Genomic DNA, 53,619 nt, shown 5'->3' on the forward strand with positions numbered 1-53,619 from the left:
TAACTGCATTCCGCAACGCGCCTTGAAGCATTTAACGCCGATTCAAGCTCTCAAGGATTGGCAGCAAAAAAAGCCGGAACTATTTCTAAAACGCGTCTATAACCAAGCGGGTCTTGACATGTACACACCGAAACGGGTGTTGAGGTGCTTGTAAAGAGGATCGATCGGAAATGGAGCCGCGACAGAGATATTTCCCCCGATTATCTTGGTGGCGAGCATTGTGCCGCTGCAGGTAAACGGGGCGATGAACACTGCAGAGACGTTCACGGCGACGTCGCGTGTCCCGAGCGGATCGCCAGCGTCGACGGCAAAGTGAGCAGGTAGTGCTCCGTTCGATCCCAGGTTCATCAGATCGTAAGTGAAGCCTCTCCGGAAGCCGTATTGAACCAGCTCTTGAAGTATCGCTGTTGCCGGCGGAGGCGGGTGAGGTAGTGGCGCTTGAGGAGTGGTAGAGAGGGCGCAGACAGCCAGGGGAGTCACGTTGGTGCTCACGCGGCCTGCTAGCGCGCGTGCGGTGACTTGCCCACCGAGGGGGGCGTCGGGCACGACACGGAGGAGGATTGTGTCCACTCGTCCCACTTCAGCGTCTAATTGCGATGTGTCTACTCTGACAAACATCAGCCCGGCCGGCGATGCTTTTGCTGCAGTCGAGTCGATCCAACCGGCATCCGGCGCCGTTGCCGAGGCGCTGAAGCGCAGCGCGTTTGATGACCAGGGGATCACGGCGGTCGAGTACCGATACATGAGCTGTGACACGACGAGCGCCGCCTTGTTCTCGGCATTGGTTACACCCAGAAGAGAGCCGTTGAGCTCCCGTGCTGCAGCGAGCGCCGCGGCGTCAGCTATTGCCTGCAGCTCAGCCTTTCGGTTGTACACACGGGATATGTCCAACGCAAAACCGCAAAGACCGAGAATGAACATGAGCGACATTCCGAACATGATCAGATACACCCCGCCTTGCTTGCGTAACCGGAAATTCCCGGGCAGGGGCGATGATACCGTGACGGGCCCAACACAAATGGCGGGCTGGCTTTTCGATTCATTCCTAGCAGGGTTTCGGGGCATCACCCATCTCCGTAAGAACTCACGCAGCTTGCTCGGAAGAACGAGAAGCAGCTTAGAGAGGAATTTTATCTGTTGGAAACTTCGCAGGGTTGAGCAAAAGCAAGTCTATCCGACTGCACCTTCCCAGGAATGCTGGCCGCCTAAGTACAGTCGCTACTTTCACTCGCTTAAGGCATACTCGACGGGCGAAAACAGCATCGCAGCGGGCGCGTACGCATCGATCAGCTCGCGCATGTCGCGGGCCTGTTGCGGTGCGAGGGGCGGCGACGTCCGTCATTGCTGATCTGGCTCGGTTGCGCCAGCGGCAGTCGCTGCCGAGCTTGATTGGATTCTTGAGCATTGCAGTTAGCATACTATTGCTCGGTCATGCAGCGGCATCGAGAGAGCCCGACTGTCGACACCCGAAAACGGTCCGGCTCCTGCTCTGCGGTGCTTACATGTGAAAATAGCCAGTTTCGGCGATGGTATAAAATGGCGCGGCCGTTTGAATCGACAGACATTGCACGTATGTTGCAATCCCATTCATTCATTCGATGGGCGTGAGGCGTCCAATCCGTCGTTGCCGCGAAGTCGGAAATCCCTGCCACCTCAGCTGCTATCGTAAGGCTCGCGCCTGCGCTAGAACGGCGATTTTGGCTTGGATTGACGTGCAAAACCTGTTCGTCCAGGACTTTATATCTTGCATTCTCGGACAGTTATCCGATATCGCACCAACCTATTTAGCACCAACCAGAGATTTTATTATGGAAATTAAGGTCAACTTTCTCGACAAGCTGCGTCTTGAAGCCAAGTTCGATGACTTCACGGTGATCGCCGATCAGCCCATCCGGTACAAGGGCGATGGCTCGGCGCCTGGTCCCTTCGATTATTTCCTGGCTTCGTCGGCCTTGTGCGCGGCATACTTCGTGAAGCTGTACTGCGACACCCGCAATATTTCTACCGAAAATATTCGTCTGTCGCAGAACAATATCGTTGACCCGGAAAACCGTTACCAGCAGATTTTCAAGATCCAGGTCGAGCTGCCGTCGGATATCTCGGACAAGGACCGCCAGGGAATCCTGCGCTCAATCGACCGGTGTACCGTTAAAAAAGTCGTGCAAGCCGGTCCGGAGTTTGTGATCGAAGAGGTTGAGAGTCTGGACGCCGACGCGCAGGCGCTTCTGACATTGCGACCCGATGCCGAATCGCGAACTTACATTGCCGGCAAAGATCTGCCGCTGGAACAAACCATCGCCAATATGTCGGGGATGCTGGCGAGCTGGGGTATCAAAATCGAGATCGCTTCGTGGCGCAATATCGTTCCCAACGTCTGGTCGCTGCACATCCGCGATGCGCATTCGCCGATGTGTTTCACCAACGGCAAAGGCGCGACCAAGGAAAGCGCATTGGCGTCTGCCCTTGGCGAATATATCGAGCGGCTCAATTGCAATCACTTCTATGCTGGCGCATTCTGGGGCGAAGATATCGCCAATGCCGCCTTCGTGCATTACCCGAATGAGCTCTGGTTCCAGCCTGGCCCGGATGATGCGCTGCCTGCCGGCATTCTCGACGAGGCCAGCCTGCAGGTGTACGACCCGGATGGCGAACTGCGTGGCTCGCACCTGGTCGACACTAATTCGGGCAATGTGGAGCGCGGCATCGTTGCGCTGCCTTACGTGCGCCATTCTGACGGCGAAGTGGTGTATTTCCCGTCCAACCTGATTGAAAACCTCTACGCCAGCAACGGCATGAGCGCCGGCAATACGCTGGCCGAAGCACAGGTGCAATGCCTGTCCGAAATTTTCGAGCGCGCCGTCAAGCGCGAGATTTTAGAGGGCGAAATGGCGTTGCCCGATGTGCCTCATGAGGTGCTGGCGAAATACCCTGGCATTCTCGCCGGCATTCAGGCACTGGAAGAGCAGGGCTTTCCCGTGCTGGTCAAGGATGCGTCGCTCGGCGGCACGTATCCGGTCATGTGCGTGACCTTGATGAACCCCCGCACGGGCGGAGTTTTCGCCTCTTTTGGCGCGCACCCGCGCTTCGAGGTGGCGCTGGAACGCAGCCTGACGGAATTGCTGCAGGGCCGCAGCTTTGAAGGCCTCAATGACTTGCCGCAACCGACGTTTGCAAGCGAAGCGGTGACTGAACCCTACAACTTCGTCGAGCACTTCATCGATTCCAGCGGAGTGGTGTCGTGGCGCTTTTTCAGCGCCAAAGCCGGTGTCGATTTCGTCGAATGGGACTTTTCCGGTCATGGCGAAAATTCCAATGCCGACGAAGCCGCGACCTTGCTCGGCATTCTCGAGGACATGGGCAAAGAAGTGTATATGGCCGAGTACGACCAGTTGGGCGCCGTCGCTTGCAGGATTCTGGTGCCGGGTTATTCGGAAGTGTATCCGGTCGAAGATCTGGTGTGGGATAACACGAACAAGTCGCTGCTGTTTCGTGCCGATATCTTGAATCTGCATCGACTCGATGATGCCAGCCTGGGCGCGCTGCTCGAGCGGTTGGAGAACAACGAGCTGGACGAGTACTCCGACATCGCCTCACTGATCGGCATCGAGTTTGACGACAATACCGACTGGGGCCAACTCAGCGTGCTCGAGTTGCGACTGCTGATCAACCTCGCGCTGAAGCAGTTTGAAGGGGCGCACGAATTGGTCGGCGCCTTTTTGCAATACAACGACAACACCGTCGAGCGAAAATTGTTTTATCAGGCCTTGAACGTAGTGCTGGAAGTGACGCTCGATGGCGACCTGGAGCTCGACGATTACGTGGGCAACTTCCGCCGCATGTATGGCGACCCGCGGATGGATGCAGCGCTGGGCTCGGTGGACGGCACCGTGCGCTTTTTCGGATTGACGCCGACGAGCATGAAGCTCGAAGGCCTCGACAGGCATCACCGCCTGATCGACAGCTACAAGAAACTGCACAAGGCGCGCTCGCATTCTGCGGCGGTATCGCGATAGCAATCGCTGTCACCCACGCATCGGAAAAGCCGCTGATTTTCAGCGGCTTTTTTACACGCGCATAAAGCGATGTGGTCCTTGCAGTTCAAGTTGGGCGACCGCCGCGCCGGCTCTGATGCAACTCGGCGTGCGGCTTAGTTTGTGGAAGTGACTGCAACGGCCGACACGTTGCCAAACGCGATGGGCTCGAAGGGCATGATTCGCGTTGGCAGCATGCGCAGGTCCGGAAACGGCGCTTCCCCGCCGGAATCGGCCGGGGCCGTTGCTGGCAGAAGGGTATATGCTCCAGTCATGCTGTCGGTGGCATCGGTAGTGACCGGCGGCAGCGACAGGTCCGGTGGCGCGACGACGGCTGGCAGGATTGGCGCCGGCGTGGCGGCGCCGGCCGGCGCTGGCGCAACAGCAGGCGCGACAGCGCAAAAAAATTGTTGGCCGAACCCAACACCAAACACTGACGGGACGCATGGCCACAAACCCTTACCTCAAATTCCTCGTTTTGATCGCTGCAGCCACCCACTTGGCGGCGTTCGCGGCGGCGGCGCCGGCCGACATGGTCTACCGCAACGGCCATGTCTACACCGTCGATAACAGCGACAGCGTGCAGCAGGCGCTGGCGGTGCGCGACGGCCGCATCGCCTACGTCGGCGACAACGCCGGCGCCGCCAAATTCATCGGCAAGGGCACAAAAGCGATCGACTTGCACGGCCGCATGCTGATGCCCGGCCTGGTCGACGGCCACATGCATCCGCAATCGGGCGGCAGCCGCCTGCTCAACTGCAGCCTCGATTACGAGCCGCTCACCGTGTCGCAGTTTCAGGCGCGCATCCAGGCCTGCATCGACAAGGAGAAGCAGAAAGGCGTTCCCGAGGACCGCTGGCTGCTGGTGGTCAACTGGTTCCAGCAGGGCATGCAGCCGGACGGCGCCGGCACAACGTCAGCGACGCTCGATGCGCTCAAGACGGGCCGCCCCGTCATCGTGCGCTCGTCGTTTGGCCATTCCGTGCAGCTCAATTCGCGCGCCATAGCGCTGGCCGGAATCAAGCGCGATACGCCCGATCCGGCGGGCGGCATCATCGTGCGTGACGCCAGCGGCGCTGCCACCGGCCTGCTCGAAGACGCCGCGCAGGACCTGGCAATGAACTTGCTGCCGGCCCTGACCGAGGCGGAAAACCTGGCCGCATCGACCCATGCGCTCGACGCGATGCGCCGGCAAGGCGTCACCAGCTTTCTCGACGCCTACACCGACGCCGAGACGATGACCGCATTCACCGTGCTGCAACGCCAGGGCAAGCTGACGGCGCGGGCGCACTTTGCCGTGCTGATCGATCTGGACCAGGACGGCACGCCCGTCAGCACTGTCGCTGATTTGTTGAGGCAGCAAAAGAAATTCGATCAAGGGCCGACCACGAGGACGCCATCAATGCAGGTGCGCCACGCCAAGCTGTTCATGGATGGCGTGATTTCGGCGCCTGCATTTACCGGCGCCATGCTGGAGCCATACCTGGTTAACAAGGGCACGGCAGCCAGGCCGGACTGGCGGCCCGGGCCAAGCAAGGGCCCGGCCGGCTATTTCTCGATGGACGCGTTAAAAGCAACGCTGGCCGAACTGGGCAAGGCCGGCATCGATCCCCACATCCACGCCGATGGCGACCGCGCGGTACGCGAGACGCTCGACGCCATCGAAGCGTATCGCGCCTCACCGGACGGTGAGCGCATGCGGGCCGTCCTGGCGCATGACGAAATTGTCGCCCCGGCGGACTATTCGCGATTCGCCAAGCTGGACGTGACGCCGGTGCTGTCGTTCCAGTGGGCCAAGCCGGCGGCGGACACCGTCGGCGCGCTGAAGGACTACCTCGGTCCGGCGCGTTACGACACGGTCGAGCCGCAGGCAGTGCTGCTTCTCGCCGGCGCGCGTGTCGCTTACGGTAGCGACTGGCCGGTCGATCCGCTCGACGTGTGGTTCGCGCTGAAGGTCGGCGTGACGCGCACCGCGGCGCCGAACGCCGGCAAGGAGTACGCCGGCCGGCTAACGTCGCAGCCTGGGATGCCGCGGGCCGCGGCGCTACGCGCGATTACGATGAATGCCGCCTACACGCTGCGCCAGGAAACGATGACCGGTTCGCTGGAAGTTGGCAAGCTGGCCGACCTCGTCGTCCTCGACCGCAATTTCTTCACGATCAACGAGGAAGACATCGCAAACATCAAGGTGCTGCAGACGGTCGTTGGCGGCAAGGTGATATATCAGGCGAAAGGCATGCGGCAGGAAACTTGCCGCAAGCATGAAACGCTGCGCCTCGGTTCAGGTGCTGCCGCGTTCGACCAGTTCAAACCCCGTGTTCGTTAACGTCGGCGCGCTTGACGTACCCGGCACACGGAAGCCGGCGTCAAAGGGGGCGACATATATTCCTGGCAGGCGTTCGCGGCGCCGAAAGGATTGCCGAAGGATGTCAAGGCCAAGCTGCACGCCGCCATCGTCGCCGCAATCAACGAGCCAGATATCAAGGCCCATCAGGCCGGAACCGCGGCAGTCCTATGCTTTCCTTCCAGCGCAAGCATCAGCAGTACCAGCGCCACGCCGCACAGGGCCAGGCCGCAGGCGACCCATTGCGGCGCCACATAGGAGTAGCCGAGCGTGAGCGGCACGCCGCCGAGCAGGGCGCCGAGTGCGTTGCCGATGTTGAAGCCCGACTGGCCCAGCGACGAGCCGAGCATCTCCGATCCCTTCGAATGCTCCATCAGCAGCATCTGAATCGGCGGCCCGAGCGCCAGCGCAATGGCGCCCGTGGCGAACGCCAGCACCAGCATGGCCGGCTGCGAGGCGATCATCACGCCGTTGAGCATCAGCACTGCTGCCATCGGACACAGCAGCATCAGCAGGGCCGGCAGTGGCGCGACCCGGTCGGCCAGTTTGCCGCCAAGGAGCACGCCGGTGGTCATGCCGATGCCGACCACCATCATCACCATCGGAATGGCATTGGCGGAAAACTTGGTCACTTCGATCAGCAGCGGCGCGATGTAGCTGATGTAGGCGAAAAATCCGCCGGTGCCGATCGAAGTGATCGCCATCGCCAGCCACAACTGTGGGGTGCGGAAAATCCGCAGGTCCTGGCGAAAGCTGCCGCCTTGCGGCGCATCGAGGCAGGGCACCAGTTTCTTCAGCGTCAGGATGGTCAACAGGCCAATCGCGGCGACGATGATGAAAACGAGGCGCCAGCTGACGTTGTGGCCCAGCCAGGTGCCGAACGGCACGCCAACCACGCTGGCGAAGGCCAGTCCGGCGAACATCGTCGCCACCGCGGCGGCGGTCTTGCCTTCAGTGGCCAGGCGCATCGCCACCACCGCGCCGACGCCGAAGAAGGCGCCGTGCGGCAGGCCGGCCAGGAACCGCGTGAGCATGAGCAGCTGGAAGTTCGGCGCAAACGCCGACATGGTGTTGAACGCGGTGACGAGCAGCATGAACCAGATCAGCACGCCGCGCGGCGCCCGCTTGGCAAGCAGGCCGACCAGCGTCGGCGCGCCGACCACGACGCCCAGCGCGTACGCTGAAATAAGGTAACCGGCTTGGGGAATCGTGATGCGCAGGCTGCCGGCGATGTCGGGCAGGATGCCCATCATGACGAATTCGGCCATGCCAATGCCAAAGCCGCCAAGGGCCAGCGGAAGAAGACTTTTGTTGAACACAGTGATTTTGACGAAGAGGGGGAAGAGCGCGACGTCTCACTATAAATGTTTATCGGCGGTAAGTCAGCATTTCGATGGTGATATCGGATATTCGCAACCTGGATAAGTGGGGGCCGGCATTCGCACTGTGCCGATGTCGTATAAAATCTTTCGGATCAGCTATAAATTTATCAAGAGGATCAATGAACAAGCACGCCGCATTCGTAATCGCGTTATCCATCGCCGGTGCCGCATCGGCCGAGGAAGTCATCAAGATTGCCCACGTCGGCGCTATCACCGGACCGGTCGCGTATTTCGGCAAAGACACCGAAAACGGCGCGCGCCTGGCGATCGAGACGCTCAACGCGCGCACTGTCGTCATCGGCGGCAAGAAGGTGCGCTTCGTACTGGTGCCGGAAGACGACGCCGGCGAGCCGCGCCAGGCCACCACGGTGGCGCAGAAGCTGGTCGACGCCAAGGTCAACGGCGTGGTCGGGCACCAGACCTCCGGCACCACCATCCCGGCGTCGAAGATTTACCACACCGCCGGCATCCCGCAGATTTCGCATTCGAGCACCAGTCCGAAGTACACCCAGCAGGGCTTCAACACGACGTTTCGGGTGGTGGCCAACGACACCCAGCTCGGCAGCGCGCTGGGGCGCTACGCGGTGAAAGGCATGAGCGCGCGCCGCGTCGCCGTCATCGACGACCGCACCGCCTACGGCCAGGGCCTGGCCAGCGAATTTAGCAAGGCGCTGCTGGCGCAGGGCGGCAGCGTCGTCGCGCGCGAATTCACCACCGACAAGTCGACCGACTTCAATGCGATCCTCACCAAGATCAAGGCGGCCAAGCCGGACCTGGTGTTCTTCGGCGGGATGAATGCGGTGGCCGGGCCGATGTTGCGCCAGATGAAGCAGCTGGGCATGGACACGCGGATGATGGGCGGCGACGGCATCTGCTCCGACGAAATCGCCAAGCTGTCGGGCGGCGCGATGGCCGACGACCAGGTCGTGTGCGCGGAAGCGGGCGGGGTCGAGCCGAGCGGCAAGGCGGGCATGGAGGCGTTCCGCGCGGCCTACAAGAGGCGCTTCGGCATCGACGTGCAGATCAATGCGCCGTATGCCTACGACGCCGTGATGGTGCTGGCCGATGCGATGGCGCGGGCCGGTTCGTCGGCGCCGGCGCAATACCTGCCGCAGGTGGCCAAGACGCGCTACAAGGGCGTCACCGGCCCGGTCGCGTTCGACCAGTTCGGCGACATCCGCGACGGCACGCTGACCCTGTACACCTTCAAGGGCGGCCACCGCACCTTGCTGGCGGTGACCAGGTAAGCGCGCAGCCTACTGCCAGTTCATCAGGCAGGGGGGAATGAGCAGCAGCAGCGCCAGCACGAAGTACATCAGCTGCAGCGGCACCATCCACTTGGCCCACGTTAGCCACGGAATGCGCGCCAGGGCCAGCACGCCGACGGTCACGCCCGACGTCGGGATCATCGGCAAGGTAAATTCGCCGAACTGGAACGCCAGGATCGCGGTCTGGCGCGTCACGCCCACCAGGTCGGCCAGCGGCGCCATGATCGGCATCGTCAGCGCGGCCTGGCCGGTGCCGGAGTGGATGAAGAAGTTGATCACCGTCTGAATCAGGAACATCTTCTGCGCCGCGAAGATCGGGCTGGACGACTGCACCAGCGGGGTCAGGGCGTGCAGCATGGTGTCGATGATGTGGGCGTCCTTGGCCAATATCATCGTACCGCGCGCCAGCGCGATGACCAGCGCGGTCGTCACCAGGTCCTTGGCGCCGGTGATGAAGGCGTCGACGAACTGGTCGCTATCGAGCTTGCCGACCACGCCGACGACGATCGCCATCACCAGGAACAGCGCCGAAATTTCGCCCACGCTCCACTCGTAGCGCACCACGCCGAACACCATCGCGCCCATGAAGCCGAGGAACAGCCACAGTACCGCGCCATGGCGGCGCGTCATGCCGGCAAATTCGTCCAGGCTTATCGTCTTGTCCTTGCGCAGTACCGCATCGAGTTCGAAGGTCGGGCTCAATTTCGGGTTGCGCTTGATGCGCGCGGCGTACCACATCAAAAAGGCGATGGTGACGCCGTTGGCGATGAACCAGACGATCATGCGGTAGCCGACGCCGGAAAACAGTTCGACGCCGGCGATGCCTTGCGCCACGCCGACGTTGAAGGGATTCAGAAAGGCGGCGGCAAAGCCGACCTGCGCACTGAGGAAGGGAATGGCCACGCCGACGATCGAGTCGTAGCCGAGCGCGAGCGCCAGCGGCACGAAGATCAGGATGAACGGGATGCACTCCTCGCTCATGCCGAAGGTGGCGCCGCCGAGCGAGAACATGGTGACGAACACCGGGATCATCATCGCGCGCACGAACGGCGACGTGCCGTGCGCCTTGGCCACCGTCTTGATCATCGAATCGATCGCGTTGGTGCGCTGCAGGACGGCGAAGGCGCCGCCGACGATCAGCACGAAGCCGATGATTTCGGCCGCCGCGACGAAGCCCTTGATGGGCGCGAGCATCAGCGCGACGAAGCCTTGCGGATTGCTGGCGATATAGTGGAACGAGTCCGGCAAGATGCGCGGCTTGCCGTCGACCAGCACGGTGTCGTACTGGCCGCCGGGCACGAACCAGGTCGACAGGGCGATCATCGCCAGGATCAAAAACAGCAGGACGAAGGTATTCGGGATGCGCAGTTTCATCATTGGCTCAATAGTTTGCCGGCGCGAAAGGCGACCGGTCCTGCAACTTTACCGACAGCCATGCCGCGCAGCAAGTGGCGATGTGCGGTGCGGGCGAAGAACACGCCGGCGCGGGTGCAGGCCAGCGTCGTGACGGCGCCGCTGACCGGGTCGACCAGGTCGGCCACAAAGTCGCCGGCCTGCAGCGTATCGCCGAGATTCTTGCGAAACACCAGCACGCCGTTGTGCGGGGCGACGATCGGCTCGACGCCTTCAAGCGGCGTGGCCGCGCACAGCGGCGCCGGCATCGGCTCGGGCTCGATGTCAAGCACGCCCGCGTGGGCCAGGAAGTTGAGCAGGGCGCGCGCGTCGCGCTCGGCCAGCTCGTAGTTCACGTCCATTTCGCCGCGCAGTTCGACGGTGGCCGCCAGGCAGGCCGCAGGAATCGGGACGGCCGGGCCGAAGTGCGCCGCCAGCTCCCACCACAGGCGGCTGCAGGCTTCGTCGAACGGCTCCTCGCCTGCCTCGAGCGCGACCAGCAGCGCGTGCGCGCCCAGGTAGGCCGACAGCGGGCCGGCCGCCTCGGCCAGCGGCGTGCCGGTATAGACGTGCATTACCGCCTCGTTATCGCAGTGCAGGTCAAGCACGATGTCGGCGTCGATCGCCAGGCCAAGCAGCACCTTCTTGAGCGCGTCGGCGTCGGTGGCCGGCTGCCACCCGGCCACTGCCTGCGCGGCGTGTGCGCGGATCAGCGCCACGTTGGCGCCGGCGTCGCCGCCCAGTTTTCCGGCCAGCGACCCTTTCAGCGCCTGCGCCACATGCATATGGGCGCGGTTGAAGTTGACGCCGGTGGCCAGGTCGAAGCGGCCGAACGGCGCGCCGTGGATCGCCTGCGCCAGGCCGATCGGATTGGCCGCCGGGACCAGCACGACTTCGCCGCGGATCTTGCCGGCCGCTTCAAGCGCGGCCAGTTCGGTGCGCAGCGTTTGCGCCACCAGCATGCCGGGCACTTCGTCGGCGTGCAGCGCGGCCTGCAAGTAGGCCTTCTTGCCCGAGCCGGGCGTACCGAAGTGGAAACTGGTGAGGTGCTGCCCGCTGCTGCTGGCGGGATAACGGAAGGCGTGCTTTTTTTCTTGCATGGCAGGGGCGGATGGATGGTTGATTGAAGGTGGTCTGGCGCCGCCGAGTATGTATCATTTTTTTCTCAAAGTACATCAATGTAAAAAAATTTACATAAAGTTGTTGAGTTTTGTTTTTGATATGGGTACATTTGGAACATGAAAAATCAGTCCGCCATCGACCAGCAAGCATCACCGGCAGGCGCCGGCTCGCGTTCGCCCGAGGTGGCGTTTGCCGCCTCGGCGCTCGGCGCCACGCTGCGCGCGATGCTGGCCGACGGCTCGGCGTCGCACAAGAGCATCGCCGACTACCTGCTGCGCAACCAGGTCCGCGTGACCGCGCTTGGCATCGAGGAGCTGGCCGACGACTGCAAGGTGTCGACCGCCACCATCAGCCGCTTCGCGCGCGAAATCGGCTTCAAGAATTTCGCCGCCATGCGCAGCGCCGTCGCGCAGACCTTGCAGTCGGTGCTGCAGCCGGTCGAAAAACTACGCAACAGCATCGCCCGGCGCCAGGACGCCAGCACGCCGGCCAGCGACAGCCTGGCCTACGCGGGCGCGAACATCGGCGCCACCGCGATGGCGCTGGCCGCCGCCGATGTCGACGCCGTCGTCAAGAAGCTCACCCGAGCGAAGGTGGTGTATGTGCTCGGCTTCGGCCTGTCGTCGCACCTGGCGGGACTGCTGGCGGCGCACCTGCAGCCGTTTTGCCGGCAGGTGGTCGAAGCGGCTGGCCACGGCGGCACCGAAGTGGCGGCCGGCCACCTGACCAACATCACCGCGCGCGACGTGCTGGTGGTGCTGTCGTTCCCGCGCTATACGCGCGACGTCATCCGCCTGACCAATTTCGCGCGTGACCACGGCGCCTGCATCGTCTCGATCACCGACTCGCCGGCCTCGCCGCTGGCCGAACTGGGCGACCATGTGCTGTACGCCGAGAGCAGCCATCCGATCCTGCCCAGCAGTGCGACCGCGGCGGTGGCGCTGATCGAAGCGCTGGCGGTATCGCTGATGGCGTCGAACAAGGGCAACGTGGCCAAGGCGGCGCGCCTCACCGAAGCCATTTCGGCCTACCTGGTTGGCGCCGAACCTGCCGCCACCGGCACCGACAAGCAGCGCGCCCGGCGCGGCCGCATCACCAACAACAACACGTAGTTCAAACCCAGGGGAGCTGAAACACATGAAACAGCATTACACCGAACTGCCGGCCCGGACCGCACTGGCGATCGCCCTTGCGGGCGCCTTCGCCATCGGCGCGCAGCCTGCGCTGGCGCAAACCGTACAGCCCGACGAGAAGATGCAGCGCGTCGAAATCACCGGTTCCTCGATCAAGCGGCTCGACGCCGAGACGGCGCTGCCGGTGCAGGTGGTGCGCCGTGAAGACATCGACAAGAGCGGCGCCACCACCGCCGCCGAACTGCTCAAGAACATCAGCGCCAACACGGCGCCGCTGTCGGATGCGGTCAGCATCACCGACGGCACCTCCGGCCAGCGCGGCTTCAACGGCGCCAACCTGCGCGGCATCGGCGTCTCGTCCACGCTGGTGCTGCTCAATGGCCGCCGGCTGGCCAACTTCGCGTCCCCGGGCGACAATTCCGGCGTCGACCTGAACAGCATCCCGGCCGGCGCGATTGCGCGCGTCGAGATCCTCAAGGACGGCGCCTCGGCCATCTACGGCACCGACGCCATCGGCGGCGTCATCAACTTCATCACCCGCAAGGACTACACCGGCGTTGAAATGAACGCGTCGCTGGCCGGCACCCAGGACGGCGGCGCCGGCAAGAAGACGGCCAGCATCAGCGCCGGCTACGGCAAGCTCGATACCGACCGCTTCAACCTGTTCGGCGTGCTCGACGTGCAAAAGCTCGGCGCGCTGCGCTCGTCCCAGCGCTCCTTTATCCAGGAGCGCCCGCTGGCGACGACCCTGCCGGCGCAGATGTCGAGCAACACCTATCCGGCCAGTTTCGACGTCTCGGCCGGGCAGCGCAACGCGCTGATTGCCGCCGGCGTGCTGCCGGCCGGTACTACCCGCACGCGCCTCAATCCTAGCGCGCCGGCGTGCAATCCGCCTGCCACCGTGCATGCGCCGCAGGGCCCGGGCGGCCCGCTCGCCTGCAGCTACGATTACATGGAAGACACCGAGCTGTATCCGAAGGCGAGCAAGATCGGCTTCGTCGGCCGCGCTACCTTCCAGGTCAACAATGACAACCAGGTGTTCGCCGAGCTGGTGCAGTCGCAGGCCGAGAGCCGCTATGTGCTCAGCCCAAACCCGGTGCGCATCCGCAACCTGCCGGTGACCCTGCTCGGTCCGAAGTACGCCGCGCTGACCGCGCCTGGACTGCCGACTACCTTCAGCGGCGTCCGCTACCGCATGACGGAGGCGGGCAACCGCACCAATGAAGTGACCAGCGACGCGCAGCGCCTGGTGCTCGGCGCCACCGGCGTCGTCGGTGGCTGGGACTACGACCTGGGCGTGGCGCGCGCGGAAAACCGCGCGGTCGACAAATACGTCGACGGCTACGTGCTGTTCGATAAATTCGACGCCGGCGTGCGTTCGGGCCTGATCAACCCCTTCGGCCCGTCGTCGAAGGCGGGCCTTGACCTGCTTAACAGCATCCGCGTCAACGACGAGGCGCGCTCGGCGAAAGGCGTGTCGACGTCGATCGACGCCAAGCTGTCGAAGGCGCTGATGGCGATGGAAGGCGGCGACCTGGCGGTCGCTGTCGGCGCCGAGGCGCGCAGTGAGAAGACCAGCTTCCGGCCTTCGGCGCTGCTGCTGTCGAACAATCTCGGCGGCGACCGCGATTCGACCCTGGCGCCAGGCGCGCTGGCCGACGTCAAGGCGACCGACGACAGCCGCAAGGTCTACTCGGTGTTTACCGAACTCAATGCCCCGCTGACCAAACAGTTCGAACTGCAGTTGGCGCTGCGCCATGACCGCTACAGCGAAATCGGCTCGACCACCAATCCGAAGATCGGCGCCCGCTGGCAGCCGGCCAAGGCACTGGTGCTGCGCGCGTCGGCCGGCACCGGCTTTCGGGCGCCGTCGCTGTCGGACCTGAATCGTCCGACCATCTTCGGCAGCGCCGCGAGCTTCCTGACCGACCGCCAGTGCGTCAACACGGGCCTCGACACGATCGACGGCTGCACCGACCAGTATCCGGTCGAGCGGCGCGCCAATCCGAACCTCAAGCCCGAAAAATCGCGCCAGTTCTCGCTCGGCGCCGTGTTCGAGGCGACGCCGCAGACCAGGTTCACGGTCGACTACTGGGACATCCGCAAGACCGATGTGATCAGCACGCTGGGCGAGCAGATCATCATCGACAATCCGGCCAAGTACAACGGCACCTACATCGAGCGCGACGAAGACGGCTACATCACCAGCATCCTGCTGGCGAAGGAAAACCAGGGCCGCCTGCACACGTCGGGGTTCGACCTCGGCATCGATTACCGTGGCGGAAAAACCAGCATGGGCCGCTTCGGCGCCAACCTGACCGGCACCCTGGTGCTCAAGTACGATCGCCAGTTCGGTCCGCAGGAACCGGAACGCAGCAACCTGGGCCTGTTCCTCAACGACCAGGTGATCCAGAGGTGGCGCCACCGCATCAGCGTCGACTGGGACATCGGCCCGGTCAGCCTGACCTTGGCAAACCAGTACTCGTCCGGCTACACTGACCACAACACGACGTACGATCCGGCCACCAACAAGCTGCTGCCGGCGCGCGACGTCAGTTCGTATTCGCTGTGGGACGTGACTGGGGTGTGGAAAATCGACAGCCGCATGAAAGTGCGCGTGGGCGTGCTCAATCTGGCCAACACGGCGCCGCCGTTCTCGAACCAGGGCTTCCACTTCCTGGCCGGGTACGACCCGACCTACACCGATCCACGCGGGCGCAGTGCGTTTGTCAACGTGAACTACGCTTTTAAATAAGCTTGACGATCGCACGTCGATCGCTGGGACAGGCGCTGTATCGGCCTGTCCCATTTTTTATGGGCCTCGCATGAACATTTTTTTCCGACTCCCGCGCCGCGCCTTGCCGGTCTTTGCGCTGCTGCTGGCCGCGTGCTTGTCCGCCCAAGCTAGCGCCGACGGGGCGCCGAAAGGCAGCCTAGTCATCATTGGCGGCGCGCTGCGGGCCGATAACGCGCCGGTGTGGCAGCGCATCGTCCGGCTCGCCGGCGGTGCCGGCGCGCGCATCGCCGTCATTCCGGCCGCCGCCGGCAATCCGACCGGGTCGGGAGGGCGTCTGGTGCAGACCCTGACCGGCCATGATGCGGCGGCCTTCCTGGTGCCGGTGGCGCCGCGCCTGCCGGGCGACTTTCACAAGGCGGCCAACGATCCGGCGCTGGCGGCGGCCGTGCGTGCCGCCGGCGGCGCCTATTTCGCCGGCGGCGATCAGGGCCGCATCATGCAGGCGCTGCGCAACCCCGACGGCAGCAACACGCTGCTGCTCGACGCGCTGTGGGACATGTACCGGCGCGGCGGCGTCATCGCCGGCTCCAGCGCCGGCGCCGCCATCATGAGCAGCACCATGTTCTACGAGGCCAAGTCGGTGCTGGCGACGTTGCAGAACGGCGTCGAGGAAGGGCGCGAAATCGCCTCGGGCCTCGGCTTTGCCGGCAACGACGTCTTCATCGACCAGCACCTGCTGGTACGCGGACGCTTTGCGCGCATGCTGCCGGTGATGCTCAAGAAGGGTTACCGGCTTGGCCTCGGCATCGACGAAAACAGCGCGGTGGTGATCGGTCCGCAGCGCGAGGTCGAAGTGATCGGCTACAAGGGCGCACTGCTGCTGGAATTGCCGCGCGCCGTCGTCGACAGCAAGCAGGCCGCCTTCAACGTCAGCAATGTCGCCATCAGTTACCTCGACAGCGGCGACCGCTACAACCTTGGCAGCGGCGTGCTGACGCCGTCGGCCGACAAGATCGGCGGCAGGCTCGATCCAGCCCAGCCGGCAGTTCGCGAAGCGCCGTTTAGCGCCGACATCCTCGGCAACACCGCGGTGGTGGACCTGATGGCCAAGCTGATCGACAGCGACCAGCAATTTGCGATCGGACTGGCCTTCGACGGACCGCAGCAGCGCGTGTCGAGGAATGGCTTCGAATTTCGATTCAGCCGCAGCGCCGACAGCGTGGGCTACGCTTCGGCCACCTCGGAAGCGTATTCGATCTACCGGCTGCGGCTTGACGTGCGTCCCGTTTCACTCGGCTGGCCGGTCTACCAGGACCGCTAGCCCGGCGTAGCTGCCGGAATCGACAGCGAATAAGTGCTGGCAAACAGGGCGCCGGGCGCCAGGCTGACAATGCCAGGCTTGTCGGCCAGTTCGCCGCTGACGGCGTGGTCGTCGTCGAAGCCGTGCCAGGGCTCGATGCAGACGTACGGCGCGGCGCGCCGCGCCCACAGGCCAAGGCTGGGGGCGCCGCCGGTGCCCATGCATAGCCGCTCGCGGCCGTTGCCATCGACCAGACGCACGACGCGCGAGCGCAACTGTTTGAACATCAGGGCGTCGGCGTCGAACAAGGCCGGCGACAGCGCGATGCGGCCAGGACTGGCAAACACCAGCGGCGACGGCGCGGTCGACAGCAGGAGGAACAGCGTGTAGGTACGCCAGCCTTCGATGCGGTGCGGCTGCGGATTGAACAGGGTGAAGCTGGCGAAGTCTGCGAACGGGCCGTCGGCGTGGCCATCGGCATGGGCCAGCGCGATCATGCCGGCATCGGCCCCGGCCCGTTCGACCAGCGCGTCGAAGCGTTGATCGAGCAGGGCGTAGCGGGTGCGCATTTCGTCGTGGACGGCGTCGACGCTGCAGCCGCAGATGGAATCGTGGGCCTGCTGCTGGATCAGGATGCGCCAGCACTGTTCCAGGTAGTCGGCCGGCAGCGGCACATCGAGCTGGGCGAACAAGGGCTCGATGGCGCCGAGCAGGCGGTCCTCGGCCTGCTGGTTCAGGCGCTTCAGGTAGCGCCGCCAGCTCGACAGCTCGACCTGTACCTGCAGCGGCCAGGCGCCAAGGCGCGCGCGCCGGCGCCGCTGCTGGTGTATTTTCATGGCGGCGGCTGGGTCGAAGGGCGCAAGGAGAATGCCGCCTTCATGCTGCTGCCTTACCTGGCGATGGGCTGGTCGGTGGCGAACGTCGACTATCGGCTGGCCAGGGTGGCGCCGGCGCCGGCCGCCGTCGAAGACGTGCGCTGCGCCTTGCGCTGGCTGCGCCGCCATGCCGCCGAGCACGGCGTCGACGCCTCACCATGGCGGGCGACTCGGCGGGCGGTCACCTGGCGTTGATGAGCGCGCTGCTGCCGGCCGGCTCCGCATTTGACCGCGCCTGCCCGGCGCCGGACGCGACCCGCTGGAGCGGCGGCGCCGACGCGCCGCTGAACGTGGCCGCCGTGGTCAACTGGTTCGGCATCGGCGACGTCGAGGCGATGCTGGAAGGACCCCAGCAACGCCACTACGCCATCGAATGGTTTGGCAGCAACAGCGAACGGCAGACGCTGGCGCGCCAGATCTCGCCGCTGCGGCTGGTGCGCGCAGGCCTGCCACCGATCATCAGCGTGCACGGCAGGCGCGACCCGGTGGTGCCGTACAGCCAGGCCGAGACCCTGCACGCGGCGCTCGCCGGCGCCGGCGTACCGAACCGGCTGGTGACGATCGAGACCGGCAACCACGGCGGCTTTTCCGACACCGAGGCGCAGGCTGCCAATGCCGCGATCCGCCAGTTCCTGCGCCAGCACGGCCTGCCCGTCGCGCCGTAATCTGAGGCGCACCGGCCGCACCAATCAGCGCCCGGCACGCTCGACGCTCTGTTCGGCGCTGGCCGCGGCGCGCTTGTTGGCCTCGGTAATGGTCCGGTAGTAGATGGTGCGCCCGTCCGCCGATTCCGACTCCTGCGGCGGCCATTGCTCGCCCCATGTCGAACGCGATGACGGAAAAGTGCGCCCGGCGAACAGGAAGGCGACCACGCGACTCCCCGTTTTACCGGTCCGAACGCAGGAAGCGCGCGTCGAGCCCGAACGCGATGATCTTCGGGTGATGGGTCACGTAATCCCATACTTCGGCGGCGCTGCCGAGCGGCGCGTGGCCGTACACCTTGTCGAGCGCCTTCAACGTCACCGTCACCAGCTGGTTCTTGCAGTAGGTCTGGATCGTCGCCGATGCGTCGTAGCGTTCCTGCTGCAGCTGGCCGACGATCCACAAGGTCGGCCGCCACCAGTCGTAGGCGAAGTCGCAATGCTTGATGACGGTGGCGGACGACTCGCGCTGGGCCAGCATGGCGAAGAAATTGAGCACGTTGTCGAGCATGAGCCGGTCGGCGCGATCGGCATGGATGAGGTCCGCCTCGCTCTTGCCCCGCTTCGATTCGTCGAGCGCGAGCAAGGTCTCGACGCACGACGATGGCAACGTCAGCTGTTCGACGACGAACAGCCGGCTCGCCAGAAACTCGGCATACTCGCGGTTCTGCACGGCGGCGAGCAGGACGCGAAACGAGCTGTCCTTGACGTGCTGGAAATCGAGGCTGGTGAAGGTCTGGAACAGTTCGAAGATGGAACGTTCGACCGCCTCCCTGCGGGCGATCCGCGATTCCTCCGCCTGGAACAGCAAGGTGACAATCACGCCACCGAAGGCGAGGGCGGTAAACAGCACGTTCAGTCCATTGTAGACGGGGCCGAACGGGTCGCTGAACAGCGCGTTGGGGAGGTGCTTCGAGATCGGGTACGCCGCGATCCAGACCAGCACGATCACCAGCATGATTGCCAGGCCGAGCCGGGCAGGTTTTGACACCGTCATTTGGTATTCCTTTCAGATAGACAAAGGCCGTTGATGATCGTTAAGGAATCATCAACGGCCTTTGCAATTGACCTGCGGGTCGTAATTACTCTTCCTGGAACGCTTCTTCGCGCTTCTTGCGCAGCGACGGCAGCAGCACGACGATCAGTGCGGCGACGGCCAGCCCGAGCATCACGGCGCTGATCGGACGCTGGATGAACACGAGCGGATCGCTGCGCGACAGCAGCAGCGCGCGACGCAGGTACTCTTCCATCATCGGTCCGATGATGAAGCCGAGCAGCATCGGCGCCGGCTCGGCGCCAAGCTTGGCGCAGATGTAGCCGAACAGGCCGAACAGGGCCATCAGCCAGACGTCGAAATCGCTGTTGTTCAGGCTGAACACGCCGATCGCGCAGAACATCAGGATGGCCGGATACAGGCGGTGATACGGGACCATGATCATCTTGACCCACAGGCCGATCATCGGCAGGTTCAGCACGATGAGGAAGAAGTTACCGATCCACATCGAGGCGATCAGGCCCCAGAACAAGGCCGGCTGTTCGGTCATGACGGCAGGACCTGGCTGGATGCCCTGGATGATCATGGCGCCGATCATCAGGGCCATCACCGGGTTCGATGGAATGCCCAGGGTCAGCATCGGAATGAACGACGTTTGCGCGCCGGCATTGTTGGCCGACTCGGGCGCTGCCACGCCTTCGATCGCGCCCTTGCCGAACATGGCCGAATTCTTCGACACTTTCTTTTCGATCGAATAGGCCGCGAACGACGCCAGCATGGCGCCGCCGCCAGGCAGGATGCCAAGCGCCGAGCCGATGAAAGTGCCGCGCAGAACCGGCGCGATGATGCGCTTGACGTCTTCCTTGTCGAGCATCAGGCCGGAGACCTTCTTCATGACCAGGTTGCGCGTCTCGTCGTGCTCGAGGTTGCGGACGATCTCGCCGATGCCGAACATGCCCATCGCCACGATGACGAAGTTGATGCCGTCGGCCAGCTGCGGCGTGTCGAAGGTGTAGCGCGCCGCGCCCGAGTTGACGTCGGTGCCGACCAGGCCGAGCAGCAGGCCGAGGATCACCATGCCGATCGCGTTGAGCAGCGAACCGCTGGCCAGCACGACGGAGGCGACCAGGCCGAGCACCATCAGCGAGAAGTATTCGGCCGGGCCGAACTTCAGCGCCAGGTCGGCCAGCGGCGGGGCGAACAGCGCCAGCAGGACAGTGGCGACGGTACCGGCGAAGAACGAGCCGATCGCCGCGGTGGCCAGTGCCTTGCCGGCCTGGCCGTTACGCGCCATCTGGTAGCCGTCGATGGCGGTCACCACCGAGGATGATTCGCCCGGCAGGTTGACCAGGATTGCGGTGGTGGAGCCGCCGTACTGGGCGCCATAGTAAATACCGGAGAGCATGATCAGCGCCGAGATCGGCGGCAGGCCGAAGGTGGCCGGCAGCAGCATGGCGATGGTGGCAACCGGACCGAGGCCCGGCAGCACGCCGACGGCAGTGCCGACGAACACGCCGATCAGGCAATACATCAGGTTGGTGAGCGAGAGGGCCGTGTCGAAGCCCAGCATGAGGTTATTTAGAATTTCCATTTTTTTCTACTTAGAAACCAAGCCAGGGACCGAAGGCGACCATCGGCAAGCCCAGCAGCTTGACGAACACGACTACGGCAAAAACGGCCAATCCGACGGCCAGCATCGTCACTTCCTTGACGTTGAACTTGGGGCCGGCGTAGGCGCTCAGGAAGATCAGCACGAGGATCGCGGGCACCAGGCCGGCGCCGCGCATCAGGATGCCGAACAGAATGATCGCCACCAGAATCATCAGCAATTCTTTCATGTAGAAGCGGCCGATCGGTTCGCCGACGACGATGAAGGAACGGATGATGCCGATCAGGCCTATGCCGGCCAGCAAGGTGCCGAGCACGCTCGGGAAATAGGCCGGGCCCATGCGGCCGGCCGAGCCCATGGCGTAGTCCTGGCCGATGACGACGGCGCCGACGCCGAAGAATAGAAAGATGATGCCGGTCCAAAAGTCCTTTGGATGACGAATAAATGATGGCACTGCATGTCCCCTGGTTGCTGAAAATCTTACGGTCCCGGCGGCGCCCGCCAAAGCGGGCGCGGCGGGCCGCGGTGTTGTTGTATGGCTTGGCCGATGGGCCGGCGCTGAGCGCACCGGCCGGTCAGGTTCGATCAGTCGGCGTAGGCACCGGCCTTGGTGATGATCGGGCCCCAGCGGTCGATCTCAGACTTCAGGTGGGCGCGCAGCGCTTCCGGACGGGCGCGGCTGTCAGCCACCGGCTCTGTGCCGAGGTCGGCGAAACGCTGCTTGACGGTCGGATCCTTCAGCGCGATCTGCAAGGCTTCGGCGAGGGCGTCGACGATAGGCTTCGGCGTGCCTTTTGGCGCGTACAGGCCGTGCCAGACGGCCACTTCGAAGCCAGGCAGGCCGGATTCGTTCAAGGTCGGCAGGTCGGGCATGGTCGCCAGGCGCGTCTTGGTAGTGACGCCGTAGGCCTTGATCTTGCCGCCCTTGATCTGGCTGGTGGTGTTGGTGGTCTGGTCGCACATGAAATCGACCTGGCCGCCGAGCAAGTCATTCATCGCCGGGCCGGTGCCCTTGTACGGCACCGTGGTCAAGTCGGTGCCGATGGCCGTCATGAACAGCATGCCGCACAGGTGCGAGGCCGAACCGATGCCGGCGTTGGCGTAGGTGACCTTGTCCTTGTGGCTCTTGACGTAGGCGAGGAATTCCTTCATGTCCTTGGCCGGGAAGTCCTTGCGCGCGACGATCGTCATCGGCACGTCGGTGACCAGGCCGATCGGCTCGAAGCTGTCGATCGCGTTGTAGCTGAGCTTGCGGTACAGGCCCGGCGCGGTCGACTGGCCGATGTGGTGCATGAACAGCGTGTAGCCGTCCGGCGCCGATTTGGCCACCCGCGCGGCACCAATGGTGCCGCCGGCGCCGGCAACGTTCTCGATGATGATCGTCTGCTTGAGCTTGGCGCTCATCGACTGGCCCACCAGGCGCGCCACCGTGTCGGTCGGTCCGCCGGCGGCGAACGGCACCACCATCGTGATCGTCTTGGTGGGGTAGTTCTGGGCCTGGGCCTGCGTCATGACGCCGCCCATCATGGCCATGCACGCAACGGTGCTCAAAAGTGTCAGTTTCATCGGGTGTCTTCCTCGTTATCCTCGGGTAATTATCGTGAGCGAATCTTTGCAGCGCGCCGTGGCGAATTGCTGTTGCTCTGTGTTTACAACCGCTGAGCTATGCTCGATAGTATGCACTGTAGGTTGTATCATCGAATAGTCTGGTTTGCAACTAGGTAGAAACCCTTATTGACCGTGATTTAACAGTCTCAGGCGGGCTTGAATGCCTGTTGGTACGCGACCATTTGCTACACTGCGCGCTTTCAATGATGCCGGATGATCCGATGGGACTGTTGCCCGAACTGCGCGCAAGCGCGCTGCACTGCCTGCTCGAAACCGATCCGTCCGCCAAGGCGCAGCAGGTGGCCGCGATGGCGCGCGCCCATGCCGGCGGCGCCATGCTGCTCGACGCCGGCGCGGCGCTGAGCGCGGGCGGCGCCATTCCGGGGCGCCCGCCGCGCCCCGAGCTGGTCGCGCCGCGGCTGGTCGGGCGCCGCTCGATGGTCACCGTCGAAGGGCGCGCCATGCTGATCCACGCGCTGGCCCACATCGAGTTCAACGCCACCAACCTGGCGCTCGACGCACTGTGGCGTTTTCGGGACATGCCGCCCGACTATTACACCGACTGGCTGCGCGTGTCGGCGGAGGAAGCCGTCCATTTCACGTTGCTGGGCGCGCACCTGCGGTCGCTCGGCGTCGAGTATGGCCATTTCCCGGCGCACGACAGCTTGTGGGAAATGGTCGACAAGACGCGCGGCGACGTGCTCGCGCGCATGGCGCTGGTGCCGCGCACGCTCGAAGCGCGCGGGCTCGACGCGATCCCGCCGCTGCGCGCCAAGCTCGCGCAGGCCGGCGACCTGGTCGCGGCGCAGATCCTCGACCTGATATTGCGCGAGGAAGTCGGCCACGTCGAGATCGGCAACCGCTGGTATGGCTACCTGTGCCGCCAGCGCGCCCTGGAGCCGCGCGCCACCTACGCCGAGCTGGCCGCGCGCTACGAAGCGCCGGTGCTGAAGGGGCCCTTCAACCTCGAAGCGCGCCGGCTGGCCGGCTTCACCGAAGACGAACTCGACGCGATGGGCGGCAGCGAGTAGCGCTGACGTCATCGCTGTTCGGGCCAGTACAGCCGTCTTGGTCGTTGCTGGCGGAATATGGAATCACAAAGCGCACGCGCGCCGTGCTGGCCGATAGCGTGCGCAAGACCGCGTCGCGTCACGGCTGAGCCAGGACGACGTGTTGTTTTCAGCGCTCCGCCTTGATCGCTGTCAGCTTGCCGAAATATTCGCGCATCACGCCGCGCAGCCGATCGGCCTGCGGGCGGCCCCAGTCGCGCTGGAACTCGCACGCCAGGCCGAGTACGGAAATCGGCACGGCGCCCGCCTGGATCATGCGCTGCATCGCCGATTCGTGGGCGATCCGGCTGACGCCGCCGATGGCATCGGCCACCACGTACACTTCTTAGCCCTCGCGCAACGCGTCGAGCGTCGGGAAAGCGACGCAGACTTCCGTCCACAGGCCGGCGATGATCAGCTTCTTGCGTCCCGTTGCTTCGACTGCCGCGCGAAAATCGGGATCTTCCCAGCAATTCATCGACGTGCGATCGATCTCGGGCACGCCAGGCAACGCTGCCAGCAACTCCTCATTGGTGCCGGACATGCCATGCTTGACGTACACCGTGCTGAGCACGACGGGCAGTTCGAACGTCGTGGCGATGCGCCCCAGCACGGTGACGTGCGCCAGCAGCTCCTCGTAATCGACCGAACCGACGCCGGCATATTGCTCTGGTTGGTAGTCGATCAGCGCGAGAACGGCATTTTGCGGCGTCAGCAGGGCATCGGTGAGGGGCCGCCAATCTCTTCGTCGAAGTTCTGGGCGCAGTAGCGCTGAAGCGACGTCAGCAGCCGCTCCTCGGTGTCTTTATTGAGTTTGATGGCCATGTCAGTTGTAGTGTTTGTAGACCGAGGTGCGACCGTCCGCCTTCACCAGCAGCACGTCGTAGGCATCCTTGCGCGGCGCTTCCATGCCCGGCGAACCGAGCGGCATGCCCGGCACCGCCAGGCCTTTCGCTTTCGGCTTTTCCGCCAGCAGCCGCTTGATGTCGCTGGCCGGCACGTGGCCTTCGAGCGCATAGCCGTTGACCATGCCGGTGTGGCAGGATCCGAGTTCGTCGGGAATGCCGCCCTTTTTACGGTAGGCGGCCGGATCCTCGACGTCGTGGGTGTTGACCTTCAGGCCGGAGGCGCGCAGGTGCTTGACCCATTCTTCGCAGCAGCCGCAAGACGCGCTCTTGTAGACCTCGATGACGGGCGCGGCGGCCGTGGCCAGCAAGGGGATGCCGAGCGCGGCAGCGAGCACGGCTTTTGTAAAATTGCGTCGAATCATGGTAGCTCCGGTGGTCAAGCGATTATTTGCACTGCAAATGGCCTGGCTCAAGCCTACCAGAATTCATGCGAATGAAACGGGCGTTGCCGGATGAATAGAAGGAAGCTTCTGGACTAGGAAGTCGGCAGCGGCGTCGGCGCCATGCATTGATCATCCGGCGGTTTGGCCACCGTTTCCGGCACCTGGTTCGCGCACGGCGAGCCGGCCACGAAGCAGGCCAGGTTGTCGAAGGTTGTCTCGGCAATTTCGCGCATCGCTTCCAGGGTGAAAAAGCCCTGGTGGCCGGTGACCAGCACGTTGGGGAACGTCATGAGGCGCTGGAACACATCGTCGGCGATGATTTCGGCCGAGCGGTCCTGGAAAAACAGCGCGTTTTCCTGCTCGTAGACGTCGATCGCGAGCGCACCGAGGCGGCGCGCGATCAGCGCCTCGATCACCGCGCTCGTATCGATCAGTGCACCGCGCGAGGTGTTTACCAGCATGGCGCCAGGTTTCATGCGCGCCAGCGCGGCGGCGTCGATCAAGTGATGGGTGGCCGCGTTCAGCGGGCAGTGCAGCGAGACGATATCGGCTTCGGCCAGCAGGTCGGGCAGCGTGGCGATGGCGCCGAGCGCGGCAAATTGCGGCGACGGCTGCGGATCGAAGGCGAGCACGCGGCAGCCAAAGCCGTTGAAGATGCGCGCCGCCGCCAGGCCGATCTTGCCGAGGCCGACGAGCCCGGCGGTCTTGCCGTGCAGGGTGCTGCCGAGCAGGCCGTCGCGCGCGAAATTGCCCTCGCGAACGCGCGCATACGCGCGGTGAGTCTGGCCGTTGAGGGTGAGGATCAGTGCCAGCGTGTGCTCGCCCACCGATTCGGGCGAGTACGACGGGATCCTTGCGACGAACAGGCCGAGCCGTTTGGCCGCTGCGACGTCGACGTTGTTATAGCCGGCGCAGCGCATCAGGATGGCGCCGACGCCAAGTGCGGCGAGCGCCGCGAGCACCGGCGCGTCGAGCACATCGTTGACGAACGCGCACACCGCGCCGCAGCCCTGGCCGAGTGCGACCGACTGCAAGGTCAGCGATTCTGTGTGGCACACCAGTTCGACGCCGGCGCCGGCGGGATGCCGCGCGCGCGCCTCCTCAAGAAAGCGGGCGTCGTACGGCTGGGCGCTGAAAACGGCGATCTTCATGGGGACGTGCATTTTTGTTGGGCTCCACGACTCTATCACCGACCGTAGCGGGACGATGTTCGTCAGCCAGATTGTGGTCAGTCGGTATTGTTCGCTGTCGACGCTTGCGCATTTGGCTCGGGCTTCAGCAGTAACAGTTGTTCGTCGAGCACGCGAAATTGCAGCGGCGTCGACATGTCCGTCACTTCGCCGTCGGTGGCGACCTTGATGCGGCGCTTGCGTGCGAGCCTGTGGGGCGTCACCGTCATGGTGCCAAAGCTGAAGGCGACCAGGTCGTCGGCCTGCCCGAGCCGGCCGAACGCGCCGCGCGCCAGCAGCCACAGCATGCCGAGCTTGCCGACCGACTTCGGCGCAATCGCCGCCAGTTTGCCGTCCTCCAGCGCTTCGCTCAGCGGAACGATGCCGACCTGTTCCATTTGCAGGCGATTGTTGCCCACAAAAAAGGTCGCCGTGCGCAGGCGGTGCACGCTGCCGTCGACATCGATGGTGATGCGCAGGCGCCGGTGCGGGCTGAGGATGGTCTTCAGTGCCGACAGGAACGCGACCAGGCGGCTGCGGCCGAACTGCCTCTTGTCGATTTCGCGCTCTTCGAGCAGTTTCGGATACAGGCCGATGCTGGCGTTGACGAGGAACACGCGGTCGTTGACAAGCCCGACCTGCACCGGCCGCAGGCGCGCGCTCAGCAGGGTCCGCACGGCATCGCCGAGGTCTTCCGGAATGCCGTGGGTGCGTCCGAAATAGTTGAACGTTCCCTGCGGCAAAACCCCGAACGGACAGCCGCCGGCCACTGCCTGGCGCGCGACCGCGTTGATGGTGCCGTCGCCGCCGGCGGCGACCAGGATGCCGCCGCAAGACTTGGCCTGCTCGACGAGCCGCTGGCAGATGTCCACCAGTTGTTGCGGATCGTCGACGACCGTCAGCTGAAACTGGCGGCCGGCATCGTTCAGCACCTCCTCGATGGTTGCACGCTGTCCTTCGGTCTCGGCGTGGCCCGATCCGGCGTTAAGGATGATAAACAGCGGGGCGGCTGGCAGGGGAGGGATCGCTGGCATTGCAGTGCGCACTTTCGTGATCGCCAGTTCGGCGTTGAGCGCAATTGTAACGTTGTCATCAATATCATGGATGACGGCGGCCGTTGAAGCGTGCGCGAGCGTTGGCGGCGCCTGTTGCCTCGGTCGACGCCGGCGTGAGACACGACACGCTTCAGAATTGGCGGCCGACCAGGCGCGCGTGCAGCAGCTCGCGTTCGGTGCCGGGATCGGACAGGTAGGCGATCTTGCCGGCGACGATAGTGGCCACCGGCAAGCCGTCGCGAAACAGGATGCGGTTGGCGGCCAGCGCCGGCACCTTGTCGCCCGGTAGCAGCGTGCCGCACACGTTCAGCGGATCGGCGCCGGAGATGCACACCAGGCCGCCGTCGTGGCCGCGGCGCCGCACTTCGCGCAGCAGCGGAATCGCTTCGGGCAGCGCGAACTGCTCGCCCGAAAAGCCGGCGACGAAGCGCCCGCCACGAATCTCGCCGCGCGCCTCCAGGCGGTGAAACACCGGCAGCAGCTCGCGCCACGACGGCAGCCACGCTGCCTCGCGTTCGAGCAGGCGCCAGAAAAATACGCCGTAACGGCGCAGCAGCGTCAGCGCGATGTGCTCCAGCGTGTCCGGATCGATGCGCTTGCGGCGCGCCGGCTTGCCTGCCTCAGCTTGTTCGACGACGTCAGTGCCGCCGCGGCGCACCAGCGCCCAGCGGCCCGCTTCCTCCATCGTCGGCCCGGCGCCGCGGCGGCGCTTCTTGTCGTTGCTGGCGCGCTTGGCCGCCGGCAGCAGCATCGCGCGCATGCCGGCGAAGCTGTCGGCGTTGACCAGCCCCGTCGACACCAGTTCGCCCAGCGCATTTTCCAGCTCCACCGGCAGCATCCGCGCGTCCATCTGCAACTCGTCGAAGAACATGGCGCCGTCGCGCTTGAGCGCGTCGAGTACGTGGCTGGCGCGCGGCGAAATGTCGGGCGCGCCGCCATCGGCCGGCAGCGAATGCCACAGCGTCGTCTGGCGGCGCGGCAGCAGAACGATCGGCGTGCTGCGCACCGGCCCGCCCGCGGCCGAACGCGGCGCGCCGATGCGCGTCCACACCACTTTGCCGGCGCGGCACAAGTCGTCGAGCCACAGGATCGAGTAGTCGCGCAGCCGCAGCGCCAGCAGGTCGCTTTCCCAGCCGCCGGCCGCCGCCTCGTAACCTTCGAGCTGTTCGAGTACCTTTGGCAGTGCGTCCTGGCCCTGCAGCCGGGTGTCGGCCGACAGGTGCTGCCAGTCAAACAGGAAGCGCATGAAGTCCTGCCGCTCGACCGGCTCGATCTCGCGCCGCAGCCGCTTGATGGTGTAGCGGTGGATGCGCGCCAGCAGGTGCCGCTCGCACCATTCCTCGTCCGCCACGCCGGGCGTGAAATGGCCGCGCATGACGTAGCCTTCGCTCTCGAGCTGCGTCAGCGCGATGGTCGCGTCGCTGTCGGTCAGTGCCATCTCGGCGGTGATGGTCGACAGCGGCTGCGGCCCGAAGCCGGACAGGCGCGCGCGCATGATCTCGACCAGCGCGGCCTCGCGCGTCCACGGTTCGTCCCCGTTGCCACGGTGGCTATCGGGGACCGTCAGCGCCGGCGTTGCCCGCGCCTGCAGATAGGCCGCCTGCATGCAATCGAGCCGTTCGAGCGCCACCCAGAATTCGACGCCGCCACCGTCGCGCAGCCGGGTTGCGCGCCCGCCTTCGGCCAGCACTTCGAGCCAGGCCGGCCAGCCGGGTTGGCGGATCGCTTCCGCGCGCGTGATGAACGCCAGCGACACCAGCGCTTCCTGCACTTCGTCGGCATTGCGCGCGGCCGGCCACGCTTCCTCGGCCACGCCGGCGATGGCGTCGAGGTCGAGCGCGCCGAGGTCGTCGGTCGACGCCGGGTCGGTCCAGCGCCGGCTCATGACGGCCTGCGTGCGCCGTTCTTCCAGCGGGGCGTCGTCGAGGAAGGCATATGGGCGCGCGTTGAGGATCTCCATCGCCAGCGGCGACGGCGCCGGCAGGTCGCGCGCCAGCAGGCGCACGTCGCCCGCTTCGATGCGGCGCAGCAGCGCAAGCCAGCCTTCGCTGTCCATCGCTTCGTGCAGGCAGTCGTCGAGCGTCTGGTCGACCAGCGGGTGGCTCGGCAGCTCGCGCTCGCCCACGATGTTTTCCAGGCACGCGGCCTGGTCGGGGAAGACCGCCGCCAGCAGGTCGTCGCTTTTCATGCGCTGCAGTTGCGGCGCGACCTTGCGCCCGCCGGCAAAGCGCGGCAGCGCCAGCGCGGTAGTGGCGTTCCAGCGCCAGCGCACGTTAAACAGCGGCGCGTCGAGCAGCGCCTGCACCAGGATCTGCTCGGCGCTGGACGATTTCAGGTAGCGCCACACTTCGTCGAGCTGGAAGCTGTGTGCGGTCGACAGCGACACGATGATGGCGTCCTCGGTGGCGGCGGCCTGCAGCTCGAAATTGAAGGTGCGGCAAAAGCGTTTGCGCAGCGCCAGCCCCCACGCGCGGTTGACGCGGCTGCCGAACGGCGAGTGCAGCACCAGCTGGGTGCCGCCCGATTCGTCGAAGAAGCGCTCGATTACCAACGTGTCCTGGGTCGGCAGGGCGCCGAGCGCGGAGCGCGAGCGGGCCAGGTAATCGACAATCTGGCGTGCGGCGTCTTCGGACAGGCCGAGGTGCTCGTCGAGCCAGGCCACCGTGCGGTCCAGCGCCGCCTGCGGATCGGATGCGGGCGCTGCCAGCTGCTCGTCGATGTGGGCGCGCAGCCGCGCGACGCCTGCCGACAGCTCGTCGCTGCGGCCCGGCGCTTCGCCAAGCCAGAACGGGATGTTGGGCGCGGCGCCGTGCGCGTCTTCCACCCGCACCTTGCCCGCTTCGATGCGCAGGATTCGGTATGACGTGTTGCCGAGCTGGAAAACGTCGCCGGCCAGGCTCTCGACGGCGAAGTCTTCGTTGACGGTGCCGACCGAATGGCCCTGCGGCTCGAGCGTGACGGCGTAGTCGGCATTGTCCGGGATGGTGCCGCCGGAGGTGACGGCGGTGAGCTTGCCGCCGCGCCGGCCGCGCAGCGAACGGGTGGCGGCGTCGCGGTGCAGGTAGGCGCCGCGCACGCCGTGGCGCGTGGCGTAGCCCTCGGACAGCATGCGCAACACCGCGTCGTAGCTGTTGCGCTCCAGCTGCGCGTAAGGCTGGGCGCCGCGCACCAGCGCGAACAGCTCGTCTTCGCCCCATTCGCGGCAGTTCACTTCGGCGACGATCTGCTGCGCCAGCACGTCGAGCGGCGCGCGCGGAATGCGCAGCGCATCGAGTTCGCCGCGGCGCACGCAGTCGAGCAGGGCGGCGCATTCGATCAGGTCATCGCGCGAGGTAGGAAACAGCCGGCCCTTCGGCATGCCGTCGACCTGGTGGCCGGAGCGGCCAACCCGCTGCAGCAGCGCGGCGATGTTGCGCGGCGAGCCGACCTGGCACACCAGGTCGACGTCGCCGATGTCGATGCCCAGTTCGAGCGAGGCGGTGGCCACCAGCACCTGCAGGTCGCCCGCCTTCAGGCGCTGTTCGGCGCTCAGGCGCGATTCCTTGGCCAGGCTGCCGTGGTGGGCGGCGACGTGTTCGGCGCCGAGCCGCTCGCCCAGGTGGCGCGCCACCCGTTCGGCCATGCGCCGCGTGTTGACGAAGATGAGCGTGGTGCGGTGCTGGGCCACCAGTTCGGCCATGCGGTCGTACACCCGCTCCCACACTTCGTTCGGGATGATCGCTTCCAACGGCACCGGCGGCAGTTCCAGCGCCAGGTCGCGCGCGCGCACGTGGCCGACGTCGACGACCGCGCACTCGGCGCCGGCGCGCCCGACCAGAAAGTCGGCCACCAGCGACAGCGGCTTCTGCGTGGCCGACAGGCCGATGCGCACCGGGCGGCGCTCGCACAGCTGGTCGAGCCGCTCGAGGCTGAGCGCCAGGTGGCTGCCGCGCTTGCTGCCGGCCACAGCGTGGATCTCGTCGACGATCACCGTGCGCACCGTCGACAGCATGGCGCGGCCGCTGTCGGAGCCGAGCAGCACGTACAGCGATTCGGGCGTGGTGACGAGGATGTGCGGCGCGCGCCGGCGCATGGCGTTGCGTTCGGGCGTGGTGGTGTCGCCGGTGCGCACGGCGGCGCGGATGCCGTGCGGCGGCAGGCCCATTGCCTCGAGCTGGCGGCCGATGCCTTCGAGCGGGCCTTGCAGGTTGACGCGGATATCGTTCGACAGCGCCTTCAGCGGCGACACGTACAGCACCTGGGTTTCATCGGGCAGCGGCGCTTCGCTGCTCTCGCACACCAGTGCGTCGATCGCGGCGAGGAAGGCGGTCAGCGTTTTGCCCGATCCGGTGGGGGCTGCAACGAGCGTGGCGCGGCCGGACTGGATCAGCGGCCAGGCGCGCAGCTGCGCCTCGGTCGCGGCCGGGAAGGTCGCACCGAACCAGGCTGCGACGGCCGGATGGAAATCCTGCCAGACGCTGTCGTCTTGCGCGCGCTTGTTCATTAAGAGGAAGATGGGGGCTGCGGCGCCGATGGCAAGGCCGCAGGCGCGATCGAATGCTCATTATTGTAACCTCGACGGGCGAAAAAAGAAGCTGCACAATGCTTAGCTTTTTTTCACTCGAAAGCGCCGACGATGCACGAGCAGGCAGGCCCACCCACGAACTGACGATGACGGTCCTGATGACCCCGGACATGGCCAACTTCTCAGGCAACGTCCACGGCGGCACGATCCTGAAGTACCTCGACAGGGTCCCCCCGGGGTCAGTGCCGACATTCGGACACGGCCTCGACGTTGCGGTCCCCCCGGGGTCAGTGCCGACATTCGGACACGGCCTGGACGCTGCTGCCATCAATGGATCAGTGCACCCCCGGGGCAGTGCCCACCTTTAGGACATGGCCACGACGCTGCGGCCATTTCATGGATCAGTCCGTGTCCGATGGTCGGCACTACACCGGCGTCGACACCGGCGTCGCGCCATACGGATCAGCCCGTGTCCGATTGTCGGCACTGACCCCGGCGGATGGGTGAAGTTTGTTGCCAGCGAATGGATGCGGATGCCGAAAGCGCTGCATAATGCTTAGCTTGTTCCTACTCGAAAGCGCCGACGATGCACGACCAGGCAGGCAGGCCCACCCACGAACTGACGATGACGGTCCTGATGACCCCGGACATGGCCAACTTCTCAGGCAACGTCCACGGCGGCACGATCCTGAAGTACCTCGACAGCGTCGCCTACGCCTGCGCCAGCCGCTATTCCGGCACGTACGTCGTCACGCTGTCGGTCGACCAGGTGATGTTCCTGCAGCCGATCCACGTCGGCGAGCTGGTGACGTTTCTGGCGTCGGTGAACTACACCGGCACCAGTTCGATGGAGGTCGGCATCCGCGTGGTGTCGGAAAACATCCAGCTGCGCACGGCGCGCCATGCCAACAGCTGTTACTTCACGATGGTGGCGGTGGACGAGAACCGCAAACCAATCGCGGTCCCGCCGCTCGAGCTGGTGACGGACGAACAGCGGCAGCGCTTCGCGCAGGCCGAACAGCGCAAGCTGTCGCGCCGCGCGCTGACCGGCAAGAGGGCAGCGCCGTGAGCGAGCTGTCGGCGCACGCCATCAACCTGGTCAACTGCGGCATCATCGGCGTCGACAGCAGCTTGCAAATCGTGCTGTGGAATACCTGGATGGTGCCGCGCTCGGGCCAGTCGGCGGCGCGGGTGCGCGGCCAGTCGCTGTTCGACGTGTTCCCCGAACTGCGCGGTTCGCGCGTGGAATCGGCGGTGCAGGCGGCGCTGAAGAACGGCGTGGCGGCGAACGTGCCGCAATCGCAAAGCAGCGCGCCGTTTCCGCTGCGCGAGGCTGGCCAGTTCGATGGCGCGCGCATCGACCAGGCGGTGTCGGTCACCCCCTTCAACGAGGGCAAGGAGCGCTTTTGCCTGATCGAGATCCGCGACATCAGCGGCGTGTTCGAGCGCGAGCGGCGCCTGCTCGACCATGCCGAGTCGCTGCGCGCGCGCTCGTATGTGGACGGTCTGACCGGCATCGCCAACCGGCGCTATTTCGACGTCGCGCTCGACCGCGAGCTGCGCCGCGCCCAGCGCCTGGGCAGCGAGCTGTCGCTGCTGCTGATGGATATCGATACGTTCAAGCTGTACAACGACCATTTCGGCCACCTGAAGGGCGACGCCTGCCTGGCGACGGTGGCGCAGTCGCTGGCGGCAATGCTGAAGCGTCCCGCCGACGTCGCGGCGCGTTACGGCGGCGAGGAGTTTGCGGCCATCCTGCCCAATACGTCGGCCGAACAGGCGAGGGTGCACGCGAACCTGATCCGCGAACAGGTGGCGTCACTGGGTGTGCCGCAGGCGCCGGGCGCCGCGCGGGCGCACGTCACGCTCAGCATTGGCGTGGCCAGCTTCGACAAGGCGCTGCGCAATGCCGCCGCCGCGATGATCGAGGCGGCCGACCAGGCGTTGTACGCCGCCAAGCGCGCGGGACGCGACCAGGTGATGGTTGCCGCCGATCCGGCACGCTAGGGTTCCCGCCGCGCAATCAGAACCCCGTCAGCGCCTTGCGCGTGTGAATCACCTTCGGCGCCGCCGCGAAAAACTCGCCCACCAGGCGCCGCCATTGCTGGAAGTCCGCGCTCTGGCGAAAATGCACCTCGTGGTCCTCCAGCGTTTCCCATTCGACAATCAGCAGGTAGGTGTCGGGCTGCTCGATGCCGCGTTCGAGCCGCATCGAACGGCAGCCGCGGGCGCGCTGGAACAGCGGCGCCGCCGTCGCCACCGCAGCCTCGAATTGCTGATCGGTACCAGCCTTGACCGCAATTTCTGCCATTTCTGTAATCATCCGGAACGCTCCTGTTGTCAGTTTTGAATGCGCAATTGTACGATGCGCTGGCGCGAAGTGCTGCGTCTGGCGCACGTCAAGGCTGAAACCGCGAACTGCCATAACAATCGGACCTATGTTCGACACCGGCTACAAGGAATGGCTGCAGAAAGGGTACTACGACTACCGTGCCTACGTGCCGTCGCGCCTGCTGTACCACGCCGACTATTTCCACATCCGGCGCTTGCTGGAAGGTAGCGCCGACTCCATCGCCGCCGAGGCCGCGCGGCGGCTGCGCCACGTGCTGCGCACGGCGGTGGCGTGGGTGCCGTTCTACCAGCGCACGGTCAGGCTTTCGGCCACAGAACTGGCGCACGAACCGCCGCGCCAGCTGCTCGACAGTTTTCCGTATCTCGACAAAGCGCAGGTGATGGATTGTCAGCGCGACTTCCTCGACCATCGGCTTGACCCGAGCCGGCTGAACTACACCACCAGCGAAGGCTCGTCCGGCCACGGCATCGGCGTCTGGCGCACCAAGCGCCTGGCCGATATCGAAAAGGCGTTCTACAACCACGAGTGGGGCAAGTTCGGCTTCAGCTTCGACAAGGCCCGCTACCTGCGAATGGGCTCGGACGCGCGCCGGCTAACGCACGAACCGTGCGCCGCCATCAGCGGCAACCGGCTGCTGCTGTCGCCATCGCACATCTTCGCGCAGCACAAGGCTGCAATCGTTGCAGCCCTCAACGCGTTCCGGCCGCGGTTCGTCCACGCCTATCCGAGCGCGGCCGCCTCGCTGGCCGAACTGATCGTGCCGGGCGATCTCGAATTCGCCGTCGACGCGGTGCTGCTCGCCTCCGAGCCGGCCACGCCGCAGCAGCTGGCGTCGATCGGCCGGCTGTTCGGCTGCCCAGTGTCGATCAGCTATGGCCTGACCGAGCGCAGCAACCTGGCGTTCGCCGCAAGCGTGGCGGGCAAGTGCCGGCCGTTCCAGTTCGAACCGCTGTACGGCGTGACGGAAAACCGCTGCAACTACGGCCGGCCAGAGATCGTCGGCACCTCGTGCTGGAACGACGTGATGCCGCTGATTCGCTATTGCACCGACGATTTCGGCGCCGTCGACGCCGACGGCGCCTGCCGCGCCATCCACGGCCGGGCGCAGGAATTCCTGCTCGACCGCATCGGCAACCGCATTCCCGGCTTGCTGTTGATCGTCAACGACGGCGCCTGGGATTTTGTGCGCCTGTACCAGGTGCGCCAGACCAAGCCTGGCGCCATCACCATTTTCGTCGTGCCCAGGAATGGCCCGCTGAACGCGGCACAACGAAAATTCTTGCTCGACTATCAATTGAAACGCTGGGGCGGCTGCTTCGACATCGACCTCGACGAAGTTGCCGATATTCCGCTGTCGGCCAGCGGCAAGCGCCAGCTGGTCGTCAACGAGCTGCGCTAGGCAGGCCCGAGCGCGTCGCCGATCGCGCCGCGGGCAGCGGCCAGCTGGTCGGCGTCCTGCAGCAGCAGCTTGAGCCGCCGCTGCAGCGGCGCCCAGCCGGCCCAGTTGGCGGCGGCAGGCAAATTGGCGGGCATCCGGGCCGGCCCATCGGGCAGCGCCGAACCGAGCCGGGCGCGCACTTCATGGCAGGCCTGGTCGATCGCCGCGTTCACCTCGCTGCGCGGCAAGCCGTCCTTGTAACGCTGCAGCAGCAGCCGCAGCGCCGCGATATGCGACACCAGCAGGTAATTTTGCACCGTGAAGCGGTTCAGCTCGTCGGGCGCGCGATGCTTGGCGGCCGGCTCGTCGAGCATCCGGCCGAGCGCCGCACTGAGCGTGGCCAGGCTGTCCATGAAGCCCTTGCGGCTGATGCGGTAGCGGAAATCGTCGCCGGCCCGTCCTTGCAGCAGGTCGCTGGCCGAATCGATATATTTGCGGTTCGCCTGCAGCACCGACTCGACCAGGCGCGGCAGGTTCTGGTATTCCCAGTTCGGCAGCACATAGCTGAAGAACGTCGCGATCACCGTGCCGACCAGCGTGTCGAGCAGCCGCTCGGTGATGGCGCTGCCGACCTGCGGCACGGTCAGGCCGATCAGCAGCAAGATCTGCATGCTGGCGGCAATCGCCGTGTAGCGGTATTTGATGTACAGAAACGCCGGCGCGGCGGCCGTGGCGATGAACAGGAAGCCGATCAGCGCGGCCGGCGCGTGGAAAAAATGCAGGATTACCGCCGTCAGGATGCAGCCGATGACGGTGCCGATGACGCGGTCGGCGCGGCGCTGGCGCGTCATGCTGAAGCTCGGCTTGAGAATGACGGCAATCGTCAGCGCAATCCAGTAGCTGTGCGCCTGGTAGGGCAGGAAGTCGCCCGCCATGAGGCCCAACGACACCGCCATCGCCACCCGCAGCGCGAAGCGAAACGCCGGCGAACTCCAGCGCAGGTTGGCGCCGAGGATGCCGACGCCGTAGCGCTGTTGGGTCAGGAACGGCGTCAGGTCGGCGCCGGACACCACCGGCAGCGCTACCGCGCCGGCCTGGCTGGCGGCGTGCAGCTGGCCGATCATCATGACCATGTCGCTGACCTTGTGCGACGTTGCCCGCAGCACCGCTTCGGCCTCGCCGGAGGCGGTGCCGGTGCACTCGTCGAGCGCCTGCTCGAGCAGCCGCATCTCGGCCGTGTAGTCGAACGCGGCGTGCGACGGCCGGTTGCGCGTCATCGCATACGCGGCCGACTCGATGTCGCGCGCCGCCTTGCCGATCAGTTCGCCCAGCAGCGGCAGCACCTTGCGGCCGGCGAAGTGCTTGCGCAGCAAGACGTAATCGGTGTGGGTCGACAACACCAGTTCGTACAGGTCGAACATGGCGTAGTGCACCTGCACCAGCGCCGCGTCCGCCGCCGACGGCTTGCCGCGCAGGATCAGGTCGCGCGAGGCTTGCTGGCGCTCGGCCAGCACGATCTGCTGGCGCACCAGCTTTTCCATTTGCGCCGGCAGCGGATTGGCCAGGTCGTAGCAGCCGGCCTTGATGTCGGTGTAGGTCGCCAGTTCGTACAGCGCTTCGGACAGCACCTGCTGCTTCAGGCGCGCCTGCATCGCCCACACGACCACCATCGCGTAGGCCATGTAGCAGGCGGCGCCGGCGAAAAACAGCGCGCCGTGCAACAGCGCCTGGTCGGGCGTGGAGGCTTCCTCGCTGGCGAGCATCATCGCAAACAATGCGGCAAACTGCAGCGGCATCGCCTTGCGGCCATACACTACCATCATGCTGGCCAGGAAAGTCACCACCACGATGACGGTGCGCAGCAGCCACGGCACCGGCGAGCACAGACTCACCAGCAATACGACGATCGAAGACAACGCCACGCCGGCGAGCATTTCGTTGAACTTGTGGCGCAACGGACTGGGCATGTCCATCAGGCTGGTGCACAGCGCGCCCATCGCCACTGCCATTGCCGTCGGCAAGTCGCTGATGGCGCGGGTCAGCAAGGTAAGGCCGATGATACCGGTGGCGATGCGCAAGCCGGTATAGAAATAGTGACTGAAGAGGAAAGTGCGTGGCGCTAGGGCGTAATGCATGGGTTCCGAGTGCTCGCCGACCTGGCGAGGCCGGGTCCGCCGTGAAAGATGCCACGATTATAACGTCTGTGGCGCAGACCGGCGGGCGCGCCCCGGCATATCCCTGGCGTACCTAGCGGTAGAACGCCTCGACCGCGCCTTTCAGTTTGATCAGCAGCGGCTTGCCTTTGCGGTCGACCGATTTGCCGGAAGCGACCTTGACCCAGCCTTCGCTGAGACAATATTCTTCGACGTCATTGCGTTCTTTGCCGTTCAGTTTGATGCCTACTTCGTGTTCGAACACGGCAGGGACATGGAAGGGGCTGCTCGGATCGACGGAAAGGCGGTCAGGCAAAGGGGGGAGGGTAGTGGTATCGTTCATGGGCTGGATTATCCACTAGAACCCCGACCAGTACAACGGTACGGTCAGTCACGCGCAATGCCGAAAGAAAAATGACAGACATCGAATTACCGTTCAGGGCGACCACCGACGAGGCCTGCGCCTGGCTGGCGCTACAGACCGGCACGCCATGGACCTTGGCCGCCATGATCGACAACGGCCTGACGCCCTACGTCTGGCTCGACTACGACGTCGCCTTTGCCGACATGTTTGGCGACGCCAACGGCGGCTACGCGGCGCCGATTTTTTTCGAGGGCGATACGGCGCGCCTGGCGGCCGGCAGCGCCGATGTGCTCGTCACCATCACCAAGGATGTCTACAAGATCGTCACGCGCCTGCCGCCACCTGGCTTTCGGCGCGAACTGCACGAACTGCGGTTCCTGAAGAAGGAACTCGAGCGGCTCGTTGCCAGGCGCAAGCGCGAAGCCGAGCCGGCGCCCGCCGTCAAGGCCGACGTGGCAAGGGAGTCGCAGGCCGGCATCAGCCGTGAACAGGTCGTGATCGCCTTTGGAAGCATGGTGCGGATCAAGCTCGAGCAGGCGCTGGACGGCGCCGCAGGCGTGTTCGGCGACGATGGCGCGCGCGTCAAGGGCAGCACCAGGAAGTCGAAGAAGCAGGCCTTGTGGAATCCGGTGACGCTGGCGCTCGGTTTGAACGACCTGTACCGGGTGCCGATGTCGCAGCTGAAGCGGGCTTTCGGCGCGCACGAATTCCTGTTCGACTGGAATGCGCAATGGAACCAGACCCTCGCGCTGCTGGGAAAATGAGGCGCCAGCCGAGTTGTTGGTGCGCGGCGTGGTCAACAGGTCTATGATGGAATGGTTCCCCCAGGACCTGGAGCTAGTGATGACTCGCAAGACACCCATCGAGCGCTACCGCAACATCGGCATCAGCGCCCACATCGACGCCGGCAAGACCACCACGACCGAGCGGATCCTGTTCTACACGGGCGTCAGCCACAAGATCGGCGAGGTGCACAACGGCGCGGCGATCATGGACTGGATGGAGCAGGAGCAGGAGCGCGGCATCACCATCACGTCGGCCGCCACCACCGCGTTCTGGAAAGGCATGGCGGGCAACTTCGACGAGCACCGCATCAACATCATCGATACGCCCGGCCACGTCGACTTCACCATCGAAGTCGAACGCTCGATGCGCGTGCTCGACGGCGCCGTCATGGTGTACGACGCCGTCGGCGGCGTGCAGCCGCAGTCCGAGACGGTGTGGCGCCAGGCCAACAAGTACCGCGTGCCGCGCATCGCCTTCGTCAATAAAATGGACCGGGTCGGCGCCGATTTCTTTCGCGTCCAGCAGCAGATCGGCACGCGCCTGAAGGGCGTGGCGGTGCCGATCCAGATTCCGCTCGGCACCGAGGACGACTTCCACGGCGTCATCGACCTGGTCAAGATGCGCGCCATTCGCTGGGACGACGACACCAAGGGCGTCAAGTTCGCCTACGAAGACATCCCGGCCGACCTGCAGGCACAGGCGCGGCTTTGGCGCGGCCGCATGGTCGAAGCGGCCGCCGAGGCGACGCCGGAGCTGACCGAGAAGTACCTCGAGGAAGAGGTGCTGAGCGAAGAAGAAATCAAGCAGGGCCTGCGCCAGCGCACGATCCGCAACGAAATCGTGCCGATGCTCGCCGGCAGCGCCTTCAAGAACCGCGGCGTGCAGGCCATGCTCGACGCCGTCATCGACTACCTGCCGTCGCCGCTCGACATTCCCGCCATCGCCGGCCGCGACGAGCGCGACAACCCGATCGAACGCCATCCGTCCGACGACGAGCCTTTTGCCGCGCTCGCCTTCAAGATCATGACCGATCCCTTTGTCGGCCAGCTGACGTTTTTCCGCGTCTATTCCGGCGTCGTCAATTCCGGCGACACCGTCTACAACCCGACCAAGAGCCAGCGCGAACGGCTCGGCCGCATCCTGCAGATGCATGCCAACGAGCGCAAGGAAATCCGCGAAGTCTACGCCGGCGACATCGCCGCCGCGGTCGGCCTGAAAGGTGTCACCACCGGCGACACGCTCAGTTCGCCCGATCACGTGATCGTGCTGGAAAAAATGGTGTTCCCGGAACCGGTCATCTCCCAGGCGGTCGAGCCGAAAACCAAGGCCGACCAGGAGAAGATGGGCGTGGCGCTGAGCCGGCTGGCGCAGGAAGACCCGTCGTTCCGCGTCCACACCGACGTTGAAACCGGCCAGACCATCATGTCCGGCATGGGCGAATTGCACCTCGAAATCCTGGTTGACCGCATGCGCCGCGAGTTCGGCGTCGAAGCATCGGTCGGCAAGCCGCAGGTGGCGTACCGCGAAACGATCCACAAGGCCGCGGTCGATGTCGAAGGCAAGTTCATCAAGCAGTCAGGCGGGCGCGGGCAGTACGGCCACGTCGTGCTCACGCTCGAACCGATCGCCGCGGGCCTGGGATACCAGTTCGTCGACGCCATCAAGGGCGGCGTGGTGCCGCGCGAATTCATTCCGGCCGTCGACAAGGGCGTGCAGGAGAGCTTGCGCTCGGGCGTGCTGGCCGGCTACCCGGTGGTCGACGTGCGCGCCACCCTGACGTTCGGCTCGTATCACGACGTCGACTCCAACGAAAATGCATTTCGCATGGCCGGCTCGATCGCCTTCAAGGATGCGATGCGGCGCGCCGGGCCGGTGCTGCTCGAGCCGATGATGCAGGTTGAAGTCGAAACGCCGGAAGAATTCATGGGCAACGTCATGGGCGACCTGAGCGGGCGGCGCGGCATCGTGCAGGGGATGGACGAGATCCCGGGCGGCGGCGGCAAGCTGATCAGCGCGCTGGTCCCGCTCGCCGAAATGTTCGGCTACTCAACCACGCTGCGCTCGCTCACCCAGGGCCGCGCGACTTACTCGATGGAGTTCAAGCACTACGCCGCCGTGCCGCGCCATATCCTCGAGCAGGTGGCAGCGCTCGGCCACGGCTGACCGGCGCCGATCAGATCGCGGCGTTCCGCTTCGGCATGCGTCCCGACCACGCAAGCGGCAGCGCTACCAGTGCCGTCAGCGGCGCGATCCAGATATCGGGCGCGTGCATGGTCCACAGTGTGGCGCCGGTGATTGCGCACCACAGCGGCGGGATCGGCCACAACAGCCAATGTCCGGGGCGCGCCAACGCCAGCAGGCCCAGCGTGGCAAGCGCGGTCGGATCCGGCGCCATGGGGGAAAATTCATCTGCTTCCAGGGGCGGCCGCCGATGGCAACGAGCATCGGATAGCCGAGCAAGGCAAACGCCACCACGCCCAGTGCGGGGCGACGTATCGCGGCCCGCACGTGCGTGAAGGCAAAGCGCCCGCGCGCGCTGCCGAACCACAACAACAGCAGCGCCTGGAGCGCAAAGGCGATGCCGAAATGGGCGCCGGCCGAGTTGATGGCGGCATACCGCTGCGCATGGAATGCCCACGCCACCGACAGCGAGCAGGCTGCCAGCAGCACCGCCGCCACCCGGCCACTTCCGCGTGCGACATTGCAGACCCTTACACTAGTGATACGATCGCACTGCTTACGCTTGTTTAAAAAGGCATCCATGAAACTGCTGATTCGTTTTTTCGCCGGGGCGCACGCCGTCATCGCGGTGCTGTTCGTCGGCGTCGCGGTGATGCTGGTGGTGCTTGCCGTCAAGACGGCCTTGACGACGCTTGGTGCCGAGAATGACGAAAGCGCCAACGCCATCATCGAGACGATCGGCCTGCTGGCAGTGGCGGTCGTGTCGCTGCAGATCGCCCAGACGATCATGGAAGAAGAAGTCATCCGGGAAGCGCAGGTCAGCGCGCCGACGCGGGTGCGCCGCTACCTGTCGCGCTTTCTCGTGGTGGTGGTCGTGGCGCTGGCGGTGGAGGGGCTGGTGGCAACGTTCAAGGCGCTGCATCAAAGTCCGCAATTACTGCCGCACGCGGCGACCATTCTCGTTTCGGTCGGTTTCCTGCTGGCCGGCTGGGGCGCGTTCATCTGGTTCAACAAAGCGGCGGAGGAGCTCGAGCCGGAGGCGATGGCACAGGCGAAGAAGGAAGATGTGAAGCTGGAGTAGGACCAGCGTCGACGTGGATGCCGCGGCGTGTGCGATTTCTGCAGCGCCCGAATCGCAGTCGTGCGGCAGGCTAGCCGTTCTGCGTTCAAAATGACGTGTCGTTTATCAACTGCGGAGAACAAATGCGCATCGCCACCTATAACATCAACGGAATCGGCAGCCGGCTGCCGGCATTGCTGCAATGGCTGGACGAAAAGCAGCCGGACGTCGCCTGCCTGCAGGAATTGAAGGCGCCGCACGAAAAATTCCCCGAGGAGGCGATCAACGCCGCCGGCTACCAGGCTATCTGGCACGGCCAGAAGAGCTGGAACGGCGTGGCGATCCTGGTGCGCGGCACCGAACCGGTCGTCGAAGTCGGGCGCGGCCTGGCCGGCGACCCGGAAGACGCGCAAAGCCGCTATATTGAAGCCGCCGTCAATGGCGTGCTGATCGCCTGCCTGTATCTGCCCAACGGCAATCCTGCTCCCGGCCCGAAGTTCGACTACAAGCTGCAGTGGATGGAACGCCTGATCCTGCGCGGCGCCGAACTGGTGGCCAGCGGCTCGCCGGTCGTGCTGGCCGGCGACTTCAACGTCATCCCGACCGAGCTCGACGTCTACAAGCCCGAGCGCTGGGTCAACGACGCGCTGTTTCGCGCCGAAACGCGCGAAGCGTTCGGCCGGCTGATGGCGCAGGGCTGGACCGATTCGCTGCGCAGCATGCATCCGGACGAAAAAATCTTCACGTTCTGGGATTACTTCCGCGATGCCTACGGTCGCGACGCCGGCTTGCGCATCGACCACCTGCTGCTAAGTCCATCGCTGGCGGGCGAACTGAAAGCGGCCGGCGTCGACCGCGACGTGCGCGGGCGCGAGAAACCGAGCGACCATGCGCCGACCTGGATCGAACTGAAGCGGTAGCGGCAGGGACAAAGTCGTTTCGCCGGCATGATAAAGATGGCAAACTTGCAACAGTTACGGACGCGAGTATTGCCCCGGGCGCTAGTCCATACATGATCCATGCGGTCGACGATGTGCGTGTGGCGCCGCCGCCGCCGCCCACGCCGACCGCAGCGAGCCACCGATGCTTGCCGGCGCGCCGCTGCAGCGGCTCGGCGACATGCAGCTGAAAGCAAAAAGCTATGCAGCGGCCGAGAAGACGTTCCGCGAGGATCTGGCGCTGCGTCCGGCCAACGGTTGGGCGTTGAGTGGCTTGTCGAAAGCGCTGTCGGCGCAAGGCAAGACCGCTGACGCCCAGCGCACGCGGCGCGACCTGGCCGTCAGCTGGGCGGTTGCTGACAGCCAGTTGCGTACTCAATAGCGCCGACCAGTTCGAGATCACTCATCCGGGCGCCAGCGGTGGATGGTTGTCTCCAGGTCGGTGAAGTCGAGCGGCTTGACCATGTGCACATTGAAGCCGGCCGCCGATGCCGCTTCCTTGTCGCGCTGCTGCCCCCAGCCGGTTGCGGCGATCAGCAGCGCGCGCTTGCCCCACGGCTGCGTGCGAATCTGGCGCGCGACCTGATAACCGTTCATGCCCGGCAGGCCGATATCGAGAATAACGACGTCGGGCAGAAAGTCGGCGCCGGCCAGCAGCGCCGCGGCGCCGTCGTAGTGCTGGGCGACGGTAAAACCGAGCATCGTCAGCGCCATGCCGAGCATGTCGGCGGCATCGCGGTTGTCGTCGACCACCAGCACCCGCCGGGTGGCAGCGGCCGGGGTTACCGTCGCGGTCTCGATGGCGGCGCCGGCATCTGGCGCGGCGACGCCGCCTTGGTCGTGCGCCGCCAGCGGCAGCCGCAGCACGAATTCGCTGCCCTGGCCGACGCCGGCGCTGGCAACGTCGATGGTGCCGCCGTGTAGCGCGACCAGGCCCTTGACGAGCGACAGGCCAATCCCCAGGCCACCCTGTGAGCGTTCCAGCGCGGGCTCAAGTTGCGAGAACATCGTGAACACATTGGCCAGATGGTCAGCCGCGATGCCGATACCGTTATCGCGCACCGTCACGGCGACGTGGTCATCGGCCAAGGCCGCATCAAACCAGATCTGGCCGCCGTGCGGCGTATATTTCGCAGCATTGTTGAGCAGGTTCGTCAGGATCTGGGTCAGCCGGGTGGGGTCGGCGTCGACCAGCAGCGGCGTGTCCGGCAACTCGACGTGCAGCGCATGGCAGCTGGCGTCGATCAATCCGCGCGACGCTTCGATCGCGCTTAGCATGGCCGAGCCGACTTCGATTCGTTCGCAGCGCAGCTCGACGCGGCCCTGGGTGATGCGCGACACGTCCATCAGGTCGTCGACCAGGTGCGACATTTGCTGCATCTGGCGCTCGAACACTTCGCGCGCCCAGATCAGCTGCGGATCGTCGATCGCCTTGAGCTTGAGGATGTGGAGCACGTTCTGCATGGGCGCGAGCGGATTGCGCAATTCATGCGCGAGCGTGGCGAGGAACTCGTCCTTCTTGTGGTCGGCGCGCGCCAGTTCGGCGTTGGCATGGGTGAGCACGTCGCGGCTTTCCTCCAGCGCCTGCTGCGTTTCCGCCAGCGCCAGCAGAGACGCTTCGGCGTTGCGGCGCGCCAGCAGCAGTTCGCGTTCGTACGCGCGGCGGTCGGTGGCGATAAAGATCGCCAGCTCGATGTAGACGGTGTCGCCTTCCTGCCGGCGGAACATGTTCATCAAGGTCGGCAGCACCGAGGAATCGGCATGCCGGATATCGATCTGCACCTCGGCCACCGACCCTTGCATCTGCAACAGCGGCAACAGGTGGGTCTGATGGAACACCTTGCCGCCCATCGTGAACAGGTCCTGGATGCGACGCTTGCCGACCAGCTCGGCAGGTGGCCAGCCTACCCAGCCACAGAAGGTGTCGTTGCAGCGCAATATGCTGCCGCTTTTGTCGGCCAGCACCAGGCCGCACGCAGCCTTGTCGTACAGCCGCATGCTGGCCAGTTCGGCGCGGGGTGGTTCCACCTAGCGTGCCAGCGATGCCAGGAAGTTTTCCATCGCCTTGGCGCTGGCGCCGGGCGCGCTCAAATGGGGGCAATGGCCGACATTGTCGATGATCGCCAGCGCGCTCTGGGGCATCACCCGGTGCATGTACTGGCCGACCGACATCGGCGCGATCAGGTCGTCGTCGCACTGAACGATCAAGGCCGGCACGCGCGACCGGGCCAGTTCTGCGCGGTGGTCCGACAGGAACGCGACGCGCGCGAAATGCTTGGCGATGGTCGGGTCGGTGCGGCAAAAACTGTTGGTCAGCTCGACGCCAAGCTCCGGCTGCTCGGGGGCGCCCATGATCGCCGGCGCCATCGCGCTCGACCAGCCGAGGTAGTTGCTCTCGATGGTAGACAGCAGGCCTTCGATGTCTTCGCGCTCGAAGCCGCCGATGTAGTCGCCGTCGTTGATATAGCATGGCGATGGGCCGATCATCAGCTGAGCCATGAAGCGCTCGGGCGCTTCGATCGTCGCCAGCAAGCCGATCATGGCGCTGACCGAATGGCCGACGAAGATCACCGGTCCAACTACATTTTCGTCAATAATTTCGAGTAAGTCCGTTGCATACCCGTGCAAGCTGCTGTATTTCGTTTTGTCGTAAGCGGACAGGTCGGAAGCGCCGCTGCCGACCAGGTCGAACGTCAGCACCCGAGATCGCTTTTCGAACGCCGGCGCCAGCAGGCGCCACATGTTCTGATCACAGCCAAAACCGTGGGCAAACACCATTGTCACGTCGCCGTTGCCTGAGATGCGCACGTTATTTCGTTTCAAAGTATCCATAATGCTCTATCAGTTGAATAATCACGCGATTAACGATTATACAACTTGGATACCCAGAATCCGTGTCCTCTTGGCATCGCGTGTCGCTGCCGGTCGCATGCTGCGGCGCACCACACCGGGGTCAGACCAGTTGGTCTGACCCCGGTGGCGATGCGGCTTTCGAGAACAGCCGGCGCACCGAGCGGATCAGCCAGTGGAAGAGTGCAGCGACCGAGGCGACGACCATCGCGATGACGGTCGGCAGCACCGCGCCGAACGTCAAGGTCATGCCGAACACGAAGCCAAGCACATACTGGGCGCGGTAGGTGCGCACCAGCAGCGACACGACGAACAGGCCGAGGAAAATGACGGAAACCACCGGGAAATTCGACGAGAAAGCGAAGGCGAGCGCTGCGCCGTAGGCCAGCGCGCCGACAAACCCGGCCAGCATGCCGATGTGGGCGCCCGGCTGCTGGTCGGCACGACGCAGCATCCGGCCGACGAGAAACCAGGTCAGCGCGGGTATGAGCAGCATGCCCCACCAGTTGGAGATGGCCGGCAGGTCGGCGCGGTTCAGCATGTGATGCGCGGCGACACCGCCGTGCGCAAACTCCCAGCCGAGATGGACGAGCTCGAAAATGAGCCCGCATGCCGTCAGGATCAGGCGCGTACGGGCGGCGGGGAGAGCATTCATGCGGTTGACCTTCAAATGTGTAGTGCATGGCCCAGCGCGCGCAGCGCAGCTTCCTGCACCGCCTCGCCCAGGGTGGGATGGGCGTGGATGGTGCCGGCCACGTCTTCCAGTACGGCGCCCAGTTCGATCGACTGCGAGAACGCCGCGCTCAGCTCGGACACGCCGCGCCCGACCGCCTGCCAGCCGACAATGAGGTGATTGTCCTTGCGCGCCACCACGCGCACGAAGCCGTCGGTGCTTTCGATCGTCATCGCGCGGCCGTTGGCGGCGAACGGGAAGTTGGCGGACATGAAGTCGATGCCGGCGCGCTCGGCGTCTTGCGGCGTCATGCCGACCACCACGATTTCGGGATCGGTAAAGCATACCGCGGGAATCGCGCTTGGGGTGAAGTGGCGCCGCTTGCCGGAGATGATGTCGGCCACCATCTCGCCTTGCGCCATGGCCCGGTGCGCCAGCATCGGCTCGCCCGTGATGTCGCCGATCGCCCATACGTGGCGCATCGACGTCTGGCACTGGTTGTCGACCCGCACGGCGCGCCCGTTCATGTCCAGCAGCAGGTTTTCCAGGCCCCAGCCGGTCGTCGCCGGCCGCCGGCCGACGGCCACCAGCACGCGGTCCGCTTCCAGGCCGGTCTCGTTGGCGGCCGCGTCGCGGATGCGCACGGCGTCGCCGGCCGCGTTCAATCCTTCCACGTTGCAGCCTAGATGCACGTCGATGCCGAGCCGCTTCAGCGCCGCGCCAACGGGCTTCGACAATTCTTCGTCGTACGCAGGCAGGATGCGGTCCATCGCTTCGACCACCGCCACCTGCGCGCCAAGCTTGCGGTAGGCGATGCCAAGTTCAAGGCCGATGTAGCCGGCGCCGACCACCACCAGCCGCTTTGGCAGCGTGGCCGGCGACAGCGCTTCGGTGGCCGACACGACGGCGCCGCCAAACGGCATGAACGGCAGCTCGACCGCCTGCGAACCGGTCGCCAGCAACAGGTGCTGGCAATGAATGCGCATCGGCTCCTCGACGCCGACCAGCTTGAGCTCGACGGTCTTGCCGTCGACGACCCTGGCCCAGCCCTTGACCACCTGCACGCCGTTTTTCTTCAGCAGCACGCCGACGCCGCCGGTCAGCTTCTTGACGATGCCATCCTTCCACTGCACCGTGCGGCCGATGTCGATGCGGGCGGCGTCGGCCTTGATGCCCAGCGGCGAGTTGTTGGCGTAGTGGCGCACCTTGTCGAATTCCTCGGCCGCATGGATCAGCGCCTTCGACGGGATGCAGCCGATGTTCAGGCAGGTGCCGCCCAGGCTGTCGCCTTCGACCAGGATGGTGGCAATGCCGAGCTGGCCGGCGCGGATGGCGGCGACGTAGCCGCCAGGGCCGCCGCCGATCACCAGCAAGGTGGTGGTTGCTGAATTCATGCCTTACTCCACGAACAGGGTGGCGGGGCTTTCGAGATAGCCGCGGATCGCTTGCACGAACTGGGCCGCATACATGCCGTCGACGACGCGGTGGTCGAACGAACACGACAGGTTCATCATCTTGCGCGCGACAACGGCGCCGTCGCGGATCACCGGCCGTTCGACCATGCGGTTGACGCCGACGATCGCCACTTCCGGGCTGTTGATGACCGGCGTGGTGACGATGCCGCCAAGCGCGCCCAGGCTGGTGATCGTGATGGTCGAGCCGGACAGCTCCTCGCGCAGCGCCTTGCCGCTGCGGGCCGCTTCGGCCAGGCGCGCCACCTCAAGCGCGCTCGACCATGGATCGCGCGCTTCGGCATGGCGCACCACCGGCACCATCAGGCCGGGCTCGGTCTGCGTGGCGATGCCGATATGCACCGGCTCGAAGCGCGTCACGATGCCGGCGTCGTCATCGAAGCGGGCATTGACCTGCGGGAAGCTGCGCACCGCCAGCACGATGGCGCGCATCAGCAGCGGCAGCAGGGTCAGGCGGCCGCGCTCGGCGCCCCAGCGCGTGTTCAGCTGCGTGCGCAGCGCCTCTATTTCAGTGACGTCGATTTCCTCCACGTACGTAAAGTGGGGAATGCGACGCTTGGCGTCCTGCATCTTTTCGGCGATCTTGCGGCGCAGGCCGATGATCGGCACGGTCTGCTCGCCGCTCAGTTCGGCGTAGCGCTCGGCCACCGCGCCGGCTGTCGGCTTGCCGCCGCGCGCCACGTAGGCGTCGAGGTCGGCATGGGTGATGCGCCCGGCGGCGCCGCTGCCGAACACGTACTGCAGGTCGATGCCGAGGTCCCAGGCGCGCAGGCGCACCGCGGGTGGAGCCAGCGGCTTTTCGCCGGCCGGGCGCGTCGCGTGGGCAGGCGCCGCCGGCGTTGCCGCTTTGGCGGCGGCCAGCACCGGAGCGATCACCGGCGCTGCCTGCTGCTTGATCTGTGCCGGCGGCGGTGGCGCAACTTCGGCCAGCACCGCTTCGCGCGGCGCAGCGGCAGCCTTGCCGGCCACCACGTTGCCGGCGCCTTCGACTTCGAGGCGAATCAGCTCGGCGCCCACCGCCAGCGCCTGGCCCAGCGCGCCGCCGAGGGCCACCACGGTGCCGTGCACCGGCGACGGAATCTCGACGGTGGCCTTGTCGGTCATCACGTCGGCCAGCACCTGGTCTTCGACCACGCTATCGCCGGGTTGCACGCGCCAGGCGACAACTTCCACTTCCGCGATGCCTTCGCCCAGGTCGGGCATCTTGATCACATGAATGCCCATGTCAGACTCCGATCGCACGTTTGAAGGCTTCGCCGACGCGGTCGGGGCCGGGGAAATACGCCCATTCCTGCGCGTGCGGATACGGCGTGTCCCAGCCGGTGACGCGCTCGATCGGCGCTTCGAGGTGGTAGAAACAATGTTCCTGCACCAGCGCGCACAGTTCGGCGCCAAAGCCGCTGGTGCGCGTCGCCTCGTGCACGACGACGCAGCGGCCGGTTTTTTTCACCGAGTTGACGATGGTGTCGAGGTTGAGCGGCCAGATGCTGCGCAGGTCGATGATCTCGGCGTCGATGCCCGTCTCGCGCGCGGCGGCATCCGACACGAACACCATGGTGCCGTAGGTGATGACGGTGAGCGCGGCGCCTTCGCGGAAGATCGACGCCTTGTCGAGCGGCACCGTGTAGTAGCCTTCCGGCACTTCGCCGAGCGGGTGCTTGGACCACGGCACCACCGGCTGGTCGTGGTGGCCGTCGAACGGGCCGTTGTAGAGCCGCTTTGGTTCAAGGAAGATCACCGGGTCGTCGTTCTCGATGCATGAGATCAACAGGCCCTTGGCGTCGTACGGATTCGACGGCATCACCGTGCGCAGGCCGCAGACGTGGGTGAACATCGCCTCCGGGCTCTGGCTGTGGGTCTGGCCGCCGTAGATGCCGCCGCCGCAAGGCATGCGGATCGTCATCGCCGCGGTAAATTCGCCGGCCGAGCGGTAGCGCAGCCGCGCCGCCTCCGACACGATCTGGTCCGACGCCGGATAAAAATAATCGGCGAACTGGATTTCGACCACCGGCCGCAGGCCGTAAGCGGCCATGCCGACCGCGGTGCCGACGATGCCGCCCTCGGAGATCGGCGCGTCGAACACGCGGTTCTTGCCGTACTTGGCCTGCAGGCCGTCGGTGCAGCGGAACACGCCGCCGAAGTAGCCGACGTCCTGGCCGTAGACGACGACGTTGTTGTCGCGCTCGAGCATCACGTCCATCGCCGACCGCAAGGCCTGGATCATCGTCATCGGCACTGTTTTAATGTCTGGATCTCTGCGCACGCTCACACTCCCAGTTGTTGACGCTGCCGGCGCAGGTGCTCGGGCATGTCCTTGTAGACGTCTTCGAACATCGACGCGGCGCTCGGCACGCGGCCATTGGCCAGCGTGCCGAACTGCTCGGCCTCCTTTTGCGCGGCGACGATTTGCGCTTCCAGTTCGGCCTGCGTGGCCGCATGCTCGGCGTCCGACCACAGGCCGCGCTTGCTCAGGTGCAGGCGCAGGCGGGCGATCGGGTCGCCCAGCGGGAAGTGCGCCCAGTCGTCGGCCGGCCGGTACTTCGACGGGTCGTCCGACGTCGAGTGCGGCCCGGCGCGGTAGGTGACCCACTCGATCAAGGTAGGGCCGAGGTTGCTGCGGGCGCGCTCGGCGGCCCATTTCGAGGCGGCGTACACCGCCAGGAAATCGTTGCCGTCGACGCGCAGCGAGGCGATGCCGCTGCCGACGCCGCGCGCGGCGAAGGTGACGCTCTCGCCGCCGGCCAGCGCCTGGAAGGTCGAGATCGCCCACTGGTTGTTGACGACGTTCAAGATCACCGGCGCCCGATAGACGTGGGCAAAGGTGAGGGCGGTGTTGAAGTCCGACTCGGCGGTGGCGCCGTCGCCGATCCAGCCGGAAGCGATTTTCGTGTCGCCCTTGATGGCTGATGCCATCGCCCAGCCGACCGCCTGCACGAACTGCGTCGCCAGGTTGCCGGAAATAGTGAAGAAGCCCTTCTCGCGCACCGAGTACATGACCGGCAGCTGGCGCCCCTTGAGCGGGTCGCGCTCGTTCGACAGCAGCTGGCAGATCATCTCGACGAGCGAGAAATCGCGCGCCATCAGCAGGCTTTGCTGGCGGTAGGTCGGGAAGTTCATGTCGCCATCCTGCAGCGCCAGTGCGTGGGCGGTGCCGATCGCTTCCTCGCCGAGCGAGGTCATGTAGAACGACATCTTCTTCTGGCGCTGGGCGATGACCATGCGCGCGTCGAAGATGCGCGTTTTCATCATCGTGCGCAGACCGAAGCGCAGCATGTCGCTGTCGATGTCCGGCGCCCACGGGCCGCAGGCATTGCCGTCGTCGTCGAGCACGCGGACCAGCGTGGAGGCGAGCTCGGCGGTGTCGGCCGCCAGCACGTCGACTGGCGGGCGCTGGACCGCGCCGGCGGCGCTGAGGTAAAGATAAGAAAAATCCGTCTTGCATCCCGGGCGGCCGGTAGGCTCCGGGACGTGCAGTGTCAGAGGCTTACTCTGATTCATGAAGCTTCCCCTTGGTAAGGTGATGTGCGCCCAAGAGAATAACAAATTGTTTACGCGACAGGAGTACGGCGCGCGCAAATATTTATCGTGCAGTGCAATATATTCGGGCAAACTATCTGGCGTCGGCGCGATCTAACGGGAATATCCCTTCCCCGCCCCTGGACCCGGGACGAGCCGTATCCAACCATTTCCCAGGCAACACAGCGCTGCGACTTTAGTTTCGGGATAACGTGTCGCCATAACGCCGGAGAGGTCGGAATCCCATGCACAAAAACACGGGAAATCCTGTCCCTGCCTCGAGCCAAGTCATTCTGATGTCATCCGCTACGATCGTTTTGGTTTCCATAGCATCCGTCCATTCAGGTAATGTAGGCGAAATAGTAATCCGCCAACAGCAGGCTCGACCTCGACTTTACGCTAACAGCTGATCGGCCAGATTGTGAAGGTCCGAGGCACAAATATCTGGGAGCGACGCCAGAGAAAAGGGCTGGTTGCCTTTGCGCTCCAGGAAAGCGGTTTGCATTCCTGCCCAAGCCGCACCAGCGACATCCCAGGGATGCGCCGCAACCAGCATGCAATCTTGTTCGGAAACCTGCATCTCCCGCGCCGCCCACTGATACACCTCGCAATGCGGTTTATACTTTGCGACGCTTTCCACACTGAGCTGACGCTCGAACATTGGCGTAAGGCCAGCGTGCTCGAGCTGCGACTTACTCGCGGCGACACTTGAATTGCTCAAGCTCGCCATCCGAAATCCTGATCGCTTAAGACGAGAAAGACTATCAAGAACGTCGCGGTGAGGCGCTAACTTGAGCATTGGCTCAAGCGCATCGTGCGCCTGCTCCAGGTCGAGCATAACTTCCCTATTGCGGGCCAACATCATCAGCGTCGCCGCGCCGACGTCGGCAAACGCTTCGTACTTGCCGCCGACTGTAAGAACGAGCGAATACTGGAGCATCGTTGTGAACCACAAACGCGATGCGCCATTTTCCAATAGAACCTCGTCGATGCTTTCCTCGAGCGGCGCCAAGTCGAGCAACGTTTCGTTGACATCAAAAAGAAGAACTGCTGGCCGACTGTGGTGTGGCATGTTCATGTCCAACCCCCTCCTCAGTTGTAACCTATCGATGCATCCGGATTCAGCCCCAGCGCCAAACTCGGCGGGGCTGAGACTGCACGCGCTTTACTTTGCCGGCATATCCTTGTAAGCAGTGTTTGCGGTCGGAACCGAGAACTGGAGCTTTTGCATGTATGGCGGCATCGTGCCAGCCATACTTTGCTTGATCGCATCAGCGTAAAATTTGCGCGCCGCGGCCGGCGTCTTCTTTCCGTGCGCGACGTCGTGTGCAAGGTTGATAGCGAGGAAGTTTGCTTCTTCCTTGTCGCAACGGGCTGACATTTCGCCATTGGTGCGTTCTAGAACAACGCTACCGTCGTACTGGGCCATCTCATCGTACCTGTCAGGTTTTACGCGGAAATCGATAAACTGCTGCATGACATCGCCGTGGGCCATTGGAAAATCATGGGGCACCGATTGCTTGTAGATGATCGTGCGTTTCCAGGGCAAGTTGTTGTGCCACACGAGCATGCTGGCAGTTGCTTCATGCGGCGCACCGTACTTGGTCATCGTCTTCTTGATGACTTCCTTGGTGACATCCGGCCACGATGCGGTCATGGACGTGACAGCGGCAGCGTCCAGTTTCGCCGAGGGCGCGTCCGCAGCAGTGACCGCACTGCAAGCAACAGCAAAAACCAAAGGCAGCAAAGCAACTCTTCTCATTTTATTCTCCTGGTATAGTTTTAATTCAGGCAACAGATCACAGTAGTGTGCCAGTGCCGAACTTGTTTTATACCCGTCCACCAATAACAGGTCTGTCAGTTCACACACTTAAAACCGACAACTAGCGATCAGGCGTGCCTTGATTAGCCAACGGGGCACCAGATGCGGAAAGTCCGATGCGGCGCGAGCGCAAGGGAGTTACCGCCTTTTTTAAGCAACATTTTCAGAGCAACTGTATCGACGCGGGGGGCAGAATCGTTAAGCACGGCGCCGGCAACAGCGGCTTTGCGCGATTGTGGCAAGCGGTCGATGCCGGTTGGCCGCAATTGCTGTTCCCGCTGGGCTAGCAGCGCATCAACTGACCCGAGATCACTTCTGGCGACGGATTCAGGAAAGTCGGCAAGGGCAAAAATCGGACACTGCAGGACGTCAAGAATCGGAAAACTGGGCTTAGCAGGGCGTTGAAAAAGGCATGAATACCTTCGGGTTTTATCGATGATCAGTCGAAATTTATCGATCCAAACCCGCATGCCTCCTGAGAACCAAGTTCTAGCCGCTTTTCAGGGCGA

Annotated in this window: 46 protein-coding genes and 2 pseudogenes; 17 read left to right on the forward strand and 31 right to left on the reverse strand. The window is 64.8% G+C overall.

What is annotated here, in order from left to right:
• A pseudogene (locus tag ACP7DD_RS21730) lies at positions 1-154 on the forward strand (IS481 family transposase); the annotation flags it as partial.
• Here ACP7DD_RS21730 and ACP7DD_RS21735 read toward each other — a convergent pair.
• Positions 97-951 (reverse strand): pilus assembly protein TadG-related protein, encoded by an 855-nt coding sequence (locus tag ACP7DD_RS21735; RefSeq protein WP_426176920.1) that lies wholly within the window; start codon positions 949-951, stop codon positions 97-99. The pseudogene ACP7DD_RS21730 and the gene ACP7DD_RS21735 sit on opposite strands and share 58 nt — an antisense overlap.
• Before the next feature lie 857 nt (positions 952-1,808).
• On the opposite strand from ACP7DD_RS21735, the gene ACP7DD_RS21740 reads away from it, so the two are divergent.
• Together ACP7DD_RS21740 and ACP7DD_RS21745 are read left to right on the forward strand one after the other, a co-directional pair.
• Positions 1,809-4,013 (forward strand): OsmC domain/YcaO domain-containing protein, encoded by a 2,205-nt coding sequence (locus ACP7DD_RS21740; protein WP_426176921.1) that lies wholly within the window; start codon positions 1,809-1,811, stop codon positions 4,011-4,013.
• Positions 4,014-4,476: 463 nt separating this feature from the next.
• The gene (locus ACP7DD_RS21745) at positions 4,477-6,357 is read left to right on the forward strand and encodes an amidohydrolase (protein WP_426176922.1); all 1,881 of its coding nucleotides are present in this window, start codon (positions 4,477-4,479) and stop codon (positions 6,355-6,357) included.
• 164 nt (positions 6,358-6,521) lie between these two features.
• On the opposite strand, the gene ACP7DD_RS21750 is transcribed toward ACP7DD_RS21745, so the two are convergent.
• Positions 6,522-7,694 (reverse strand): MFS transporter, encoded by a 1,173-nt coding sequence (locus ACP7DD_RS21750; protein ID WP_426176923.1) that lies wholly within the window; start codon positions 7,692-7,694, stop codon positions 6,522-6,524.
• A gap of 182 nt (positions 7,695-7,876) precedes the next feature.
• Between ACP7DD_RS21750 and ACP7DD_RS21755 the strand changes: the two genes are divergently transcribed.
• Positions 7,877-9,004, forward strand: coding sequence for a branched-chain amino acid ABC transporter substrate-binding protein (locus ACP7DD_RS21755; RefSeq protein ID WP_426176924.1), 1,128 nt, complete (start codon positions 7,877-7,879; stop codon positions 9,002-9,004).
• A gap of 9 nt (positions 9,005-9,013) precedes the next feature.
• Here ACP7DD_RS21755 and ACP7DD_RS21760 read toward each other — a convergent pair whose 3' ends face one another.
• Complete coding sequence (locus ACP7DD_RS21760) at positions 9,014-10,399, reverse strand: YfcC family protein (protein WP_426176925.1); 1,386 nt, start codon at positions 10,397-10,399, stop codon at positions 9,014-9,016.
• Positions 10,399-11,517, reverse strand: coding sequence for a succinylglutamate desuccinylase/aspartoacylase family protein (locus ACP7DD_RS21765; RefSeq protein WP_426176926.1), 1,119 nt, complete (start codon positions 11,515-11,517; stop codon positions 10,399-10,401). The genes ACP7DD_RS21760 and ACP7DD_RS21765 overlap by 1 nt, the downstream gene beginning before the upstream one ends.
• A 138-nt stretch (positions 11,518-11,655) precedes the next feature.
• On the opposite strand from ACP7DD_RS21765, the gene ACP7DD_RS21770 reads away from it, so the two are divergent.
• The 3 genes from ACP7DD_RS21770 to ACP7DD_RS21780 all read left to right on the forward strand — a co-directional run bounded on the left by ACP7DD_RS21770 (position 11,656) and on the right by ACP7DD_RS21780 (position 16,730).
• Positions 11,656-12,651, forward strand: coding sequence for a MurR/RpiR family transcriptional regulator (locus tag ACP7DD_RS21770; protein WP_426176927.1), 996 nt, complete (start codon positions 11,656-11,658; stop codon positions 12,649-12,651).
• A gap of 25 nt (positions 12,652-12,676) precedes the next feature.
• On the forward strand, positions 12,677-15,427 hold the full coding sequence (locus ACP7DD_RS21775) for a TonB-dependent receptor plug domain-containing protein (protein WP_426176928.1): 2,751 nt from the start codon (positions 12,677-12,679) through the stop codon (positions 15,425-15,427).
• A 70-nt stretch (positions 15,428-15,497) separates the two neighbouring features.
• Positions 15,498-16,730 carry a cyanophycinase gene (locus ACP7DD_RS21780; RefSeq protein WP_426176929.1) on the forward strand — a complete coding sequence of 411 codons (1,233 nt, stop codon included), beginning with the start codon at positions 15,498-15,500 and terminating at the stop codon, positions 16,728-16,730.
• On the opposite strand, the gene ACP7DD_RS21785 is transcribed toward ACP7DD_RS21780, so the two are convergent.
• Positions 16,727-17,545: a hypothetical protein gene (locus ACP7DD_RS21785; RefSeq protein WP_426176930.1), complete on the reverse strand. Its 819-nt coding sequence runs from the start codon at positions 17,543-17,545 to the stop codon at positions 16,727-16,729. The genes ACP7DD_RS21780 and ACP7DD_RS21785 overlap by 4 nt on opposite strands.
• Here ACP7DD_RS21785 and ACP7DD_RS21790 point away from each other — a divergent pair.
• Positions 17,534-18,249: pseudogene (locus ACP7DD_RS21790) on the forward strand (alpha/beta hydrolase fold domain-containing protein). The gene ACP7DD_RS21785 and the pseudogene ACP7DD_RS21790 overlap by 12 nt on opposite strands.
• Before the next feature lie 24 nt (positions 18,250-18,273).
• Here ACP7DD_RS21790 and ACP7DD_RS21795 read toward each other — a convergent pair.
• The 5 genes from ACP7DD_RS21795 to ACP7DD_RS21815 form a co-directional block, all read right to left on the reverse strand.
• Positions 18,274-18,456: a hypothetical protein gene (locus tag ACP7DD_RS21795; protein WP_426176931.1), complete on the reverse strand. Its 183-nt coding sequence runs from the start codon at positions 18,454-18,456 to the stop codon at positions 18,274-18,276.
• 13 nt (positions 18,457-18,469) lie between these two features.
• A complete protein-coding gene (locus tag ACP7DD_RS21800) occupies positions 18,470-19,282 on the reverse strand; it encodes a hypothetical protein (RefSeq protein ID WP_426176932.1) in 813 nt (270 codons plus the stop codon).
• Positions 19,283-19,367: 85 nt separating this feature from the next.
• Complete coding sequence (locus ACP7DD_RS21805) at positions 19,368-20,870, reverse strand: tripartite tricarboxylate transporter permease (RefSeq protein WP_426176933.1); 1,503 nt, start codon at positions 20,868-20,870, stop codon at positions 19,368-19,370.
• Positions 20,871-20,880: 10 nt separating this feature from the next.
• Positions 20,881-21,342 carry a tripartite tricarboxylate transporter TctB family protein gene (locus tag ACP7DD_RS21810; protein WP_426176934.1) on the reverse strand — a complete coding sequence of 154 codons (462 nt, stop codon included), beginning with the start codon at positions 21,340-21,342 and terminating at the stop codon, positions 20,881-20,883.
• 131 nt (positions 21,343-21,473) lie between these two features.
• Positions 21,474-22,421, reverse strand: coding sequence for a tripartite tricarboxylate transporter substrate binding protein BugD (locus ACP7DD_RS21815; protein WP_426176963.1), 948 nt, complete (start codon positions 22,419-22,421; stop codon positions 21,474-21,476).
• A 296-nt stretch (positions 22,422-22,717) separates the two neighbouring features.
• Between ACP7DD_RS21815 and ACP7DD_RS21820 the strand changes: the two genes are divergently transcribed.
• Positions 22,718-23,527: a ferritin-like domain-containing protein gene (locus ACP7DD_RS21820; protein ID WP_426176935.1), complete on the forward strand. Its 810-nt coding sequence runs from the start codon at positions 22,718-22,720 to the stop codon at positions 23,525-23,527.
• A gap of 148 nt (positions 23,528-23,675) precedes the next feature.
• Here the strand turns inward: ACP7DD_RS21820 and ACP7DD_RS21825 are convergent, their stop codons facing one another.
• The 7 genes from ACP7DD_RS21825 to ACP7DD_RS21855 form a co-directional block, all read right to left on the reverse strand.
• Positions 23,676-23,882, reverse strand: coding sequence for a hypothetical protein (locus tag ACP7DD_RS21825; RefSeq protein ID WP_426176936.1), 207 nt, complete (start codon positions 23,880-23,882; stop codon positions 23,676-23,678).
• Between the two features lie 9 nt (positions 23,883-23,891).
• The gene (locus ACP7DD_RS21830; protein ID WP_426176964.1) at positions 23,892-24,263 is read right to left on the reverse strand and encodes an isochorismatase family protein; all 372 of its coding nucleotides are present in this window, start codon (positions 24,261-24,263) and stop codon (positions 23,892-23,894) included.
• The gene (locus tag ACP7DD_RS21835; protein WP_426176937.1) at positions 24,257-24,370 is read right to left on the reverse strand and encodes a DUF2164 family protein; all 114 of its coding nucleotides are present in this window, start codon (positions 24,368-24,370) and stop codon (positions 24,257-24,259) included. The genes ACP7DD_RS21830 and ACP7DD_RS21835 overlap by 7 nt, the downstream gene beginning before the upstream one ends.
• Before the next feature lies 1 nt (position 24,371).
• Complete coding sequence (locus tag ACP7DD_RS21840; RefSeq protein ID WP_426176938.1) at positions 24,372-24,815, reverse strand: DUF411 domain-containing protein; 444 nt, start codon at positions 24,813-24,815, stop codon at positions 24,372-24,374.
• 113 nt (positions 24,816-24,928) lie between these two features.
• Positions 24,929-25,987 carry a 2-hydroxyacid dehydrogenase gene (locus ACP7DD_RS21845; protein WP_426176939.1) on the reverse strand — a complete coding sequence of 353 codons (1,059 nt, stop codon included), beginning with the start codon at positions 25,985-25,987 and terminating at the stop codon, positions 24,929-24,931.
• 77 nt (positions 25,988-26,064) lie between these two features.
• On the reverse strand, positions 26,065-27,039 hold the full coding sequence (locus tag ACP7DD_RS21850; RefSeq protein ID WP_426176940.1) for a diacylglycerol/lipid kinase family protein: 975 nt from the start codon (positions 27,037-27,039) through the stop codon (positions 26,065-26,067).
• Positions 27,040-27,190: 151 nt separating this feature from the next.
• Positions 27,191-31,543: a DEAD/DEAH box helicase gene (locus tag ACP7DD_RS21855; RefSeq protein ID WP_426176941.1), complete on the reverse strand. Its 4,353-nt coding sequence runs from the start codon at positions 31,541-31,543 to the stop codon at positions 27,191-27,193.
• A gap of 607 nt (positions 31,544-32,150) precedes the next feature.
• Between ACP7DD_RS21855 and ACP7DD_RS21860 the strand changes: the two genes are divergently transcribed.
• The gene (locus ACP7DD_RS21860) at positions 32,151-32,633 is read left to right on the forward strand and encodes an acyl-CoA thioesterase (protein ID WP_426176942.1); all 483 of its coding nucleotides are present in this window, start codon (positions 32,151-32,153) and stop codon (positions 32,631-32,633) included.
• Entirely contained in the window at positions 32,630-33,571 is a 942-nt protein-coding gene (locus ACP7DD_RS21865) for a diguanylate cyclase domain-containing protein (RefSeq protein ID WP_426176943.1), read from the forward strand. The genes ACP7DD_RS21860 and ACP7DD_RS21865 overlap by 4 nt, the downstream gene beginning before the upstream one ends.
• A 16-nt stretch (positions 33,572-33,587) precedes the next feature.
• Here ACP7DD_RS21865 and ACP7DD_RS21870 read toward each other — a convergent pair whose 3' ends face one another.
• Positions 33,588-33,887 carry an antibiotic biosynthesis monooxygenase family protein gene (locus ACP7DD_RS21870; RefSeq protein ID WP_426176944.1) on the reverse strand — a complete coding sequence of 100 codons (300 nt, stop codon included), beginning with the start codon at positions 33,885-33,887 and terminating at the stop codon, positions 33,588-33,590.
• 115 nt (positions 33,888-34,002) lie between these two features.
• Between ACP7DD_RS21870 and ACP7DD_RS21875 the strand changes: the two genes are divergently transcribed.
• Entirely contained in the window at positions 34,003-35,316 is a 1,314-nt protein-coding gene (locus ACP7DD_RS21875) for a hypothetical protein (RefSeq protein ID WP_426176945.1), read from the forward strand.
• On the opposite strand, the gene ACP7DD_RS21880 is transcribed toward ACP7DD_RS21875, so the two are convergent.
• Positions 35,313-37,430: an FUSC family membrane protein gene (locus ACP7DD_RS21880; RefSeq protein ID WP_426176946.1), complete on the reverse strand. Its 2,118-nt coding sequence runs from the start codon at positions 37,428-37,430 to the stop codon at positions 35,313-35,315. The two genes, ACP7DD_RS21875 and ACP7DD_RS21880, sit on opposite strands and share 4 nt — an antisense overlap.
• Positions 37,431-37,542: 112 nt before the next feature.
• Positions 37,543-37,791, reverse strand: coding sequence for a DUF3297 family protein (locus ACP7DD_RS21885; protein WP_426176947.1), 249 nt, complete (start codon positions 37,789-37,791; stop codon positions 37,543-37,545).
• A 71-nt stretch (positions 37,792-37,862) separates the two neighbouring features.
• Between ACP7DD_RS21885 and ACP7DD_RS21890 the strand changes: the two genes are divergently transcribed.
• Both ACP7DD_RS21890 and fusA read left to right on the forward strand, forming a co-directional pair.
• On the forward strand, positions 37,863-38,576 hold the full coding sequence (locus ACP7DD_RS21890) for a hypothetical protein (RefSeq protein ID WP_426176948.1): 714 nt from the start codon (positions 37,863-37,865) through the stop codon (positions 38,574-38,576).
• A 79-nt stretch (positions 38,577-38,655) separates the two neighbouring features.
• Entirely contained in the window at positions 38,656-40,761 is a 2,106-nt protein-coding gene (gene fusA / locus ACP7DD_RS21895; RefSeq protein ID WP_426176949.1) for an elongation factor G, read from the forward strand.
• 10 nt (positions 40,762-40,771) lie between these two features.
• On the opposite strand, the gene ACP7DD_RS21900 is transcribed toward fusA, so the two are convergent.
• Entirely contained in the window at positions 40,772-40,993 is a 222-nt protein-coding gene (locus tag ACP7DD_RS21900; protein ID WP_426176950.1) for a hypothetical protein, read from the reverse strand.
• A 366-nt stretch (positions 40,994-41,359) separates the two neighbouring features.
• Here ACP7DD_RS21900 and ACP7DD_RS21905 point away from each other — a divergent pair, with 366 nt between their 5' ends.
• From ACP7DD_RS21905 to ACP7DD_RS21915, 3 genes are all read left to right on the forward strand, one after another.
• The gene (locus tag ACP7DD_RS21905) at positions 41,360-41,860 is read left to right on the forward strand and encodes a hypothetical protein (protein WP_426176951.1); all 501 of its coding nucleotides are present in this window, start codon (positions 41,360-41,362) and stop codon (positions 41,858-41,860) included.
• A gap of 122 nt (positions 41,861-41,982) precedes the next feature.
• A complete protein-coding gene (gene xth / locus ACP7DD_RS21910; RefSeq protein WP_426176952.1) occupies positions 41,983-42,759 on the forward strand; it encodes an exodeoxyribonuclease III in 777 nt (258 codons plus the stop codon).
• A 163-nt stretch (positions 42,760-42,922) separates the two neighbouring features.
• Entirely contained in the window at positions 42,923-43,159 is a 237-nt protein-coding gene (locus ACP7DD_RS21915; RefSeq protein ID WP_426176953.1) for a hypothetical protein, read from the forward strand.
• Positions 43,160-43,176: 17 nt separating this feature from the next.
• On the opposite strand, the gene ACP7DD_RS21920 is transcribed toward ACP7DD_RS21915, so the two are convergent.
• The 10 genes from ACP7DD_RS21920 to ACP7DD_RS21965 form a co-directional block, all read right to left on the reverse strand.
• Positions 43,177-44,805: an ATP-binding response regulator gene (locus ACP7DD_RS21920; protein WP_426176954.1), complete on the reverse strand. Its 1,629-nt coding sequence runs from the start codon at positions 44,803-44,805 to the stop codon at positions 43,177-43,179.
• Positions 44,806-45,609, reverse strand: coding sequence for an alpha/beta fold hydrolase (locus tag ACP7DD_RS21925; protein ID WP_426176955.1), 804 nt, complete (start codon positions 45,607-45,609; stop codon positions 44,806-44,808).
• Between the two features lie 121 nt (positions 45,610-45,730).
• Positions 45,731-46,282, reverse strand: a complete 552-nt coding sequence (locus tag ACP7DD_RS21930) for a hypothetical protein (protein ID WP_426176956.1) — start codon at positions 46,280-46,282, stop codon at positions 45,731-45,733.
• A gap of 11 nt (positions 46,283-46,293) precedes the next feature.
• Positions 46,294-47,694 (reverse strand): dihydrolipoyl dehydrogenase, encoded by a 1,401-nt coding sequence (gene lpdA, locus ACP7DD_RS21935; RefSeq protein WP_426176957.1) that lies wholly within the window; start codon positions 47,692-47,694, stop codon positions 46,294-46,296.
• 3 nt (positions 47,695-47,697) lie between these two features.
• On the reverse strand, positions 47,698-48,996 hold the full coding sequence (locus tag ACP7DD_RS21940) for a dihydrolipoamide acetyltransferase family protein (RefSeq protein WP_426176958.1): 1,299 nt from the start codon (positions 48,994-48,996) through the stop codon (positions 47,698-47,700).
• Position 48,997: 1 nt separating this feature from the next.
• Positions 48,998-50,002 carry an alpha-ketoacid dehydrogenase subunit beta gene (locus ACP7DD_RS21945; protein WP_426176965.1) on the reverse strand — a complete coding sequence of 335 codons (1,005 nt, stop codon included), beginning with the start codon at positions 50,000-50,002 and terminating at the stop codon, positions 48,998-49,000.
• Positions 50,003-50,037: 35 nt separating this feature from the next.
• On the reverse strand, positions 50,038-51,270 hold the full coding sequence (locus ACP7DD_RS21950) for a 3-methyl-2-oxobutanoate dehydrogenase (2-methylpropanoyl-transferring) subunit alpha (protein ID WP_426176959.1): 1,233 nt from the start codon (positions 51,268-51,270) through the stop codon (positions 50,038-50,040).
• Between the two features lie 412 nt (positions 51,271-51,682).
• Positions 51,683-52,366, reverse strand: coding sequence for a haloacid dehalogenase type II (locus ACP7DD_RS21955; protein ID WP_426176960.1), 684 nt, complete (start codon positions 52,364-52,366; stop codon positions 51,683-51,685).
• An 87-nt stretch (positions 52,367-52,453) separates the two neighbouring features.
• On the reverse strand, positions 52,454-53,050 hold the full coding sequence (locus tag ACP7DD_RS21960) for a hypothetical protein (protein WP_426176961.1): 597 nt from the start codon (positions 53,048-53,050) through the stop codon (positions 52,454-52,456).
• Between the two features lie 143 nt (positions 53,051-53,193).
• The gene (locus ACP7DD_RS21965; RefSeq protein ID WP_426176962.1) at positions 53,194-53,580 is read right to left on the reverse strand and encodes a hypothetical protein; all 387 of its coding nucleotides are present in this window, start codon (positions 53,578-53,580) and stop codon (positions 53,194-53,196) included.
• Positions 53,581-53,619 lie beyond the last annotated feature (39 nt).

The organism is Massilia sp. TWR1-2-2 (assembly GCF_049897565.1).
In the GTDB taxonomy this organism is placed as follows: domain Bacteria; phylum Pseudomonadota; class Gammaproteobacteria; order Burkholderiales; family Burkholderiaceae_D; genus JAFCUW01.

Excerpts from the sequence above, each read along its gene's own strand:
- ACP7DD_RS21845 (WP_426176939.1), bottom strand. The coding sequence starts at position 25,987 with ATGAAGATCGCCGTTTTCAGCGCCCAGCCGTACGACGCCCGCTTTCTT.
- ACP7DD_RS21835 (WP_426176937.1), bottom strand. The coding sequence starts at position 24,370 with ATGGCCATCAAACTCAATAAAGACACCGAGGAGCGGCTGCTGACGTCG.
- lpdA (WP_426176957.1), bottom strand. The coding sequence starts at position 47,694 with ATGAATTCAGCAACCACCACCTTGCTGGTGATCGGCGGCGGCCCTGGC.
- ACP7DD_RS21800 (WP_426176932.1), bottom strand. The coding sequence starts at position 19,282 with ATGACGGTGTCAAAACCTGCCCGGCTCGGCCTGGCAATCATGCTGGTG.
- ACP7DD_RS21875 (WP_426176945.1), top strand. The coding sequence starts at position 34,003 with ATGTTCGACACCGGCTACAAGGAATGGCTGCAGAAAGGGTACTACGAC.
- ACP7DD_RS21900 (WP_426176950.1), bottom strand. The coding sequence starts at position 40,993 with ATGGCGCCGGATCCGACCGCGCTTGCCACGCTGGGCCTGCTGGCGTTG.
- ACP7DD_RS21855 (WP_426176941.1), bottom strand. The coding sequence starts at position 31,543 with ATGAACAAGCGCGCGCAAGACGACAGCGTCTGGCAGGATTTCCATCCG.
- ACP7DD_RS21960 (WP_426176961.1), bottom strand. The coding sequence starts at position 53,050 with ATGAGAAGAGTTGCTTTGCTGCCTTTGGTTTTTGCTGTTGCTTGCAGT.
- ACP7DD_RS21805 (WP_426176933.1), bottom strand. The coding sequence starts at position 20,870 with ATGGAAATTCTAAATAACCTCATGCTGGGCTTCGACACGGCCCTCTCG.
- fusA (WP_426176949.1), top strand. The coding sequence starts at position 38,656 with ATGACTCGCAAGACACCCATCGAGCGCTACCGCAACATCGGCATCAGC.
- ACP7DD_RS21925 (WP_426176955.1), bottom strand. The coding sequence starts at position 45,609 with ATGGATACTTTGAAACGAAATAACGTGCGCATCTCAGGCAACGGCGAC.
- ACP7DD_RS21950 (WP_426176959.1), bottom strand. The coding sequence starts at position 51,270 with ATGAATCAGAGTAAGCCTCTGACACTGCACGTCCCGGAGCCTACCGGC.
- ACP7DD_RS21930 (WP_426176956.1), bottom strand. The coding sequence starts at position 46,282 with ATGAATGCTCTCCCCGCCGCCCGTACGCGCCTGATCCTGACGGCATGC.
- xth (WP_426176952.1), top strand. The coding sequence starts at position 41,983 with ATGCGCATCGCCACCTATAACATCAACGGAATCGGCAGCCGGCTGCCG.
- ACP7DD_RS21760 (WP_426176925.1), bottom strand. The coding sequence starts at position 10,399 with ATGAAACTGCGCATCCCGAATACCTTCGTCCTGCTGTTTTTGATCCTG.
- ACP7DD_RS21755 (WP_426176924.1), top strand. The coding sequence starts at position 7,877 with ATGAACAAGCACGCCGCATTCGTAATCGCGTTATCCATCGCCGGTGCC.
- ACP7DD_RS21815 (WP_426176963.1), bottom strand. The coding sequence starts at position 22,421 with ATGGCCATGATGGGCGGCGTCATGACGCAGGCCCAGGCCCAGAACTAC.
- ACP7DD_RS21740 (WP_426176921.1), top strand. The coding sequence starts at position 1,809 with ATGGAAATTAAGGTCAACTTTCTCGACAAGCTGCGTCTTGAAGCCAAG.
- ACP7DD_RS21770 (WP_426176927.1), top strand. The coding sequence starts at position 11,656 with ATGAAAAATCAGTCCGCCATCGACCAGCAAGCATCACCGGCAGGCGCC.
- ACP7DD_RS21780 (WP_426176929.1), top strand. The coding sequence starts at position 15,498 with ATGAACATTTTTTTCCGACTCCCGCGCCGCGCCTTGCCGGTCTTTGCG.
- ACP7DD_RS21765 (WP_426176926.1), bottom strand. The coding sequence starts at position 11,517 with ATGCAAGAAAAAAAGCACGCCTTCCGTTATCCCGCCAGCAGCAGCGGG.
- ACP7DD_RS21955 (WP_426176960.1), bottom strand. The coding sequence starts at position 52,366 with ATGAACATGCCACACCACAGTCGGCCAGCAGTTCTTCTTTTTGATGTC.
- ACP7DD_RS21870 (WP_426176944.1), bottom strand. The coding sequence starts at position 33,887 with ATGATTACAGAAATGGCAGAAATTGCGGTCAAGGCTGGTACCGATCAG.
- ACP7DD_RS21860 (WP_426176942.1), top strand. The coding sequence starts at position 32,151 with ATGCACGACCAGGCAGGCAGGCCCACCCACGAACTGACGATGACGGTC.
- ACP7DD_RS21745 (WP_426176922.1), top strand. The coding sequence starts at position 4,477 with ATGGCCACAAACCCTTACCTCAAATTCCTCGTTTTGATCGCTGCAGCC.
- ACP7DD_RS21965 (WP_426176962.1), bottom strand. The coding sequence starts at position 53,580 with ATGCGGGTTTGGATCGATAAATTTCGACTGATCATCGATAAAACCCGA.
- ACP7DD_RS21785 (WP_426176930.1), bottom strand. The coding sequence starts at position 17,545 with ATGAAAATACACCAGCAGCGGCGCCGGCGCGCGCGCCTTGGCGCCTGG.
- ACP7DD_RS21820 (WP_426176935.1), top strand. The coding sequence starts at position 22,718 with ATGGGACTGTTGCCCGAACTGCGCGCAAGCGCGCTGCACTGCCTGCTC.
- ACP7DD_RS21885 (WP_426176947.1), bottom strand. The coding sequence starts at position 37,791 with ATGAACGATACCACTACCCTCCCCCCTTTGCCTGACCGCCTTTCCGTC.
- ACP7DD_RS21880 (WP_426176946.1), bottom strand. The coding sequence starts at position 37,430 with ATGCATTACGCCCTAGCGCCACGCACTTTCCTCTTCAGTCACTATTTC.
- ACP7DD_RS21940 (WP_426176958.1), bottom strand. The coding sequence starts at position 48,996 with ATGGGCATTCATGTGATCAAGATGCCCGACCTGGGCGAAGGCATCGCG.
- ACP7DD_RS21915 (WP_426176953.1), top strand. The coding sequence starts at position 42,923 with ATGCTTGCCGGCGCGCCGCTGCAGCGGCTCGGCGACATGCAGCTGAAA.
- ACP7DD_RS21840 (WP_426176938.1), bottom strand. The coding sequence starts at position 24,815 with ATGATTCGACGCAATTTTACAAAAGCCGTGCTCGCTGCCGCGCTCGGC.
- ACP7DD_RS21850 (WP_426176940.1), bottom strand. The coding sequence starts at position 27,039 with ATGCCAGCGATCCCTCCCCTGCCAGCCGCCCCGCTGTTTATCATCCTT.
- ACP7DD_RS21905 (WP_426176951.1), top strand. The coding sequence starts at position 41,360 with ATGAAACTGCTGATTCGTTTTTTCGCCGGGGCGCACGCCGTCATCGCG.
- ACP7DD_RS21945 (WP_426176965.1), bottom strand. The coding sequence starts at position 50,002 with ATGACGATGATCCAGGCCTTGCGGTCGGCGATGGACGTGATGCTCGAG.
- ACP7DD_RS21775 (WP_426176928.1), top strand. The coding sequence starts at position 12,677 with ATGAAACAGCATTACACCGAACTGCCGGCCCGGACCGCACTGGCGATC.
- ACP7DD_RS21890 (WP_426176948.1), top strand. The coding sequence starts at position 37,863 with ATGACAGACATCGAATTACCGTTCAGGGCGACCACCGACGAGGCCTGC.